This window comes from Paenibacillus sp. FSL W7-1279, assembly GCF_037969845.1.
Lineage (GTDB): Bacteria > Bacillota > Bacilli > Paenibacillales > Paenibacillaceae > Paenibacillus_AQ.
Map to the genome: position 1 here is coordinate 911,843 of NZ_CP150215.1, position 57,671 is coordinate 969,513.

At 51.1% G+C, this 57,671-nt stretch carries 50 protein-coding genes (2 of these 50 running past the window's edge); 39 read left to right on the forward strand and 11 right to left on the reverse strand.

The features are described 5' to 3' along the window. From MKY82_RS03895 to MKY82_RS03910, 4 genes are all read left to right on the forward strand, one after another. Positions 1-733: the 3' portion of a LysR family transcriptional regulator gene (locus MKY82_RS03895; protein WP_339295526.1), read on the forward strand. The gene continues 176 nt to the left of window position 1, outside the view; 733 of the gene's 909 nt are visible here — the last part of the coding sequence; its start codon lies beyond the left edge, outside the window; its stop codon occupies positions 731-733. A gap of 61 nt (positions 734-794) precedes the next feature. After that, positions 795-1,439, forward strand: a complete 645-nt coding sequence (locus tag MKY82_RS03900; protein ID WP_339295527.1) for an AraC family ligand binding domain-containing protein — start codon at positions 795-797, stop codon at positions 1,437-1,439. Positions 1,440-1,586: 147 nt separating this feature from the next. Then, positions 1,587-1,670, forward strand: coding sequence for a hypothetical protein (locus MKY82_RS03905; protein ID WP_339296631.1), 84 nt, complete (start codon positions 1,587-1,589; stop codon positions 1,668-1,670). A gap of 78 nt (positions 1,671-1,748) precedes the next feature. After that, positions 1,749-2,495, forward strand: a complete 747-nt coding sequence (locus tag MKY82_RS03910) for a phytanoyl-CoA dioxygenase family protein (protein WP_194545041.1) — start codon at positions 1,749-1,751, stop codon at positions 2,493-2,495. A 221-nt stretch (positions 2,496-2,716) separates the two neighbouring features. Here MKY82_RS03910 and MKY82_RS03915 read toward each other — a convergent pair whose 3' ends face one another. The 3 genes from MKY82_RS03915 to MKY82_RS03925 are packed head-to-tail and all read right to left on the reverse strand — an operon-like array spanning position 2,717 to position 5,458. Beyond that, positions 2,717-3,247, reverse strand: a complete 531-nt coding sequence (locus MKY82_RS03915) for a chromate transporter (RefSeq protein ID WP_194540830.1) — start codon at positions 3,245-3,247, stop codon at positions 2,717-2,719. A gap of 25 nt (positions 3,248-3,272) precedes the next feature. Next, positions 3,273-3,920, reverse strand: a complete 648-nt coding sequence (locus tag MKY82_RS03920; protein ID WP_339296632.1) for a chromate transporter — start codon at positions 3,918-3,920, stop codon at positions 3,273-3,275. Then, positions 3,920-5,458 carry a sulfatase-like hydrolase/transferase gene (locus MKY82_RS03925; RefSeq protein WP_339295528.1) on the reverse strand — a complete coding sequence of 513 codons (1,539 nt, stop codon included), beginning with the start codon at positions 5,456-5,458 and terminating at the stop codon, positions 3,920-3,922. Before MKY82_RS03925 ends, MKY82_RS03920 begins: the two co-directional genes overlap by 1 nt. A gap of 126 nt (positions 5,459-5,584) precedes the next feature. Here MKY82_RS03925 and MKY82_RS03930 point away from each other — a divergent pair, with 126 nt between their 5' ends. The 10 genes from MKY82_RS03930 (at position 5,585) to MKY82_RS03975 (ending at position 19,376) form a co-directional block, all read left to right on the forward strand. After that, positions 5,585-6,439, forward strand: coding sequence for an AraC family transcriptional regulator (locus MKY82_RS03930; RefSeq protein WP_220686613.1), 855 nt, complete (start codon positions 5,585-5,587; stop codon positions 6,437-6,439). A 76-nt stretch (positions 6,440-6,515) separates the two neighbouring features. Then, positions 6,516-8,219: a histidine kinase gene (locus MKY82_RS03935; protein WP_339295529.1), complete on the forward strand. Its 1,704-nt coding sequence runs from the start codon at positions 6,516-6,518 to the stop codon at positions 8,217-8,219. A gap of 101 nt (positions 8,220-8,320) precedes the next feature. Then, a complete protein-coding gene (locus tag MKY82_RS03940) occupies positions 8,321-9,961 on the forward strand; it encodes a response regulator (protein WP_339295530.1) in 1,641 nt (546 codons plus the stop codon). Between the two features lie 197 nt (positions 9,962-10,158). After that, the gene (locus tag MKY82_RS03945; RefSeq protein WP_194540836.1) at positions 10,159-11,730 is read left to right on the forward strand and encodes an extracellular solute-binding protein; all 1,572 of its coding nucleotides are present in this window, start codon (positions 10,159-10,161) and stop codon (positions 11,728-11,730) included. A 33-nt stretch (positions 11,731-11,763) separates the two neighbouring features. Continuing rightward, positions 11,764-12,726, forward strand: a complete 963-nt coding sequence (locus tag MKY82_RS03950) for an ABC transporter permease subunit (protein ID WP_194540837.1) — start codon at positions 11,764-11,766, stop codon at positions 12,724-12,726. A 14-nt stretch (positions 12,727-12,740) separates the two neighbouring features. Then, entirely contained in the window at positions 12,741-13,634 is an 894-nt protein-coding gene (locus tag MKY82_RS03955) for a carbohydrate ABC transporter permease (RefSeq protein WP_071221947.1), read from the forward strand. A gap of 53 nt (positions 13,635-13,687) precedes the next feature. Next, on the forward strand, positions 13,688-15,703 hold the full coding sequence (locus tag MKY82_RS03960) for an alpha-L-arabinofuranosidase C-terminal domain-containing protein (RefSeq protein WP_339224306.1): 2,016 nt from the start codon (positions 13,688-13,690) through the stop codon (positions 15,701-15,703). 229 nt (positions 15,704-15,932) lie between these two features. Beyond that, positions 15,933-16,427: a pyridoxamine 5'-phosphate oxidase family protein gene (locus MKY82_RS03965; protein WP_339224308.1), complete on the forward strand. Its 495-nt coding sequence runs from the start codon at positions 15,933-15,935 to the stop codon at positions 16,425-16,427. 506 nt (positions 16,428-16,933) lie between these two features. Beyond that, positions 16,934-18,232, forward strand: coding sequence for a hemolysin family protein (locus MKY82_RS03970; protein WP_194540839.1), 1,299 nt, complete (start codon positions 16,934-16,936; stop codon positions 18,230-18,232). Positions 18,233-18,308: 76 nt separating this feature from the next. After that, positions 18,309-19,376, forward strand: a complete 1,068-nt coding sequence (locus tag MKY82_RS03975; protein WP_339295531.1) for a hemolysin family protein — start codon at positions 18,309-18,311, stop codon at positions 19,374-19,376. 149 nt (positions 19,377-19,525) lie between these two features. Here the strand turns inward: MKY82_RS03975 and MKY82_RS03980 are convergent, their stop codons facing one another. Next, positions 19,526-22,642 carry a glycoside hydrolase family 2 TIM barrel-domain containing protein gene (locus MKY82_RS03980; protein WP_339295532.1) on the reverse strand — a complete coding sequence of 1,039 codons (3,117 nt, stop codon included), beginning with the start codon at positions 22,640-22,642 and terminating at the stop codon, positions 19,526-19,528. 276 nt (positions 22,643-22,918) lie between these two features. Between MKY82_RS03980 and MKY82_RS03985 the strand changes: the two genes are divergently transcribed. The 9 genes from MKY82_RS03985 (at position 22,919) to MKY82_RS04025 (ending at position 32,258) form a co-directional block, all read left to right on the forward strand. Further along, complete coding sequence (locus tag MKY82_RS03985; RefSeq protein ID WP_339295533.1) at positions 22,919-23,524, forward strand: TetR/AcrR family transcriptional regulator; 606 nt, start codon at positions 22,919-22,921, stop codon at positions 23,522-23,524. Between the two features lie 16 nt (positions 23,525-23,540). Continuing rightward, positions 23,541-24,320 carry an alpha/beta hydrolase gene (locus MKY82_RS03990; protein WP_220686606.1) on the forward strand — a complete coding sequence of 260 codons (780 nt, stop codon included), beginning with the start codon at positions 23,541-23,543 and terminating at the stop codon, positions 24,318-24,320. A 507-nt stretch (positions 24,321-24,827) separates the two neighbouring features. Beyond that, the gene (locus MKY82_RS03995) at positions 24,828-25,331 is read left to right on the forward strand and encodes a GNAT family N-acetyltransferase (protein ID WP_194545043.1); all 504 of its coding nucleotides are present in this window, start codon (positions 24,828-24,830) and stop codon (positions 25,329-25,331) included. 111 nt (positions 25,332-25,442) lie between these two features. Further along, positions 25,443-26,636: an acyl-CoA dehydrogenase family protein gene (locus MKY82_RS04000; protein WP_339295534.1), complete on the forward strand. Its 1,194-nt coding sequence runs from the start codon at positions 25,443-25,445 to the stop codon at positions 26,634-26,636. 286 nt (positions 26,637-26,922) lie between these two features. Then, the gene (locus tag MKY82_RS04005) at positions 26,923-27,591 is read left to right on the forward strand and encodes a hypothetical protein (protein WP_339295535.1); all 669 of its coding nucleotides are present in this window, start codon (positions 26,923-26,925) and stop codon (positions 27,589-27,591) included. Positions 27,592-27,751: 160 nt separating this feature from the next. Continuing rightward, positions 27,752-28,525, forward strand: coding sequence for a hypothetical protein (locus tag MKY82_RS04010; RefSeq protein ID WP_339295536.1), 774 nt, complete (start codon positions 27,752-27,754; stop codon positions 28,523-28,525). Between the two features lie 155 nt (positions 28,526-28,680). After that, complete coding sequence (locus tag MKY82_RS04015) at positions 28,681-29,451, forward strand: MerR family transcriptional regulator (protein ID WP_339295537.1); 771 nt, start codon at positions 28,681-28,683, stop codon at positions 29,449-29,451. A 283-nt stretch (positions 29,452-29,734) separates the two neighbouring features. Next, positions 29,735-31,159 carry an alanine/glycine:cation symporter family protein gene (locus MKY82_RS04020; RefSeq protein ID WP_339221531.1) on the forward strand — a complete coding sequence of 475 codons (1,425 nt, stop codon included), beginning with the start codon at positions 29,735-29,737 and terminating at the stop codon, positions 31,157-31,159. Positions 31,160-31,301: 142 nt separating this feature from the next. After that, positions 31,302-32,258 carry an anti sigma factor C-terminal domain-containing protein gene (locus tag MKY82_RS04025; protein ID WP_339296633.1) on the forward strand — a complete coding sequence of 319 codons (957 nt, stop codon included), beginning with the start codon at positions 31,302-31,304 and terminating at the stop codon, positions 32,256-32,258. Between the two features lie 162 nt (positions 32,259-32,420). Here the strand turns inward: MKY82_RS04025 and MKY82_RS04030 are convergent, their stop codons facing one another. The 3 genes from MKY82_RS04030 to MKY82_RS04040 form a co-directional block, all read right to left on the reverse strand. Beyond that, positions 32,421-32,936, reverse strand: coding sequence for a DinB family protein (locus MKY82_RS04030; RefSeq protein ID WP_339221535.1), 516 nt, complete (start codon positions 32,934-32,936; stop codon positions 32,421-32,423). A gap of 73 nt (positions 32,937-33,009) precedes the next feature. Beyond that, complete coding sequence (locus MKY82_RS04035) at positions 33,010-33,615, reverse strand: class I SAM-dependent methyltransferase (protein ID WP_339221537.1); 606 nt, start codon at positions 33,613-33,615, stop codon at positions 33,010-33,012. Next, positions 33,608-35,023: an NAD-dependent malic enzyme gene (locus MKY82_RS04040; protein ID WP_194540851.1), complete on the reverse strand. Its 1,416-nt coding sequence runs from the start codon at positions 35,021-35,023 to the stop codon at positions 33,608-33,610. Before MKY82_RS04040 ends, MKY82_RS04035 begins: the two co-directional genes overlap by 8 nt. Positions 35,024-35,228: 205 nt before the next feature. Between MKY82_RS04040 and MKY82_RS04045 the strand changes: the two genes are divergently transcribed. After that, a complete protein-coding gene (locus MKY82_RS04045; protein ID WP_071221933.1) occupies positions 35,229-35,528 on the forward strand; it encodes a hypothetical protein in 300 nt (99 codons plus the stop codon). 381 nt (positions 35,529-35,909) lie between these two features. After that, positions 35,910-36,944: a lytic polysaccharide monooxygenase gene (locus tag MKY82_RS04050; RefSeq protein WP_071221932.1), complete on the forward strand. Its 1,035-nt coding sequence runs from the start codon at positions 35,910-35,912 to the stop codon at positions 36,942-36,944. A 996-nt stretch (positions 36,945-37,940) separates the two neighbouring features. Here MKY82_RS04050 and MKY82_RS04055 read toward each other — a convergent pair. After that, positions 37,941-38,702, reverse strand: coding sequence for a DeoR/GlpR family DNA-binding transcription regulator (locus MKY82_RS04055; RefSeq protein ID WP_071221931.1), 762 nt, complete (start codon positions 38,700-38,702; stop codon positions 37,941-37,943). Positions 38,703-39,064: 362 nt separating this feature from the next. Here MKY82_RS04055 and MKY82_RS04060 point away from each other — a divergent pair, with 362 nt between their 5' ends. The 6 genes from MKY82_RS04060 to MKY82_RS04085 all read left to right on the forward strand — a co-directional run bounded on the left by MKY82_RS04060 (position 39,065) and on the right by MKY82_RS04085 (position 45,244). Further along, entirely contained in the window at positions 39,065-40,120 is a 1,056-nt protein-coding gene (locus MKY82_RS04060) for an ABC transporter ATP-binding protein (RefSeq protein WP_220686597.1), read from the forward strand. Beyond that, positions 40,113-40,991, forward strand: a complete 879-nt coding sequence (locus MKY82_RS04065) for a sugar ABC transporter permease (RefSeq protein ID WP_194540853.1) — start codon at positions 40,113-40,115, stop codon at positions 40,989-40,991. Before MKY82_RS04060 ends, MKY82_RS04065 begins: the two co-directional genes overlap by 8 nt. 30 nt (positions 40,992-41,021) lie before the next feature. After that, entirely contained in the window at positions 41,022-41,855 is an 834-nt protein-coding gene (locus MKY82_RS04070) for a carbohydrate ABC transporter permease (protein WP_194540854.1), read from the forward strand. 61 nt (positions 41,856-41,916) lie between these two features. Continuing rightward, positions 41,917-43,233, forward strand: a complete 1,317-nt coding sequence (locus MKY82_RS04075; protein ID WP_194540855.1) for an ABC transporter substrate-binding protein — start codon at positions 41,917-41,919, stop codon at positions 43,231-43,233. A 26-nt stretch (positions 43,234-43,259) separates the two neighbouring features. Then, the gene (locus MKY82_RS04080; RefSeq protein WP_220686596.1) at positions 43,260-44,027 is read left to right on the forward strand and encodes a glycerophosphodiester phosphodiesterase family protein; all 768 of its coding nucleotides are present in this window, start codon (positions 43,260-43,262) and stop codon (positions 44,025-44,027) included. Beyond that, a complete protein-coding gene (locus tag MKY82_RS04085) occupies positions 44,024-45,244 on the forward strand; it encodes a sn-glycerol-1-phosphate dehydrogenase (protein WP_194540857.1) in 1,221 nt (406 codons plus the stop codon). The genes MKY82_RS04080 and MKY82_RS04085 overlap by 4 nt, the downstream gene beginning before the upstream one ends. Positions 45,245-45,326: 82 nt before the next feature. On the opposite strand, the gene MKY82_RS04090 is transcribed toward MKY82_RS04085, so the two are convergent. Both MKY82_RS04090 and MKY82_RS04095 read right to left on the reverse strand, forming a co-directional pair. Next, a complete protein-coding gene (locus MKY82_RS04090) occupies positions 45,327-45,734 on the reverse strand; it encodes a VOC family protein (protein ID WP_339295538.1) in 408 nt (135 codons plus the stop codon). Between the two features lie 64 nt (positions 45,735-45,798). Then, complete coding sequence (locus tag MKY82_RS04095; RefSeq protein WP_339295539.1) at positions 45,799-46,488, reverse strand: RNA polymerase sigma factor; 690 nt, start codon at positions 46,486-46,488, stop codon at positions 45,799-45,801. 442 nt (positions 46,489-46,930) lie between these two features. Here MKY82_RS04095 and MKY82_RS04100 point away from each other — a divergent pair, with 442 nt between their 5' ends. From MKY82_RS04100 to MKY82_RS04120, 5 genes are all read left to right on the forward strand, one after another. Beyond that, positions 46,931-48,898, forward strand: a complete 1,968-nt coding sequence (locus tag MKY82_RS04100) for a methyl-accepting chemotaxis protein (RefSeq protein WP_220686595.1) — start codon at positions 46,931-46,933, stop codon at positions 48,896-48,898. A gap of 214 nt (positions 48,899-49,112) precedes the next feature. After that, positions 49,113-49,973 (forward strand): transporter substrate-binding domain-containing protein, encoded by an 861-nt coding sequence (locus tag MKY82_RS04105; RefSeq protein ID WP_194540859.1) that lies wholly within the window; start codon positions 49,113-49,115, stop codon positions 49,971-49,973. Between the two features lie 205 nt (positions 49,974-50,178). Further along, positions 50,179-51,399, forward strand: a complete 1,221-nt coding sequence (locus tag MKY82_RS04110; protein WP_220686594.1) for an extracellular solute-binding protein — start codon at positions 50,179-50,181, stop codon at positions 51,397-51,399. 53 nt (positions 51,400-51,452) lie between these two features. Beyond that, positions 51,453-52,319, forward strand: a complete 867-nt coding sequence (locus tag MKY82_RS04115; RefSeq protein WP_220686593.1) for a sugar ABC transporter permease — start codon at positions 51,453-51,455, stop codon at positions 52,317-52,319. Beyond that, positions 52,319-53,137, forward strand: coding sequence for a carbohydrate ABC transporter permease (locus tag MKY82_RS04120; protein ID WP_194540862.1), 819 nt, complete (start codon positions 52,319-52,321; stop codon positions 53,135-53,137). Before MKY82_RS04115 ends, MKY82_RS04120 begins: the two co-directional genes overlap by 1 nt. Before the next feature lie 230 nt (positions 53,138-53,367). On the opposite strand, the gene MKY82_RS04125 is transcribed toward MKY82_RS04120, so the two are convergent. Then, positions 53,368-54,831: a carboxylesterase/lipase family protein gene (locus tag MKY82_RS04125; RefSeq protein ID WP_339295540.1), complete on the reverse strand. Its 1,464-nt coding sequence runs from the start codon at positions 54,829-54,831 to the stop codon at positions 53,368-53,370. 276 nt (positions 54,832-55,107) lie between these two features. Between MKY82_RS04125 and MKY82_RS04130 the strand changes: the two genes are divergently transcribed. From MKY82_RS04130 to MKY82_RS04140, 3 genes are all read left to right on the forward strand, one after another. Further along, positions 55,108-56,106: a Gfo/Idh/MocA family oxidoreductase gene (locus MKY82_RS04130; RefSeq protein ID WP_339295541.1), complete on the forward strand. Its 999-nt coding sequence runs from the start codon at positions 55,108-55,110 to the stop codon at positions 56,104-56,106. Further along, positions 56,103-57,098, forward strand: coding sequence for a Gfo/Idh/MocA family oxidoreductase (locus tag MKY82_RS04135; RefSeq protein ID WP_194540865.1), 996 nt, complete (start codon positions 56,103-56,105; stop codon positions 57,096-57,098). Before MKY82_RS04130 ends, MKY82_RS04135 begins: the two co-directional genes overlap by 4 nt. 224 nt (positions 57,099-57,322) lie before the next feature. Further along, on the forward strand, positions 57,323-57,671 hold the 5' end (the start) of the coding sequence (locus MKY82_RS04140) for an AraC family transcriptional regulator (protein ID WP_220686589.1). The gene runs 551 nt beyond the window's last position; the window shows 349 of its 900 coding nt (coding positions 1-349); the start codon lies at positions 57,323-57,325; the stop codon falls past the right edge of the window.

A 57,671-nucleotide genomic window follows, 5' to 3' on the forward strand; every position in this document is an offset into this window, starting at 1 on the left:
GCACGGCAAGCTGTTTCTTCGCCAAGTGGATATCGCGCTGCAAGCACTGGAAGACGGAAAGCTGCAGCTGCAGGATGCTAATGGCTGCGTCTCCGCCGTTATCACGCTTGATGTTCGCGTCTCCTCACATTTACTGCCGGATCTACTGGCCGATTTTCGCAAAGAATGGCCGCATGCAGAGTTTCAATTGCAGCAGCATGTTTCGTCATTCGAAGATATGCCGAGCTTCGATCTGTGCCTATCCGATGGCGCAACACCACCAAAGGGAACAGCGTCGGTCTGCTTGCTCGAAGAGGAGATCGTGGTTGCCGTTCCCGCCGAGCACCCGCTCGCGGATCGAGACCGTGTAAGCTTGCAGGAGCTCAAGGATGAGAGCTTCATTACCCTGCCTCCGGGTAAATCGCTGCGTGAAACAACGGATGCCTTTTGCCGCCTTGCCGGCTTTACCCCCCGCATCCGATTCGAGAGCGACGACCCCGCCACCGTCCGCGGTCTCATTCGAGCGGGTCAGGGCGTCGCCTTCCTGCCGGTGGTGACATGGGGCGGATCAACCGGGCCTGATGTCGTCCAGCTCCGGCTCGAAGAAAGCTGGTGCAAACGCTCCATCTCCTTGTCTTGGCCCAAGGACCGATACCTCATGCATACGGCGGTGCTGTTTCGGGATTTTGCCATTCGGTACTTTGCTCGGCTGGCCGAATCGCACCGGCAGGACATCGCTCGGAGCGGATTCTAGCTTGTTCGGCTTATCAGTGAGGAAGTTAATGTGAATTCGAAAGCGAAAAGGAGCGTCTCAAGTGGAAACCAAGCAGCCTCCCAGGCTAACCAATGAAGAGTACCGATTACAGCCCCACGCGCCTGTTCAAGTATTTCACGGCGTTCATCCGGGGAGAATCCAGCTGCACTGGCATGAATTTTACGAGCTGAGTTATGTGGTTTCCGGAAAAGGCGAGCACAGGCTCAACGGTTCCTCGTATCCGCTCTCTTCGGGGACCATCTTCTTGCTGACGCCTGCCGATTTTCATGAGCTGGTTTCCTTGGAAGAGGAACCACTTGAAATATATAATCTCATTTTCACCGAAGCTATGATGGATGATAACGTCTACCATTGGTTATTCGGCGGGAAACTTCTGCTGCAAGCACAGCTTGAGGAGAAGCGGCTCCCGGTGGTGTTCGCCGACTATGAACGGATGAAGGAGGAGAACGGAGTCTGGCGGGAAGGCAGCGAGATCGCGATCCGGGCTACGCTTCAGCGGCTGTTGGTGGATCTGTATCGTGGCAGCGCCGCAAATCGGCTCCTGCCCGCGAACGGGACGAGAGATCGGCAGCTCAACTTAAACCTGCAAAGGGCCCTAATCTATATTCATCATCATTTCCGTGAGGATTTGAGATTGGAAGATGCAGCTAGCCAGGCCCAATACTCGGCTACTTATTTCAGCTAGTGCTTCTCCAAATCCGTGGGGCAGTCTTTTCAACGTTATCTGCAAAACGTCAGAATGCATCGCCGAATCGCTGCTTCAGGCATCCTCGCTGCCCGTTACCGAGATTTGTTACGCTTCCGGCTTTAATACATTGGGCATTTTGAAAGGGTGTTTCGTCAGCGAAAGGGAATGTCCCCCCGCCAGTACCGCAACAAGGCAGAGAAAGCCGAAGATATGCAGCATTTATCCTAACGAATGCGCAGTATGGCCCTGACCTTCCGGGATATAATGACCACAGTTAACGAAATCCTTACTTGACTGGAGGTTATGATGATGACAACGCAAGCTCTTTCGAAGCAGGAGGTTGAGTTTTATAAGGAACATGGGTACTACCTGTACAAGAAGCCGCTCTTTAGTACCGAAAAAATGCAGGTTCTGACATCCATCTTTGAAGAGCAACTGGAGGAGAAGGGCAGCAAATTATCTGACGAGCTGGATACGCCGCATTTCCGTGACGAAAGGCTGCTCGACTTTCTGTTATCCGATGAGGTACTGGATCTGGTGGAACCCATCATCGGCCCGAATATCGGGTTGTGGTCCAGCCACTTTATCTGTAAAGATCCGCATGTGGGACGTGCAACGCCATGGCATGAAGATTCGGCCTACTGGAACGGCAGATTAAGCAGCTTCGACAAGATTATCACCGTATGGTTGGCGATTGACCGCAGCTGGAAGGAAAACGGATGCATGCGTGTCATTCCGGGTACGCACGATAGTGGTTTCTCGGATTATGAGGAAGTGGACCGGGCGAGCAATTTGTTTGACACCCAAATCAAGAGCGGTTCCATCGATGAGTCTCAAGCGGTTTACTTTGAGTTGGAAGCGGGAGAGTGCTCGCTTCACGATTCGCGGATCATTCATGGCGCGGAGCCGAATACAAGCCCGTACCGTCGCTGCGGGTACACCATGCGGTATTTCTCGACGGAAGCGCTGGTCTATCCGGATAAGAATCCTGGCTTTAAGGTGTGGCTGGCCCGCGGTAAGAACATAGCCGGAACGAAATTCGTCAACGAATAACCTGGATGGGGATACCCCGGGCTGCCGATTTTGATTCGAAACTGAATGTGTCCTTAGTGCCCAGGTTAACCGAGTGGATGGCCAGGCGGATTTCGGAACGGAAGACACATAGAAAAAGAAACGATAACAAGCCGGACCATGAAGGTTCCGGCTTGTTATTCGTGCTTTGGAAAGCCAACCTTGTCCAATCCATCACACACGGCCGACAGCCATCCAACTTATTAGAATAAAACAATACCTGCAGCACCGGCCATGAGGAGAATCAACAGGGGGTGGAGTTTGTATTTCAGCAAGAGAAATAAACAGGCTCCGCAAATTAGCAGCGTAGGAATCAGGCCCTGTAGGAGCCCTTCCCCCTCATCGGGATACCCAAAGTGAATAGCTGCATATACAATGAGTCCTGTCGTTACGGGACGCAGACCGTATAGAGAAGATTGGACCCATGGATTGCTCCGCATGCGGTAGAAGAGGGCGGAGAGCAGCACGATGACGACCAGCGACGGCAGGATGATGCCCGCGGTGGAGACGGCGGCTCCGATATAGCCGGCGGACTGATAGCCAATCAGCGTAGCGGCATTGGTGGCGATCGAACCGGGCGCCATGCCGGCCAGCGCCACGGTTTGCTGGAATTCCGCAGCAGTCAGCAGCCCTTTTTCCGTTACCTCCTTCTGAATGACCGGGATTACCGCATAACCGCCGCCAAAGGACACAAGGCCTACACTTATGAACATTATGAACAAGTCCCAATACATTTCCTATCGCCCCGATTCGTCTCTCTCAAATGTAATATTCCAATTCCGGGCGGCTGTTGGGCGCAGCCTTCTTCTCCGTATTCGCTTGAAAGCCCAGCCGTTTTTTGATCGGAATGACGGCCATTCCGCATAGTAAGCTTAGAGCAATGAGATAGAGAGGGTGCACGCCTGTAAACAGCATCACCGATACGGTGGCAAGCGCGGTTATCGTTGTTGTCGCATCGAAGACGGCATGTTTGGCCATCCGGTAAGCAGCGACGGCGATTAACGCAATAACGGCGCCATGCATCCCCTTTAAAGCGGCTTCAACCTTGGGTTGATCCCGAAAAAAAACGGCGCCTACGCTGATCAGAATCACGATCAAAAACGTGGGGCATGTCACGCCAAGCACAGCCGAAACAGCCCCGGCAATACCGGCTTGCCGGTGGCCGATCATCGCGGCCGCATTCACGCCGACGCCGCCGGGAGCGGAACCGGCAAGCGAGATAAGCTCACCGATTTCCTCCTCGTTTACCCACTTTTTCTTGCTCACCACTTCGCGCTCAATAATAGGCAGCATTGCATACCCACCTCCGAAGGTGGAGGGGCCGATGCAGCAGAAGGTCCAAAATAGCCGGGCCAGCAGCGTCAATCTTTTTTTCAGACTGCTAAAATATGCGGTTGTTCTTTTCATCAAGCGTGATGAATTCTCGGCATCGGCATCGGCTCCTTGCCAAGCTCGGCCCAGATGTATTTGAGCAGAAGCTCGGCCTTTAGCTGCTCGTACCCCGGTTCATCCCATAAATTGCGCAGTTCGCCGGGATCCGCTTCTAGGTCAAAGAGCTCGCCGTAGGTTTGATTGTAATAAACGGTGATCTTATAGCGCTGCTCGATGTACGTTTTTTGATGAATCGTCGAAGGCTCGTGTCGGAATTCGCAGAGAGCATGCTGCCGCGCTGTGTCCGCGTTACCTAGCCACACATCCTTTTGGTCGATGCCCGTGATCGCTGGCGGTATCGGTATATTGCAGAAGGATAAGAAGGTAGGGGCCAGGTCGACCAGGGACTGCATAGCCTCTGTTCTTTTTCCGGCAGGCACCCGTCCTGGATACCGTGCAATGAATGGAAGCTTGATTAAATCCTCGTAATGGAACCCGCCCTTGGCTTGAAGGCCGTGCTGGCCGAAGAAATGTCCGTGATCGGTGGTGAAAACAACGAGCGTATCCTCGGATAGCCCCAGTTCATCCAGTTTATCGAGAATGCTGCCGATATATTTATCCATCATGCTGATCATGCCATAATACACGGCGACCAGCTTCTTCTTGTCATACTCCGTTAATCTGGATTTCGAGCCGTATTCGTAATAATGATGGGAGCGGTAGCCGTGAATGCCGAACCCGGTTTCAGCGAGATGCGAAAAATCCGGATTTTCTTCCTGCGTCAAGCGGAAGTGCGGCGGATTGCGGTCATGCTCACCAGGCGTTAAGGATGGGATCGTGAGTTTTTCCGGATCATACATCGAATCCCATGGTTCCGGCACCAGGTATTCCGGGTGCGGGTCGAAGAAGCTCGCCCACATAAAGAAGGGGTCATCCGCCTTTTTATATTGCTCCAACAGAGAGTTGGTTCGCTCGGCGATCCAGGTATTGTAGTGGTATTGTTCCGGTATGGGCCATGTGTACGTTTGGGTAGGATCCATAGTTCCCGTAGGGGGCAGGAAGTACTCCCGCCAATTGGCACATCCTTGCTCCTCCAGCCATAGGGCATAATGTTGTCCGACATGGGCCTCATTCGTATGGTTTCGGGCCAGCTCGACGTGATCGAATCCGTAAAAAGGTCCGTTAAAATTCCGCCAATGCTCCAAATCCTGAAGAATCGGGTAGGCCTCTACGGATGGGTAATCTTCCGTGGATTTCAACGGCTGGAAATGCGCTTTTCCCACCAGTGCGGTTCGATAGCCTGCATCTTGGAAGCTCTCACCCACGGTATGGCGGTCTTCCAGCAGCTTTGTCCCCAGGGTCCATGCTCCATGCTGACTCGGGTACTGCCCCGTAATGATGGATGCCCGGCTTGGCGTGCAGGTGGGATTGGGGCAATACGCCCGATCGAACGTCGTTCCTTGACGCGCAAGGCGGTCCAGGTTAGGCGTAGAGATTTCAGGCTGAAATGCTCCGATTGTATTCCAATGCTGCTGATCGCTTGTGATTAGCAAAATGTTAGGTCTTCTCGACAAGTGTAATCGCCTCCTAGTATGATGATATTGAAAATATCAGGTTATAAAAATAGCGGGGTGTTATATTTTTGTTGTCATTTTGTTATTCTTGATGGAAAAAATGAAGAAAAGAGGAGGGAGCCTTTTATGCAGGAATACGAATATGAGTATGCGGAGTTCATCTATTACACGCCTGGATACTTGGATAGAGAGGAACAGATCTGGCCTGTCCGGGCGGGACGAAGCATAGCCAAGCCCAATTACAGGGTCGGACCGAAACGAATCGAGTGTTACAGCTTGCATTTTGTACATGAAGGCATGGTGCGGCTGGAGTTCGATGACAAACGAGTGGATCTGCAAAAGAATGATCTGTTCTGCTTGTTTCCGGGCCGGACCTATTATTATCACATGCTGCCTGCGGATACCTCGCTTCAGATGAGCTGGTTGGCAGTGGATGGGAACAGGGTCAAGCCATTGCTGGAGCTGGCTGGCTTATGTCCGGACAACCCGTTCGGCAAACAAATGATATCCTCTAAGGTCAAGGAATCCTCCGAACGCGTGATTGATGCCCTGGCCGGAGTCGAGCGCTGGAAACCGGCGGTATCGCTGGAGCTGCACGGCTTGATTTATGGACTGCTCGCCGGCATGGTCCCGGATATGGCCTCCGCGCAGCCGACGGAACTTGCGGGATGGATTCACGAGTGTTTGGATTATATGGAGCTGCATGCCACCGAGGGCATATCCGTACAGCAGGTTGCCGAATTCGCCGGGGTGCATCGGTCATACTTCTCCAACATGTTCACCCATCAGGTAGGGATGCCGCCGTTAAAATACCTTCAGCGCATACGAATGGAAAAGGCGAAACGGTTGTTACAAGAAACGGACGCAACAATTACCGAGATTGCCTTGTCTCTCGGCTATCCGAATTTATATTCGTTCACCAGGGCTTTCAAGATCTATTATAAGGTGCCTCCCATAACCATGCGCGGAGCTCGATGTTGACCGTACGGACGGTATTTGCGTTTTTGTAAACGTTTACGATCTGGTTCTTCTGATCTGGAAAAAGGAGACACGCGTCATGAAATTCTCTACGATTCAAAGGTGGATATCACCGAGGCGAAGTATTCAGGGGAAAATCTTTATTGCGTTCAGTGCGGTAACGCTTGTGTCCATCGTCTCCATTACGGTCATCGTGTATATGAGCATGCGCGAGACGATCATGCAAAATGCGATCACCTCGGTTTCGGACAGCATCAGGCAGGCGGATGAATCGCTGAATATGATGCTGGAAGAGATCGACCGGCTGAACACCGTCGTGGTGACCAACAAAAACACGGTGATCGACACCCTGCTGAGCCCTCATGAAGAAATTAGTTATGAATGGTTTCAAGAGCAGAAACGGATCGATGAGTTTCTATCCGTTCTGATCGATTATAAGCCTTACATTTCTCGGATTGCCGTAGTTGGTTTAAACGGCAAGGTGTTTTTCTCAGGCGGTCCGTGGCTGGATAAGACGGTCTTGGGGACCGGAATGATGGATTATATGCTCCAGAATGGATCGCGTCACGCGTACTTCAAGCAGACCGGGGTGTCCGATGCCATCACGGTCGGGCGGGAGATTCGATATAACCGTGAACCGATCGGGGTTGTCATGGTGGATTTGAATTATGATTTCATCCAAAAAACATACGGCGTGAAGCCGACCACCGATAGCATGATCTACGTGCTGGACAAGCAGGGCGGGTTTGTCTATGAGGCTGAATCGGCACCGTCCTTTGCTCCTTCGTTCGAGAAGATCCTCAACATTCATGGGGAACTCGCAGGGGATGGGGACGCCATCAAGCAAGCCATTGACGGCAGGGACTATATCGTAGTCAGCCGCCAATCCGGTTATACGGGCTGGACCACCCTGGCTTTGATACCGATGGATTCGCTGCTTAGTGAATCAACAAAGCTCCGTAAACTGTTGGCGGAGGTATCGGTTATCGTCTTTATCGTAGTCTTGATCGGTTCGCTGCAGGTATCTTCCCGAATTACCCTCAACATTCGGAGGTTGAAATCCTTAATGATGTTTGTGAAGGAAGGGAATCTGACGTTTCCGAGAAAGGAGATAACCAGCGAGGACGAGACCGGGCAGCTATACCGCGTCTTTGTCAGCATGGTGGAGGAATTGAAGCGACTGCTCGAAGGGATTCGGGTCAGCGAGAAGGAGAAGCGGGAGGCCGAATTGACGGCGCTACAGGCGCAAATTCATCCGCATTTTTTATACAACTCGCTTAACACCATCAAGTATTTGGCCAAGATGAACGGTGTGCCGAATATCGAAGAGGTGTCCGGATCGCTGATTGAGCTCATGCGCGGCGTTCTGGGCAATTCGAGCGAATATCTGACGGTGAGGGAGGAACTGGATTATGTTGAACGCTATATCTCGATCGTGAAGTACAGGTATATGGAGCCGATCCGGATGGTCACTCAGGTTGAGGACGATGCTTTGCTGGAATGCCGGGTGCTGAAGCTGATGCTGCAGCCCCTTGTGGAGAATGCCGTCATTCATGGTATCGGCGCGATGGAGCAGGAAGGGCTCGTGCTGATACGCGTATGCGATGAGGGCAGCGACCTGAAGATTGAAGTGATCGACAATGGCAAGGGCATAACGGAAGGGCAAAGGGCGCGCCTGCTGGGCGAGACGGGCAAGAAGGGGGAAACCTCCCGTTTTAGCGGTATGGGCGGAGCGGATCGTTCATATGTACGGCGATTCGTACGGCGTCAAGCTGTACAGTGAGCCGGGGCTATATACGAAGGCCGAGGTCCGGTTGCCGAAAAAAATGGAGAGTGCGGACAAATCCAGTGCGGATAAATCCCGACAAGAGGTGATATAAAGCCATGTTTCAAGTGCTGCTCGTTGATGATGAGCCGTTGGTACGGCATGATCTGCGCACGTTATTGGACTGGAATGAGCATGGATTCGAATTATGCGGCCAAGCGCATAATGGATTGATGGCCTTGGCCATGATTGAGCAGTCTCCTCCGCATATTGCAATTATTGACGTAAATATGCCCGAAATGAACGGCGTAGAGCTCAATCGGGCGATCCAGGAACGGTTTCCGTTCATTCAGACGATTATGCTCAGCAGCTATGATGATTATGATTACGTCAGGGAGTGCCTGAAGAACGGCTCCATCGATTATCTGTTGAAGCATCGGCTGGACGGTGCAGCGCTGGTTGCCTTGTTAAACAAAGCAGTTCTGGAAATACGGCAGCAGGATCGGCTGGAAGAACGCAAAACTCATGAGGCCGTGGCCGAAAGGCTGAATCCCGCGCTGATCCGCGATTATATTGTGTACCTGGTTAGCGGACGGAGGGATGCAACCACGGAGGTTAAGGCTTTCTCACAAAAAAACAGCCTGTACACCCACGCGTTAAGCTATGCGGCAGCGGCCGTGCAGATTGTTCCGTTCCTGCTGCTGACGGAGTCATACAGCGACGTGCAAACGAACCGCCTGGTTCAGCAGGCGGTCGATATGATGCAGCAGAGCTTGGGGGATATTCAGGAGCGGACGGCGGCTTACGTGGAGGATGGGCGGTTTATTGTCGTGTTTGCGTTCAAGGAGCGGAGCGAACATGCCATAAAGAACGAGATCGCCGGACGGATGAGGAAGCTTCAACATGCGCTCGAGCTGTTCCTTAATTTAAAATGCGTGGTTTCCGTCGGACATGTATGCACCAGCTTGTCACAACTCGGCTCCAGTTATAGCTCCGCTGAGCGGGTGCTCGACGCCTCCACCATGGAGCCGTCCGGAAGCAATGCGGTTTCAAAGATGCCGGTCCGGGCCGGGGGACTTGCCGGCGGAAACGATCAGCGTGTATCTTTGACGATCGAGGAACACAAGCAGCTTCTGCTTTCAATTGAAAGGCTGGATATCGATGACGTGCACGGGTTAATCTCCTCCATCTTTACTTCGATCCGCCATCTGCCGGTCCATTCATATACAATCCAGATGATCGTCAGCGAGCTCATGTTAACCGGGGATAAGGCATGGAAGACATGGATGCCATCTGCGGAAGCCGTGAAGGAGAAGCTTCCTTCAAGAAGCGAGCTCGGAAGAATCGGCAGTGTCGGGGAGCTGGTGCAATGGCTGCAATCCTACTATGCGGGTTTGCTTGGCCTGCTGAAGCAGCACCGTGCGGCGGGACCGTATTCACGACATGTCACACAGGCCGTTCATTTTATTCTGGAGAGGTATCCGGGTTATGTCACGCTGGAGCTGGCCGCGGGTGCCATCGGCCTGAACTCTTCTTATTTAAGCAGGATCTTCAAGGAAGAGACGCAGCGGACGTTCTCGGAGTATTTGAATCAGGTTCGGATCGACGCAGGGCGGAAGCTGCTGGAAAGCGGCAAATACTCGATCAAGGAAATCAGCAATCAAGTGGGTTTCACGACCCATAACTATTTTTTTAAAGTGTTCAAGGAAATAACGGGGGTAACCCCGCAGGAGTATTTGAACCGCTTGGGAAGAGGCTAGGCAAAAACCCCAGTATTCGGATCGGCAGGTGAAGCATGCAGCGAAGCTGCCGTTCACAGATCGTAAAATATGTGGAGTAAATGGTCATATTTTTGTAATGGGCCGTCTTAAAGGGTGAATTATAATAATCACACACCAGGCGGTAAACGCTTACAAACGGCGCCTGGTGAATGAAGGGATATGGGGGTCGCTTATTTATGCGTAAACGCTGGGGAAGAAACGCGGTCATCACGATGATCGCTTCCAGCTTGATGCTGGCCGGATGCAGTTCCGATGGAGGTTCGAAGAAAGAAGCTGCACCCGAAGGTACAGAGAATGTCGTTCATACTACAGGGTTTCCCATCGTAGATCAGACCGTAGATCTCAAGATGTTCACCCGGATTGCGCCCGTGAACGGTCCGTTCAAGGAGATGCCGGTGTTCCAGGATTACGAGAAACTGAGCAATGTGAAGGTCGAGTTCATCGAAGCGCCGACGGACGGCTTCCAGGAGAAGAAAAACCTGTTGTTCGCCTCCAATGAGCTGCCTGATGCCTTGTTCCGCTCCGGTCTGTCGCCGCTTGAGGCCGTTCGTTACGGATCGGCAGGACAGCTGATCCCGCTGGAAGGCCTTATCGATGAATATGCGCCAAATTTGAAAAAATTGATGGAGGAATATCCGGAAATTCGCGCGGGCATCACAACGCCGGAGGGGCATATCTATGCAATTCCGGGCATTGTAACGCTGGGCGCGGCGCGGACGGATAAGAAATGGATCAACCAGATGTGGCTGGAGAAGCTGAATCTGGAGGTGCCGCAGACAACGGACGAACTGTATGATGTTCTGCTTGCCTTCCGCGATGGTGACCCGAACGGCAACGGGAAGCAGGATGAAATTCCGATGACGGCCCGTGTCGGATTGGCGATCGTGGCCGCGATGAGCGGTTCATTCGGACTGGATACGCAGCTCGGATATAACATCAACATCGAGAATGACAAAGTCAGCATCTGGATGGGCAGCGACAAGAACAAAGAGATGCTCATGTACTTAAACAAGCTTTACAAGGAGAAGCTTCTGGATCCCGAGATTTTCTCCCACACCGAAGCGCAATATTTGGCCAAGCAGGGCTCGGGAAATACGGGATTCTTCTTTGACCAGACCAACAATAACTTCTTGTCGATTCAGGACCAGTATACCGGAATCGCACCTCCGGCTGGCCCGGGCGGAGATCGGATGCAAAGCCAGGCCTTGCCGATTGCACGGGATTTTGGAGCTTTTGCGATCACGTCCATTAATAAATACCCGGAAGTCACGATGCGCTGGATCGATTATTTCTATAGTGACGAAGGTTCGACGCTTCTGAGGTTCGGCAGGGAAGGGGAGCACTACGAGCTCAAGGACGGAATTCCGTACTACACGGAGGATTTCCTGAAGGATATTACCAATCAGGCCAAAATCACGCCTTATGCGGGAGGCGGGGCACCTCATCTCATCAGCGAACAGGTTGCCTCGTTCATCAATCCGCCGCAGGTGCAGGAGGCGCAGCAGCAGCTGGATCCGTTCATGCCGAAGGTTCGTTATGCGGCTCCGATGTTTGACGAGCAAACCGCGCAGCAGGTCAACATTCTTCGCAACGATATCGACAAATACTACGAAGAGCAAAGCACGAAGTTCATTGTTGGCGCGCTTAGCTTCGACAAGTGGGGAGAATTCCAATCCACGCTCCAGAAGATGAAAATCGGCGAGCTGGAGAAATTGTATCAGGATGCCTATGATAAAATGCAGAAATAATGCTGCTACATCATGGATAAGGAGTGGATGCCCATGAAGCGTGTCAAAGCCGATTCATCGATGGCTCTGCCTCGAAGCGATTCGAGGCGGGGTTCCCGCCTATTAAGGCAAATGGCCAAGCGATATGACCTGTATCTCATGCTGCTTCTGCCGGTCGTCTGGTATCTGGTCTTTCACTATGGTCCGCTATACGGGCTGCAAATCGCGTTTAAAAATTTCAATCCGGCAAAAGGTATCCTCGGCAGCAGCTGGGAGGGCTTCGGGCATTTCGAACGCTTCTTTGATTCGTATTATTTCTGGCGGCTGCTGTGGAATACGCTGTCCATCAATTTGTTTTCCTTGTTGATTGCCTTCCCGATTCCGATCCTGCTGGCGTTGATCATCAATGAAATACGCAGCAAGACCTTCAGCAAATGGCTGCAGAACATTACGTACATACCGCATTTTATTTCGGTGGTCGTGATCGTTGGCATTCTAAACGTGTTCCTCTCGCCCAATAGCGGTCCGATCAATCTGTTAATCGAGGCCGTCGGCGGTACGCCGATCCGTTTTCTTGAGGAAGCCGGCTGGTTCAAGACCATCTTTATCGGCTCTAACATCTGGCAGAACATGGGGTGGCAATCCATTATCTATATTGCGGCGCTGAGCGGGGTGAACCCGCAGCTCTACGAGGCGGCCAAGATGGACGGAGCATCGAGGCTGCGGCGCATCTGGCACATCTCTTTGCCAGGAATCGCGCCTGTCGTTATCATTTTGCTCATTTTGGATATCGGTCATTTCATGAACATTGGCTTTGAAAAAATATTGTTGATGCAGAACAACCTGAATCTGGAATCAAGCGACGTCATCTCCACGTTTGTCTACACGACAGGCATTTTAAAGGGAGAATACAGTTACACGGCAGCGATCGGACTGTTTAATTCGGTCATCAATCTGTTCCTGCTGCTGTTCGTAAACCGGATTGCGCGCAAGACGTCAGAGACAAGCTTATGGTAAAGGGGGGACGCGCCATGTCCAAGCCGTCGACAGTAAAAGAGGCCGCGAATGAACGGGTATTCGATGTCATCATATACGTGATCGCCGCGATCATTATCGTCATTGTGCTGTACCCGTTGATCTTTATTGTCAGCGCTTCGTTCAGTGATCCGACCAGGGTATTGAACGGCGAAGTCTGGCTGCTGCCGAAAGGCGTAACGCTGGATGCCTACACCAATATTTTGCAAAACGAAAAGATTTGGACGGGATATCGCAACACGATTATCTATACGGTCGTCGGCACAGTGATCAATATCATCATGACGATTTTGGCGGCCTACCCGCTATCAAGGCCTGACCTTCCGGGGCGAAATGCGATCATGGTGTTTATCACGCTGACGATGTTCTTCAGTGGAGGGTTGATTCCAACATATCTGCTGGTCAAGGATTTGGGAATGGTCGATTCGATGTGGGCGCTGATTGTTCCCGGCGCGATTGCCACTTACAATCTGATCGTGATGAGGACCTATTTCCAATCGAGCATTCCCTGGGAGCTGCAGGAGGCCGCCCATATCGACGGCTGTTCCAACTGGAGGCTGCTTTTCAGTATCATTCTCCCTCTATCCAAGCCGATCCTGGCGGTGATGGTGTTGTTTTATGCGGTCGGCCACTGGAATTCATTCTTTAATGCGCTCATCTATATTCGTAACGAGAATTTGCATCCGCTTCAGCTGGTGCTGCGCGAAATTTTGCTGATTAGCCAATCAGATGCTGTGGACGGCAGCGTGGGACTGGAAGAAAGCATCCTGCTTGCCGAAAGCATCAAATACGCGGTCATTATCGTCTCCAGTTTACCTGTACTGCTGATGTATCCGTTCGTGCAGCGGCATTTCGTTAAAGGCGTCATGATTGGCTCGATTAAAGGTTAATTTCCGATACCGATCGCACGGGCCAGCCTAAAATTGCTTGGGGAGGTTATATGTTGAATAAGAACGCAGCGATTACCATTGATTGCAGCCGCAAGAGCGAGCACACGATCAATCCTTACCTGTTCGGTCATTTTGTGGAGGATATTCGGGATCATATGGAGGCGATGCTTGCGTTTCCACTGAGGGACATGGATTTTGAAAGCGAGGCGGAGACCAAGACGCCGGTGTCGGGAAGCTGGCGCGCCTATACCAACGGGCGCAACACCGGGTACGCCATGGAAGCCCCGGCGCCCCGGCATTCGGGACGCGCCCAGCGCATCCGGATCCTGAGCGATGACGAAGCCTATGCGGGCATCGCGCAGAAAGCGGCTTTAAAGGGTCCGATGAAGTATACGGTCCGGCTTGTAGCTCGCGCTTCCATCGAGCTTCAATACGCGATGGTCGAAGCCGTGGACCGGCGTACGGAAGAAACGCTTGGACAGCTTCGCGTGGAGCTCGGCAGCCACAACTGGCATGAATACGTGGGTGAGCTGTCGATCACACGCGCTTGCAGTGATGCCGAGATCCGGGTGTATGTTCCGGCCGAGCATCCAAGGTGGATCGATCACGTCTCCACCGGCATGCTCTGGATTGATCACGCGTCCCTGCTGCCGATCGATAGCATCGCGATGGTGAAGCGTGAAGTGATCGAGATGACGAGAGGGCTGAATGCGGGCATGATGAGGCTCGCGGGCAATTACATCAGCGCTTACCACTGGGAGCATGGCATCGGTCCGGTTCTGGAGAGACCGGTCATGTACAACGAAGCCTGGGGAGGATGGACCAGCAAATATTTCGGCACGGACGAATTCATCCGTTTTTGCCGCGAGCTGCAGGTGGAGCCCCTGATCTGTGTGAATGATGGATCGGGTACCCCTGAAGAAGCTGCGCAGTGGATCGAATACTGCAATGGGAGTGTGGATACACCTATGGGCGCTTTACGTGCCCGTAACGGTTTCCCTGAGCCATACAACGTGAAGTATTGGGAGATCGGAAATGAGGTGTGGGGCCAATGGCAGGTCGGCACTTGTACGGCAGAGCAGTTTGCGAAGCGGACCATATCGTTTGCCAAGGCCATGAAGGAGGCGGACGCTTCTATCGTGCTGCTGGCCTGCGGGCATTACGAGCAGGAATGGAACAAGGCCGTGCTGGATCTGGCCGGCGAGTATATGGACTACTTGACGCTGCATTTATATCACGGCTATGGCCCCTTCGGCATGAACCGGGATACGCCGGCAGAGGAACGCTATAAAGCGATCGCCTCTTATCCCGAGTGGACCCGGCACCATATCCGGAAGACAACGGAGTTGATCCGATCCCAGTCGAAGCATAGTCACGTGAAGCTGGCGATCACCGAATACAACACGATGTACTATCCAAATACGGTGCGAAAAGGGCTGCCGAACGAGCATACATTAGGTGCCGCGGTGGCCAATGCCGCCAACCTGAACGAAATGATTCGCTGCAGCGACATGGTGCATATCGGCAGCTTCTCCGATCTTGTGAATGGCTGGCTCGGAGGATGCATACGGGTCGGGGACTACTACGCGGATCAGTATTGCGGCAAGGAGCCCGGATGGAGCGGGCTTCCGCTCACGATTTACGGGACGCCGACCTATGAAGTGTTAAAGCTTTACGCGAATCGCGACGTCCGTCGTCTTCTCCCCGTCCAAGCGGAATGCGGCACTTTCTCCGTGGCCTCAAACAAGGAGACGCCTATGGAGCTTGATGCGCTTCCGGTACTGGACATTGTGGCCGGGACGAATGACGACGGCAGCCAAGTCACCGTATTTATCGTTAACCGCAGCCTGGAGGAGGTAACGGCCGTACTGGATCTGCAGGCCTTCGAAGCTTCCGGGGAATCGATCCTTTATGAAATCACCGGCAATTCTTACGATGATATAAACTCAGTGTTCCAGCCGGATCACATCGTGTGCCAGGAAAGTAAAGTGCCGGCAGAGGCATGGCAGCGGGGGCACCTGTTACGGCCTTCATCCATTTACGCACTTGAATTCAAAGCACGCTCATAGTGTGGCGCAAGGTACAAAGGAATGAAGTAAGCTTCTAAATGAATCGACCGCAAAAAAGTCGGAATGCGCTGGCAGCTTCCGGCTTTTTTTTGGTGCAGGCGACGGTTAAAACTTTGTCTAATCATAATGGATGACTTAGCAAACGAAAACGGAGTTATAAAGGATTCATCGTTTAACTTATTTATGGGAAGTGTAATTAGAGACTAAATACAAGGATGGGGCGATTGAGATGTCAAACGGAACCGTAGTGAACCGGGAAGCGGTCGAGACCGTGAAGGATATTATCAAGGATATTGAAACGGCGATGTTCTCCACGATATCGGAGGGCGGGATCAACTCCAGGCCGATGCAAACGCAGGATATCGAATTCGACGGCGATTTGTGGTTTTTGACGAAAAGGGACACCAGCAAATATCAAGAAATTATGGCCAATCCCAACGTCAATATCGCTTATGTCGGCAAATCCTATGTATCGATTCGGGGAACGGCCCAAGCCGTGGACGACCTAGAGCGGAAAAAGGCGCTCTGGAACGCGGCATATGAGAAGTTTCTGCAGACGTCCTACGACGATCCCAACATTATTCTGATCAAGGTGGATACGGACACCGCAGAGTATTGGGAAACCGGAAACAAGACCAAAACGGTAAAAGCCTTCTTCAAGAAAATGGTGGGCCAAGAGCCGGAGGGCGACTCGGATATTAACAAAACCGTTGATCTCCATTGATTACGAGGTACGATAATTAGCAGAGGGAAAACCGCAGGATCCAGCCATGATCCTGCGGTTTTTTAATAGTATGTTAAATCCGCATGCGCATATCCTTCAAGACGGCGACCTTTTGATTTGTTTGGATAAGCACCGAGATTGTGAGCATTTTAATACATAACAGGACAGATTTAACATATATAAGAATATACCTCATCAAACAAGTGAGAATTATGTGAATTCGTATTGAAATCCGCTCCCAAACCATAACGTGCAACTGGATGGTTTGGCATCCGTTATGATATACTTTTTTCATAAATATGAAAAATAGATTCCAGGAGAGGAGGGAGTTCATTGGGAAGGCGTTATTGCAAATGGATCCGAATGCGGAATTAGGCTGTAATACTCTCATCTGCGAACTACCTCTTTTTTATGGAAATATCGTATATAGACATGACCTGTTCTGATGCCCAAACATAGGGCATTTAATTCAATCTGGAGGTGAATCCCTCTGAAGAGGGAAATTATTGGACATAATTACCATCACTAATTTAATCATTCTTGCCATACTGATTGCGTTGACAGCTTTTTTCGTGGCGTCCGAGTTCGCCGTTGTTAAAATCCGCATGTCGCGGATCGATCAATTGATTGTGGAAGGAAACAAGAAGGCGGTTGTTGCCAAAAAGGTAGCCGGCGATCTCGATTACTATCTCTCGGCCTGCCAGCTCGGCATTACGGTGACGGCGCTGGGGCTTGGGGCCATCGGCAAGCCGGCTGTTGAACGTTTCATGTACCCCGTATTCGATTGGTTTGACGTATCGGCTTCAACGGCCTCGATTGCCTCTTACGCCATTGCGTTCATTCTCGTTACATTTTTGCATGTCGTGGTGGGGGAGATGGCGCCCAAGACCTTGGCTATTCAATTCTCGGAAAAGACGACGCTGCTCCTTGCAGCCCCGCTGTATTGGTTCGGAAAGTTGATGTATCCGTTCATTTGGGCGTTGAATGGGGCCTCGCGCGTGCTGCTTCGTTCGTTCGGCGTGAAACCTGCTCCGCATGAGCAGGCTTATTCGGAAGAGGAACTGCGCATCGTCATGGCGCAGAGCTTTCAGGGCGGCGAGATCAATGGGACGAAGCTGGCTTACATGGAAAACGTGTTTTCGTTTGATGAGCGGGTGGCCAAAGACATTATGGTACCGAGAACGGATCTGATCACCCTGGATAAAGGAATGAAATACCCGGACATCGTCCGTATCCTGGATGAGCACAACTATACGAGGTACCCTGTCATCGAGGATGGGAGCAAGGACCGGGTGGTTGGCGTCGTCAACGTGAAAAAGATGCTGCCCCACATCGTGGCCGGACGAGAACGCAAGCTGGAGGAATTCGTTCGGGACCTCCCGGTCGTGCTTGAAAATACACCGATCCAGGATGCCATGTTGAAAATGCAGCAGGAGCGGATGCATATGGCTCTGGTGATTGATGAATACGGCGGTACGGCCGGGATTCTGACCCTGGAGGATGTGCTGGAAGAGATCGTAGGGGAAATTCGCGACGAATTCGACGAAGATGAAGTAGCGGATATCCGGAAGATTGGGGAACGCGAATACCTGATTAGCGGACGGGTTCTCTTGGAGGAGCTTGAGAAGCGCTTCGGCTTGGTATTCGAGGATAACGAGGAGATGGATACGATCGGCGGCTGGATACAGTACAAGAAAGGCACAACAGCTCAAGACGGCGATGAGATTCAGCATGGCGAGCATATATGGGCCGTAGCGGAAACGGATAATTTTCAGATCAAACACGTCATTCTCAGACACGGATGATCCAGGAAGGGCATGATCTCCTGTACATTCAGACCATAACTTTTTTGGAGGTGAATCCCTCGCAAGAGGGAAATTATTGGACGGAATAATCGCATTAAACTTATTTTTGGTTGCCGTGTTCATAGGACTGACTGCATTTTTCGTTGGCGCCGAATTCGCCATCTTGAAGGTGCGGCTGTCCCGGATCGATCAATTGATCGCAGAAGGGAATAAACGGGCGGTTACGGCCAGAAAGGTAGCCCATGAGCTGGATTACTACTTGTCCGCCTGCCAGCTTGGAATTACGATTACGGCCCTCGTGCTGGGCGCGCTGGGCGAGCCGACCGTCGAAAGGATGCTCCATCCGCTGTTTGAACGATTCGACGTGCCGGCGGCCGCTGCAACGGTACTTTCTTATGCCATTGCTCTTGGGATCATTACATTCCTGCACGTCGTCATCGGGGAACTGGCACCAAAGACATTGGCGATCCAATTTGCCGAGAAAATGACGCTGCTGCTGGCATCTCCCCTGTATTGGTTTGGGAAGATCATGTATCCGTTCATCTATGCACTGAATGGAGCTTCGCGTCTTCTGCTTCGACTATTCGGTGTAAAGCCGGCAGGGCATGAAACGGTCCATTCCGAAGAGGAATTGAAGTGGATCGTGGATCAGAGCTACGAGAGCGGCGAAATTAACCAGACCGAGATGGGGTATTTGACCAATATATTTGCTTTTGAAGAGCGCACTTTGCGGGAAATCATGGTCCCGAAAGATCGCATCGTCACGGTAGAACGAGGGTGGCCCCTTGCCAATATCCTGGAAGTTCTCGGCGATTACGACTATACCCGTTATCCGGTGACGGAAGCGGGACGTGCGGAGGATTTCATCGGGTTTATCCATACGAAAGAGATGCTGACGGGCATAGCGGCCGGGAGAAACTGCAGCGTGAATGATTTTATTCATGACATGCCGCGTTTTCCGGAGTCTTCTTCGATTAAGGACGTCCTGATCAAGATGCAGCAAATCCGCGTTCATATGGCCGTCGTCACGAACGAATCCGACGAGGTGATCGGTCTGGTGACGATGGAGGATATTCTGGAGGAAATCGTGGGTGACATCCGGGACGAATCGGATCGCCGTGAGCTGCAGGGTGCACAGGCCTAAGCGATGGCGAAATAGCATCGGGGACGTTCTAAGAGATAATGCCTTTTGCTACCCGCTCGGTAGTGAGAGGGCATGCTCTTGCGGGATCATGAGAAGAGCAGCTTCAATACGAAGCTGCTCTTTTTTGTATTTTTTCCTATTGATTAGGTTCAGCGTGCTACCCCCATCGTAAAGCCGAAGCTGTACGTACGGTTCGCAGGCAGCGTGAATTCTTCATGGATTGGCGCTCCCCAGCTGTCGTCGCCGCCTACGCCCATTTGTTTGTAGTTTATGCGCAGGACGGTTTTATCGCTTGGCGGGAGCTTGTACGCATGGTCGCTGCCCTCGAGTTCCTCCGGCGTCCACGGCAGGGCGCACAACTCCATGAGGGAGGAGCTTTCGAACCGCAGACCTTCCCCGCTGCTTCCTTCGGTAAGGCTCGCGAAGCGGACATCCGTTTTGTTTCCGCATTCTTGAGGTCTCAAATAAGGAACGAACTGACCGGCGACTCTTCCCGTGTATCGACCGATTTTGGCTCCCGTCTTTCGGTCCCAATAATTATCATGAGGCCCCCGGCCGTACCAGCTGAGTTTATCGAGGCCTTCATCCAGCAAGAACAGCATGCCGATTTCCGGAATGTCAGGCAGACCGCTGCCCGGGACAAAGGTTACTTGCACGCGGATGGTTCCATCCGGGAAGATTCGATACTCCAAGGTCAGTCCGGATATAGGAGTCGTCTCGATCTGGTAGTGACTGGAGACCACGACGGCAGGACCTTCCGTATGCCAGCGCAGGGACAGCAGTTTCCGCCGGTCGTGGGCCGTTCTCCACACGCCGCAGCGTTCAGGGAGCCGGTTGCCCAGATCGTTATCGGTCACGGCTCGCCAGAAATTCGGTCTGGCCGGCGCCAGCAGGTACTCCTTGCCGGATCGCGCGTAAGATGTCAGATCGCCGGTGCCCAGGTGGAAGCGTAACGAAACGGCTGAACCCGCGATGAGAAGCTCTTCATCCGATTCGGTAACTTCCAGAGTCTTCGCGTTTGAAAGAGCGTCCGTTTCCGATCTATTCGCTATATAGGGCGTTAGCTCAAACTGCTCCCAAGCCTCTTCATGTCCTGCGGGTGCCCACTTGGCGCTCTCCCTACGAACCAGGGAGACGGTGAGCACCGCTTCCTTTCCACCGTCCTCTATAGGGGAATACGGAATCTCGATTTCGGTATGGTCACCGGGCTGGAGCGAGAGCTGGAGCGTGCCGGATTGGCTTTCTTCTCCGTTTAGCTGAATGTTCCATCTCACAAGATACTGATCGAGATTGGTGAACAAGAAACGGTTGCTTACCCGAATCCGACCAACAGCAATGTCCAAACATTCGAACTTGACGTTCTGGTAGCATTTTTTCACTTCGTCCAGCTTGGGGGTTTTGCTGCGGTCCGCGAAGATCAGGCCGTTTCCGCTGAAATTGCCGTCATGCGGCTTTTCGTTGAAATCCCCGCCATACGCTAAATATTCGATACCGTCGGCCGTTTGGGTACGGATCGCTTGATCAATCCAGTCCCATATAAAGGCTCCCTGTAAAATGTCATACTTCTCAAACAGCTCCCAATACAGGTGGAGACCGCCGCAGGAATTGCCCATCGCGTGACTGTATTCGCAAATGATGTAAGGCTTGCTCGGGTTGCTGGTTGCATACTTCTCCACTTCCTGAGGTTTTGCATACATGGTGGATTCCATATCGCTAGCCGCCTCGGACGCCCTGTAATGAAAGATCCCTTCATAGTGAACGAGCCGCGATGGATCGGCCTCCTTCAGGAAATCGTGCATCGCAATGAAGTTGTCGCCTCCGAAGGATTCATTGCCAAGCGACCAGATGATGACGGAGGGGTGGTTCTTGTCTCGTTGAAACATCGAATTGCAGCGATCCAAAACATTGTCGCGCCACTCGAGCTTGCTGCCGGGGACCGTTTCTTTCAGTTCCTGCTGCCCATACTCCCATGTTCCGTGCGTCTCCAGATTCGTCTCATCGATCACGTATAAGCCATATTCATCGCAGAGATCATACCATGCGGATTGATTCGGGTAATGGGAGGTCCGTACCGCATTAATGTTATGCGTCTTCATCAGCTCAATATCGGTGATCATGTCTTCGCGGCTAAGCGCCCGTCCGGTATCCGGGGAGAATTCATGCCGGTTCACGCCTTTGAACAGAATGCGCTGACCATTAATCCGCATCAATCCGTCCTTCAGCTCGAAGCGGCGGAAGCCGGTGCGGCAGCTTACGGCTCCAAGGCATGCTCCGTCCGTATCCTTCAATGCCAGAACGACGGTATACAGATAAGGCGATTCCGCGCTCCATTTTCTTGGTTCGGGGACGTTCATGCTCAGGGTGAAGGTGCTCTCCTCCAGAATGTAATCCGCTATGGCGAGCGTTTGTTTCCGAACCAGCTGACGGTCCTGGTCGTATAGCAGCGCCTCAAGCTGAAGCTTGTCCTTATCGATGGTTTCATTAAAGTAATTCGTAACGGTTGCATCGATCTCGAGCTCGGCATCCCGGTATTCGTCATCAAGAATCGGCCGCACGAAGAAATCGGAGATATGGATGGCCGGGGCGGAATAGAGGTAGACCTCGCGGAAAATCCCGCTAAGCCTCCAGAAATCCTGATCCTCCAGCCAACTCGCGTCACACCAGCGATACACTTCTACAGCCAATTTATTCTCGCCATCGATCAGATAGGGCGTAATATCGAACTCGGCCGGCGTAAACGTATCTTCGCTGTATCCGACCATCTCGCCGTTCACCCATACATAGAAAGCGGATTCAACACCTTGGAAGCTAATATACACGGGCTGCTCCTTCCAAGTGTCCGGCACCGAAAATTCACGGATGTAGGAGCCTACGGGATTGTATCGCGTTGGCGCGAAGGGGGCTTTCAATTCAGGCTCCGATTCGGACCAGGGGTATCTAACATTTGTATATTGAGGATAGTCATAGCCTTGAAGCTGCCAATGGGAAGGGACGGGCATATCGGCCCAGCTGCCGGAATCATAATCGACCTCATAGAAATTCTGGATGCGCTTGTCAGGGGTTTCAGCAAACGCAAACTTCCACATCCCGTTCAATGACTGATACCAGGGGGACATGGAGTGGGCACGGTCCAGCGCCTCAGACTCCGATGGGAACGTCATCATGTAAGCATGGGCTTTGTGACGGTTCAGCTGAAAAATATTCGGATTATTATTCCATTCGGGATAACCGTTTGCAGGTGCCTGGTAAATGAATTTGGTACGCAATGTGCTCAGCTCCTCCTAGATTATGGTTTCCTTCTACTGTCAGTATAGAGGTTAATTCGCTCCAAGAGTATAAAGAAGTTGCGTTTTTCTATTAAAAAAGACAGCTTGATTTACTCACCAGAGTGGTCAGCGGAGGGGGACCGAGCCTTTTTTGGCTGCAGGCCGTATGTTGATGTGCGAGTTCATCTCCAGGCATTTCACGGTTTACACTCGAGAAAGTTTATGAAACAATAGTTAGTAAATGATCATTCACTAACTATGGGGAGGAGATTACGCATGGTAAGACCTCGCGAATTTCAAGATGAGGCTATCTTCTACGGTGTCTACCGGGCACTGTCCAAAAAAGGATACGGACAAGCAGCATTAACCGACATCACACATGAAGTGAATATTTCACCGGCAGCCTTAATGAAGCGATTCGGTTCGAAGAAGAATTTGTTTCTGGCCTATAGCGATTATGTTATTGAACTAACCAGACATGCCTTCCAGGAGGCTAGCCTATCCGATCAATCGAGACTTGATGCACTAAAGGCCGTATTTATGCATGCGGTTTCCCATATGAAAGATCCTGTTGAATTGGCGAACCATACTTCCTTCTATTTAGAAGGGACGAATGACCCCGATTTGATGGAGAAAACCCGGTACCGACTGCAACTGATCGATGCGTTTACCCGACAGTTGCTGAGCCAGGCGATTACGAATAAAGAAATCGCAGAATGCGACGTGGCTATGGTTAGCCGGGTACTGCAAGCCGCTATCAGCGGGGCTATGATGATCTGGATTAAAGAGTCAAACCGAACGTTGGAGGAACTGTTTGATGAGTGCTTTCAGGTGATATTTGCTCCGTTACGGAATGTCGGTACGCAATCTTTTCAAATATAGCAAGGAGGATGGTTATATGCCGATTTTCAAAGGAAGGGAAGTCGATCTGTACTATGAAGTAAAGGGAGAAGGAAAGCCGCTTGTTTTTACGCATGGTGCCTCATGGAATCATGAACAATGGCGGCCGCAAGTCGATTATTTCTCACGTCAGTATCAGACCTTGGTATGGGATATCCGGGGGCATGGTTCCTCTTCCTTGCCGGACGGAAAGGTGGATTCGGAGGATTTCAGCAGGGATTTGGCGGATCTGCTAAGCGGACTGGGCATTGAAAAAGCGATTCTTTGCGGGCTGTCCCTGGGCGGGCATATTTCGCTGCAGACGGCCGTTCGCTATCCTGAGAAGGTTGCAGCCCTGGTACTGATCGGCACGCCGTTCACGAATGCGTTCAATTGGTATGAGCGAATGTTCGTGCCGCTGAATCGCTGGTCAAGTTACTTGATGCCGATGTCCTTATCGGGAAAATGGCAAGCGAAAATGCTGTCCAAGTACAACAAGAGTAACCAAGCTTATATAGAGAAAGCCTTTTGCTCCATCCCGCATTCCAACTGGGTTCGGATATGGGATGCAGTGACCCGAATGGACAGCACGCAGGATCTGCATAAGATCCATTGTCCGACCTTGCTTCTTCAAGGAGAGAGCGACACGATGATCCGAAGGCAGCAGGCGTACATGCAGGAGAGAATGGCGAATTCGCGATTAAGAATCATCCGGAACGCTCACCATGCAACGAATATGGATAATCCGGATGAAGTGAATGAATCCATCACTTCATTTCTGAAGGAGAACGCGATGTAGTCTTATGACCAGAAGGGGGCTTTACAGCTTGACGCGCTCATCTGGTAATAGGTACAATATGTAAAACCTACTTTAAGGAGAGATTTATTGTTCTTAACTTTGTTTGAACCTATAGGTTCTGAGGAACGCCTGACATAGCCGCCATTGGCTAGGTTTAGTTCAAGGTGCATTCTTCAGCCGGATATGGAGGAGTTAAGAACTGCGGAGATCAAGGAAGCCTTGGGTAGGCTATCCTATTTGCGTCTTGAATCCGCGTTGCTTCTGCAGCGCGGATTTTTTATTAGATTATTGAATTTGTAAGTTTTCAGCTAAGCTGAACCATTCGATAATCGCAAGAAAACTTCATCTAAACGCGGTCTGTCATCTATGAAGTGCGTTGATTGATGTTTTTCTTATGGATGCAATTAGCATATAGACTTCATATAAAGGCGGAGAATGACTCAAGTTCATTTTCCGCCTGTTTATGTTTTCTAATAAAAATAAATGTTAAGAAGGACAGGTGAACACATCATGGAACTGGAAACAAAACGTTTGCTGCTTAAAACATTGGATTTGGATTTGATTGACGCGGCATCGCGCCGGGATCCGAAGGCATTCGAGGATTTAGGATACCACAGTAACGGCGAATGGCCGGGCACCGACTTTTATGAGGCATTGCCTTTTTTCCGGGAGTTGTTGGTCAAGAATAAGGGTACGCGGGGGTTTGATTCATGGATTATGGTAGACAAGGCCACGCGCGATATTGTCGGCGGCATCGGATTCTTGGGAGATCCTGATCCGGAGGGCAGAATCGAAATCGGCTTTGCGACCAATCCAAGCCATCAGCGACAAGGTTACTGTCATGAAGCGGCGCAGAAACTATTGGATTGGGCTTCGGGGCAGCGGGACGTCAAATCCATCATCGCTAGATGCGAACCCGGAAATGCGGCTTCTCAGCATGTTTTGCTTAAACTGGGATTCCAGAAGAGTCACGAGGATTCGGAAATCATACACTGGATATATCCGAACTAAAGGGGGGGATCGGCGATCGGCGCCCTCCTTCATTGACACCCCAAAATAGGGTTGCTACAATTTTAAGTATATATCCATCGGAATACAAGGGTTAGCAAGGAGGGGACGAACTTGAATCGATCCGGTTCCACAGATCCATTCATACGTAATGAACGCGAAGCCATGATCGCAGCTCGGTCCGATAAGCTTGGGGCGAAATTCGCGGAAAGAGCTCCACGGCACGATTTGGAGGGTTCGTTTCCGTTCGAAAATTTTGATGATCTGAAGGAGTCGGGTTATCTGAAGCTGACCGTCCCGGCATCCTATGGAGGAGACGAAGCCTCCGTATACGAAATGGTGCTTGCCCAGGAACGACTCGCCAGAGGCGACGGCTCTACGGCGCTGGCGGTTGGTTGGCATATCGGGCAAATACTCCAGCTGCGCCTATCCAAGGCTTGGCCGGAACCTTTATTTGAGAGGCTGTGCAAGGACGTTGTAGCTGAAGGCGTGCTCATTAATGAACTGGCAAGCGAACCTGCGACAGGAAGTCCCAGCCGGGGTGGGAGGCCGGAGACCACGGCACGGCGAGTTTCGGGCGGCTGGCGCATTACCGGACGCAAAACCTTCAGCACATTAAGCCCGATCTTGAAGCAGTTTGTGGTTACGGCCGGTATCGAGCATAGCGAGAAGGTTGGTGCATTCCTCGTTCGAAGTGGACCCGGGGTCAAGGTCGAGGAAACCTGGAATACGATGGGCATGCGCGCTACGGGAAGCCATGACATGATTTTGGAGGACGTCTTCGTGCCGGAGGCGGAAGTGATTCGGGGACTCGATTATGAGAAGCCTGAATTTCCCGTGCCGACGGAAGGCATTCTGCTTCACATACCGGCATGTTATATGGGGATTGCTTATGCCGCGCGCAATTTTGCCATCGATTTTGCCCGTCATCATAAACCGAACTCCTTGACGGTCCCCATTGCCGAATTGCCGAATATCCAAAGACATATCGCCGAAATCGAAGTGGACCTGCTTACGGCCCGCAGTTATTTATATCAAACCGCCGACCGCTGGGACAAGGAAGTGGAGAACCGCACTGCGCTTAAGCCTGAGCTGGGTCTTGCCAAATATGTTGTGACCAATGCAGCGCTCCGGATTGTCGATCATGCGATGCGGATCGTTGGAGGATTGAGTCTCTCCCGGCAGCTTCCGTTGGAACGAATGTACAGGGATGTCCGGGCGGGTCTTCATAATCCGCCCATGGACGATGTCGTGCTGACGAATCTGGCCAACCGGGCTATTTCGGAAGTTGAGGAGAAGGGGAAGTAAGACGCTTGATCCGATTGAATGGGAAGCATGGATTGCATATGAATTCGTGAAGGATCTATGGATAGAAACCGCTGGAGAGGGATGTCTCCGGCGGTTTTTTGCGCTGGATAGAGGATCTTCTTCGTGACTCCATTAAAAATCTCCACATCGTTAGTCTCCCCTGCTTCATATACATACACTTGGGTTAGGATGGCGGGCTAACGGGTATAAAACCTATCAGTACGTGCTGCAACAGGGTCAATCAAGATCCGATCGTCAGGCGTTAAGATGAAAGGAGATATGGACCATGGATTCTGTACTGTATTTGGGCTTGGCCGTTGTATATGCTGCGCTGCTTCTGTATGGGTGCGTGGTGTTGAAGCGTGATTCTTCGCCGGGTCTTCGGTATTTGCTGCTGATCGTGACGGCCGGACTGGTCTGGGATAATTGCGTGATCGGCATCGGGAAATACATCGGGGAGGGGGATCTGCTGGAGGGGCTGAACGTTACGCGTTTCTGGGTGCATGCGTTGGCAACGCCGCTGCTTGTGCTCGTGTCGTTCGATCTGATCCGCAAGGCAGGAAGCCCTTGGGCCAACAAGCGGGCTGCCGCTTGGGGAGCCTGGATATTGACCGCAGCGCTTATTGTGCTGGAGGTGTTGACGGAGACGCTGCCGCTTAAGCTCCAGCCTTCCATGGAATACGGAGCGCTTCGTTATGTTCCGACCGAATCCGGGGGGCCGCCGCTCATGGTCATCCTGATCCTGATCCCTCTGCTGATGGCAGGCGTTATCGTATGGCGGAGGAGAAAGACGCCGCTGTTGTTTATCGGTACGGTGCTGATGGCTGCCGGGAGCGCCATTTCGATTCCGATCGAAAGTTCGGTAGCCACGAACGTATTTGAGCTGCTTCTCCTCTTATCCTTGTGGCTGACGGTTCGCAAGCTGGCCTCCTACCGTACGTTGTCTTTTCGCTAGTTGCTTTTTATGATGTGCTGAGGCCCGTTGGCATACCGTCACATTCAGCAAACCTTCAGCTGAGCCTAAGCCTGGCATAACGTTGCCCTAAGTTTACTTTCAGATTCCCTCTCTATACTTCAAATTGTAAGACAAACCATGAACCTAAGGAGAGATGACGATGAATCCGATTAGTAAAAAAGTATTAGTAAGCAGTATGGCAGCAGCGATTGTGCTAGGGGGAGCCGGGTATCTTCAGAGCAAGGCTTTTGCCGCGACGAGTACAGACGCTTCCGCCTCGGTATCCGAGGATGGACAGACGGGGACAGGCTCATCAGCTGCCGATGCAGGCAAGAACCGAGATGGAAAGTGGATGGAACGTAAGGGTGGCGGTCCTCGCGGCGCAAACATCGTCAAAGAGACGGCCGAAGTTCTTGGGCTCACGGAGGCAGAGATTCGCACAGCGCTTGAAGCAGGCAGCACATTTGTTGAAATTGCCGAAGGCAAAGGAATGACCCAATCCGTGTTTGTGCAGAAGCTGACCGTTCTGGAAACCGCCAAGATTGATGAACGCCTGAGTGAAGGCAGCATTACGGAAACCGAAGCAGCCGAGTGGAAAGAGGGGCTGAGCGACCGTCTTACTCAAATCGTGGAGAGCAGCGAAGCCGGTTTTGGAAAAGGCCATGGTAAAGGCAGCCGAGGCTTCGGCAAATTCGGTAATCCGGAGGAACTTGCAGCTCTGCTTGGATTATCTGAGGACGAATTGAAGGCAGAAATGAAGGATGGGCAGTCGCTGGCCGAGATCGCGGCCGCGAAGGGGATTACGGAGGATCAATTGATTCAGAAGCTGAAGGATCAAATGACCGAGCCGTTGAAGCAGTGGGTGAACGAGAAGTATACGAACGCTCATGAGGCAGCAGATCCTGCGGCAGACACGGAAGCGGACGCGGAGTAACATACTGAAGTGGATCGTAGGGGAGACTGGATGATATTCTGTTGAGAATACATTCAGTTTCTTTTTTATTTAGAAATTTAAAATTTTTTTGCACAGCGTGTTGACCTTAACGTTACGTAAAGGTGTACATTGATGTTGTCAGGAGGTGAGAAACCATGGAATACACGGTGCAGAAGCTTGGAAGGTTGGCAGGAATAAGTACCCGGACGCTCCGTTATTACGATGAGATCGGTATTCTGAAGCCGGCCAGAATCAACTCGTCGGGATATCGGATTTATGGGCAGGAGGAGGTCAATCAATTGCAGCAGATCTTGTTTTACCGGGAGCTCGGGCTTCAATTGGACGATATCAAAGAGATTATGACCTCACCATCCTTCAACCGGACCAAGGCGCTCCAAGAACACCATGCGCAGCTCCTAGACAAAAGAAGGCAATTGGATTTGCTGATTACCAATGTGGAGAACACGATCGCCTCCGCCGAAGGGAGAATAACCATGAGTGACCAAGAGAAATTTGAAGGATTCAAGCAGAAGCTGATTGATGATAATGAGAAGAAATACGGTAAGGAAATTCGCGAGAAGTATGGCGATGAGATTGTAAATAAATCCAATGCCCAGCTGAAAAATATGACGCAAGAACAGCATGAGGAAATAACGCGCCTGGCTGATGAGCTGTACGAGACGCTGGCCGAAGCGTTTAAGCAAGGCGATCCTGCCAGTGAGCTGGCCCAGAAGGCGGCCGATCTTCACAAGCGCTGGCTCACTTATTATTGGAACGATTACAGCAAAGAGGCCCACGCAGGTCTCGCCCAGATGTATGTTGACGATGAGCGCTTTACCGCTCATTACGATGAGAAGCAGCCTGGAACGGCGGTATTCCTCCGCGATGCGATTCTGGTCTATACGGGCATGAACTCTTCATCATAGACAGGCTGGTAGGTAGGCAGCCTGACATGATGACAGGACCCTTTCCCTGCGCTTTAACACGCAGAGGAGAGGGTCCTTTTTAATATGAATGTCCGAAAATCCCCGCCTTGAGATCAACAAAGAATCGCCGCGAATAAGAAATGACGAAACCGCCCAGGTTAGGTGCGGCATTTTCCACAATTAACCTCTTGTATTGGATGGGGAAGTAATGGTTAGATGAAACGTGGACTATTTTACACAAAACCTACACCATGGGTGATGACTTCTATAGCGAGGGTAGAATATGGATCAAATTGTACAGAATGTAGTCAATATCTTTAATGATTTTTTATGGTCTAAGCTGCTCATCGTATTGCTGATTGCCGTTGGCCTGTATTTCACGGTGGGGACCAAGTTTCTGCAATTTCGCCTGATCGGCGAGATGTTCCGGGTCATCCGCGAACCCAAGAGCAAAGCGAAGGGAAGCATTTCGCCCTTTCAGGCATTTGCCATCAGTATGGCAGCCCGTGTCGGGACAGGGAATATAACCGGGGTGGCTCTGGCCATCTCGCTTGGAGGACCCGGGGCCGTATTCTGGATGTGGATTATTGCGCTTATCGGTTCGGCATCCAGTTTTATCGAGAGTACGCTGGCCCAGATCTATAAAGTAAAAGATGGGGCGGGTGGTTATCGCGGCGGTCCCGCTTATTACATGCAGCAAGGATTAAAGAAACGGTGGATGGGCGTGTTGTTTGCGATCCTGATCACCTTGTCCTTCGGTCTTGTCTTTAATGCGGTCCAATCCAATACGATTACGATTGCCTTCGAGAATTCATTCGGAACTGACCGATTAACCATCGGCATTATTATGGCGGTTATCTTCGCGGTTATTATCTTTGGCGGCGTGAAGCGGATTGCCAAAATGTCGGAGCTGATCGTTGTGGTATTGGCTGTCCTGTATGTCGGTGCCGCGCTGTTTATCGTATTGGCGAACATCACCAAGCTGCCGGAAGTTTTAACTCTTATCGTCAAAAGCGCGTTCGGCTATGAGCAGGTTGTTGGCGGGTCGATCGGTGCCGCTCTCATGAACGGGATCAAAAGAGGGCTGTTCTCCAACGAAGCCGGCATGGGGAGCGCGCCTAACGCAGCGGCTACCGCAACGACAAGCCATCCAGCCAAGCAAGGGCTGGTGCAGGCGCTGGGCGTATTGATCGATACGCTGGTCATATGTACAAGCACCGCCTTCATCATTCTGTTTACCGGTGCCTATCAGCAGACCGGACTTGATGGAATCGCCCTGACGCAGGCCGCGCTGGGCATGGAGATGGGGGCATGGGCGTCCGACTTCCTGGCCGTTATGGTCTTCCTGTTTGCGTTCAGCACGCTGATCGGCAATTATTATTACGGGGAAACCAATATCGAGTTTTTGAAGTCGAATCGGGCATGGATATGGGTTTATCGAGCTTCTGTGCTGGCCATGGTTATCTTCGGCTCCGTGACCAGCGTGAAGCTGGTGTGGGATTTGGCCGACCTGTTCATGGGATTGATGGTGATTGTGAATCTTGTGGCTATTACGCTGCTATCCCGAACGGCCTTTGCCGCGCTTCAAGATTACATGAAGCAGAAGCGGGCAGGCCTGAATCCTGTCTTCACCAAGGATAGCATCAAAGGGCTTGATGATGTGGAGTGCTGGGACGGACAGAACGCCCCATTCACTGAAGTGAAATAATATAGAATATTCGTCATATAGAATCGTTACGGTAGCTGCGTGTCTTCAGCTGCTGTAGCGATTTTTCTTATTTTACCGTAACATTAGCGCGATTAAACCGTTGTCTACATGAGAAGGTAGAGAGGAGATGGATACGGAAGTGATGAATCGGATAACCTGGCAGATAAGGGTGAAGCAGCTTATAAATGCTTTGTTAGCTGCGTTTCTTATTTATGGCGTGTATTATGCAATCGTCTACATCTACCATGAAGAATCCGGCCTGAACGATAAATTCTTAAGGTCTGTCATGACAACGGTTGAATTGCATGAGAGTGGACTTGTGGTAGATAAGCGCGGCTTGTCTTCGGTAGAAGTGACGCCCTTCCTCACCCAGAAGAAAACGCTGAAAGTGTACAGGGATGTGGGGGAGTGGCAGGTAATCGTTGGAGAGCTTCACGCGAAGAAGAGGTTATGGGGAGAATTGACCTATTCCATTGAAGAACGGGGGCATTATCTGAACGGGGATGAAAGAAATCCCTTTTACCTGCACTCTGCCCTGCTGGAGGGTGGGAAGATTACAGACTCCCTTCATCAGAATGGTGCAATGAATCAGTTAGAAAAGCTTGAGGACGGCAACGTGGCGGAAATATTCTTCTCGCTTCGAACGTTGAAGTCGCCGGAGCAGGTCTTAAAGCTCTTGTCGGACTATGATGTTAAAGTAACCAGTATGGCTGTTTTTGCAGGCGAACTGAAGGATTTCAAGTTGAGTACTTATAGCTCTAGCGGCGCAGATTACATGATTCCTCATCTAACGTTAAGACCCATGGTTCAGTTTAGCGATAATCATTTTCTTTCTGCCTGGCATACTTTCTTCTCATTGGATGCCGGGATCACGGATCATGTGCAGCAACTGATCGCCGACGTTGAATGGATGACGGACAACATCAAATATAACGGTGTGGATGAAGACAAACTGCGGCTGGCTTACTTAAAGAAAAATGGGGTTCAAGTTTACGGAGCGACCGTTACGGGACCTGTGCGTGAGCTGGAGAAGCTGAAGGAGGAGTCGGAATTCTGGGGATTCCGTTTGGGCCGCATCGAGGTATGGAATTGGAGTTAAGACAGCCAGGCTGTGCTGAATCATTACATAATATGGTAGAAAAGAAGGCCTCAGCTTGAGGCCTTTTTAAATTTAAGGAAGTGAAGGCAGACGATGTGGATCGGCAGCATGCCAAGGGGCATCCCTTCAGGCCAAATGCCGTGTAAGGATGCCCCTTATAAACTACGTTAAATATTTATCCCGTAGAATATTCAGGTGATGAAGCTCATGACCGGCAACGACATAGGCGGCTGCCCGGGCGGAGAGCGGGTAATTGTTGAACGTGCCCTGGCGAAGCAGCGCTTCCTCCGTCAAACTTCCAACCAGCGTAATGGTAGACTGCCGGACGGCAGCATAATCCTTGAGGGCTTCCCGTAACGGAAGATGGCTGAAGGGAGAATTTTGGACAAAAATCTCCCGGTCGTACCCCGAGAATTCACGGGCATCTCCACGCGCGATGTAGAGAATGCGGTAGTTCCATAAGCGCTCTACATCGGCGATATGTCCGACCACCTGTTTTAGACTCCATTTCCCTGCCGCATAGCGAACATTCGCTTGTTCTTCCGTCAGATCGCTAAGCGATCGTAACGTTTCATCATGCTGCCGCTGCAAAACTTCAGCAATATGGCCTTCGGGGACAAGAGAGACGTATTTTTCGGCGAGGGGCAAATATTCATTAGAATCAGGCCTTGTGTTCATAACAAGTTCCTCCAGATTAATTAATAAGAGCTTCGTTAAAATTTATGCCGACAGGTCAAAATGAATGAATGGATCAGGTTGCTTGCGCCCAGATCAGATGAACGATGCCGTTCCAATAGCGTTCTGTCTTCAGGATGTTCAGTTCCGAGGCATTCGCAATCTGGATCATGTCCCTGTTATAATGACAGCCGGATATCCGCCGTGCTGCCGGGTTGATCAGATGCTGAATAGCGCCTAGGAACCGGTTCGTGCTCATGCCATGCTCCAGTAAATAAACGCGGCCGCCGGGTTTGGCCCAGCGATTGATTTTATTCAGAGCTTTGACCGGATCCTCGTAGCCGCATAGCGACAGGGTGGATACAACACAATCATAGGAACGTTCCGGCAGCTCCAGCGTCTCGATATCCCGCTCTAGGAAATGGGCCCGGATACCCATCTCGGAGGCCATCCGCCGTGCACGGCTTAACATCTCGGGACTGAAATCGACAGCCGTTACGTTCACCTTGTCACGAGGATAGAAGGGGAAGTTCGCGCCGGCGCCGACAGCTACTTCAAGCACGCTACCCTCTACATCGTGAAGCAGCCGCTGTCTCCATTCACCGAGCCTGCGCTGTCTGGTGTTCCTTTCATATATCGCTGCCTGCTTATTGAACTTCCGAATGAGGGATTGCTTATTCACGCGGGATTCTCCGGGCGACGCCGGTTTTGATCGCCGCTTTCACGACAAGCTCGCGAATGGCTTTCACGACGTTCTGGTTAAATACGCTTGGAATAATATACGACGGGTTGCGTTCCTCATCCGATACGGCGGACGCGATGGCTTCGGCTGCAGCCAGTTTCATCTCCTCATTGATCGTGGTTGCTCTGCAATCCAGGGCTGCACGGAAAATACCTGGGAAGCAGAGGACGTTGTTAATTTGGTTCGGATAATCCGAACGTCCGGTTGCAATGACGCCTACAATATCCTCGACTTCTTCCGGTTTAATCTCCGGCGTAGGGTTTGCCATTGCGAAAACGATCGGATCCTTAGCCATGGCTTGTACGTCTTCGCGGCGAAGCAGGCCGCCGGCGGATAGGCCGATAAACACGTCGGCACCTTGGATCACTTCGCGCAGGGAACCTTCAACTTTATTCGGATTCGTATGCTCTGCGTACCATTGCCACATACTATTACTGTACTCTTTTCCAGCAACCAGCGCACCCTCGCGGTCTACGCCAATGATGTCCTTGACACCGGCCGACAGGAGGATTTTGCTGCATGCCACGCCCGCAGCGCCGATTCCGCACACAACGATCCTGACTTTATCGATTGTTTTTCCGACAATTTTCAGGGCATTGATCAGTGCCGCATACAGAACGACCGCTGTGCCGTGCTGGTCATCGTGGAACACGGGAATATCCAGCTCATCCCGCAGTCGTTGTTCGATCTCGAAGCAGCGCGGGGAGGAGATATCCTCCAGGTTAATGCCGCCAAAAGCCGGTGCCATGGCTTTGATGCAAGAAATGATCTCTTCCGTATCCTGGGTATCCAGGCAAATCGGGAAGGAGTCTACACCTGCAAATTGTTTGAAGAGCATCGATTTTCCTTCCATCACCGGCATGGCCGCATAAGGGCCGATATTGCCCAAACCGAGCACGGCGCTTCCATCCGAGATGACGGCCACCGTATTTCTTTTAATCGTGAGCGTAAAGGCTTTTTTCGGGTCTTCCTGAATGGCTGCGCACACCCGGGCAACATCTGGCGTATAGACGCGCGACAGATCATCGCGGTTTTGGATCGGAATTTTAGGCTGGGTTTCGATCTTGCCGCCGAGATGCAGCAGGAAGGTACGATCCGAAACGTTGACGAGCCGGACGCCTTTCAGATTTTTCACGGCATCTGTAATTTTTCCGATATCGACGCTGTCCGTGACCGTAATGGTAATATCGCGTACGGTAATGTGGCCGCTCGCCTGAATGACGTCGATGGCGACCATGTCTCCCCCGGCTTCAAATATGGCGGATGCTACCTGACCGAATTTGATTTCTTGTGTATTCATTTCTAGTCTGAGGATAATGCTCTTTCCTCCGAGTCCGTTGTTTTCCATGGTTACCTCCAAATGTTTGATCGATTTCGACATTCTCAGTGTATGTAACTATGCAAAATGTTAACGTTATCATAGTTCGCTGAGCAGTGGTCAATTTCCTGTTTCAGTATAAAGAAACCGTGATATATATAAGAAGGATTTTTTGGAAATGCAAAATGTCAGGGAAATATAATCAAAAGCAGCTTATTGTGAAGGAGGGAGCGCCATGAATGCCAGAATCGAGGAACTTGAAAAACGTTTGACGACCCAGCATCATAGGGATCTGTTCCTTCAGATGAAGCATACGTTGAAAGCCGTTGACGATTTGGCCGAACAGCACCGGATCTACCAGGCCGTTCAGGCACTCAGCGGCACACGCATTGTAGGATCGGAGGAGAACGTGTATTTTGACACGTTGAATCAGGTCAAGGAGCAGATCATTCATACCCTGGAGCTTACGATCGAGGACTTGGAGCATAAAGGGGATAAGCATTATCAGAAGCACTTTAAGGACGGCGTGGAATAGGAGTTGTTGCGCGGTCAAAACGGAAAGAACAGCATGGAACGAAAGCATGGTTCCCCCAGGGGAGGCATGCTTTTTTTGTGATTTTTTTCTGCAATTTCCGTGTGTTTTCATAACATTTCAGGTTACATATTTATCCAATTTCATTGAAATGTGTAACAAATCGTTGATTAGTGTTATGGGATAGGGCTTCCATATGCTTTAAAATAATTATAGTACTGGTAAAGCTTGGACGATGGTTGTGGAAGATTTCCAAGTTTAATCAAGTTATCAGTCAAATTAAGAGGGTGACTACTGGATCAAAGAAAGGGAGGTGGGCCGAGCAGCCGGAGGTTGTGTAAACGCTTTATTTATTATCTTTTATATTAAAGGAGGATTAATTGTATGACTTTAAGTTTGCCGAACAAAACTTGGCTCAAGAATCTGATCATTGCCGGTTCCACGATGTTGTTGATGACCTTGTTCATGGTATTATTTGCTGATAAAGCTTCTGCCCACGGATATGTCGATTCCCCAGGCAGCCGCGCCATTCTGTGTAAGCAGGGGCAAAATACCGATTGCGGCGCAGTCGTGTATGAGCCTCAAAGCTTGGAAGCTCCTAAAGGCTGGCCGAACGCAGGCCCTGCCGATGGCAAAATCGCCAGTGCAGGCGGCGTGTTCCCTAAACTTGACGAGCAATCCGCAACTCGCTGGAGCAAAGTAAGCATTTCCCCGGGAACCACAACGTTCCAATGGCATTTGACAGCCAACCATGCGACGGCAAGCTGGAAATACTACATTACAAAAGACGGCTGGAATCAAAATGCTCCTTTGAGCAGAGCTTCGTTTGATCTGACGCCTTTCTGCTCCATTAACTACGGCGGTGTAAAACCTCCGACAAACTATGCATCCACTTGTAACGTTCCTGCAAAGTCCGGTTACCATGTCATTCTGGCGGTATGGGAAGTAGCTGACACAGCTAACGCTTTCTATAACGTTATCGATGTGGACTTTGGCGGTGGTGGAACGCCGAACCCAGGCGTACCGGCACCGACAGGACTTACTTCCCCAGCCCAAACCAACAACAGTGTTTCCTTGGCATGGGCAGCTTCCACAGGTGCTTCCAGTTACGAAATCTACCGTGACGGATCCCTTGTAGGTACTTCCACAACAACCTCCTATACCAATACGGGGTTAGCCGAAGGAACGTCCTATACGTATACTGTGGTCGCCGTCAGCAGTACAGGCAGCAAATCATCCGCATCCGCTCCGCTTACCGTATCAACATCCGGAAGCGCAGCGACCTATCCGGCATGGAGCGCAACAGCCGTTTATTTAGGTGGCAGCAAAGTCAGCCACAACGGCGTGAACTATGAAGCAAGATGGTGGACTCAAGGCGAAACTCCTGGATCTGCCGAAGTTTGGAAGGTCATTCCTTAATCGATAGGGTGAGAGATCCGGCGTCTTATGACTGCCGGGTCTTTTTTTAGCAGCCGGGCAGGGAATGAGAGAGTGGGGGGAGATTTCCTTTTGTTACTTCCATTAATAAGCGTAGAGGAAATAGCTTCCGTCGGCTACGTATTGTCCCTGGTGGCTCTTGAAATTACCGATCGAAATGTTGTGGGTTCACTGACTGTCGGTGTCTTTATTCGATGATTTCATGGCTTTCGTCAACTTTAACGGACCCTAGTTCCGTTATTTAAGATCATAACCCGATTTTTCACAATGTTCCGGACTCCAGATCCGCTATTATGAGAAATACGGGAGCAAATACCGACTAAAACCGCAAATAAGGTCCGCTGGGTCCGCTAAAGTTACTAAAAGAGCTGTTTTCTATGAAATAAGGTATTCTGAGTCCGTTAGGAATTTCTTATACCAAAGAACAAGTACATCGTGCGCACTGCTCCCTGAGCGCACGGTGCGTGGCCCGGGGCATGCTTGGATCGACTGTCGACCGTTGAGTTTTGGACATATTGAATGATATGGCGATCGTATTTTTGGACATATTGAACGAAATAGCGATCGTAATTTTTGGACGTTCAGTGAATTATCTGCTTATTGCTTTTGGTCTAAGCGGGGGGATGGCGAAAAAAGAGCGGGCATGGATGGGAAACATAGCAGTGGAATATAAATAAACAAGCTGCCAGCAAGCAGCAGCTTGATAAGGCACCCCTAGGGGTGCCTTATGTGTTATCTGTAAGAAGGATGTTCAGGTATGCCGAGGTACGCAAAGGTACGCAAAGGAATGCCTAGGTGTGCGAAGGAATGCTGAGGTACACAAAGGTATGCAAAAGATGCAAGGTACACAAAGGTATGCAAATTATGAAAGTATGCAAGGTACGCAAGGTATGCACAGTATGAAAGTATGCAAGGTACGCAAGGTATGCAAGATATGCAATGTATGCAAAGTATGAAGGTATGCAAAGTGTGAAAGCCTCAAACTCTGTACACGGTAATGCCCCGTTCCTGGAACGGCTTGATATCCGAGTCGGAAGCCTCAGTGCCGGTGACAAGAGTATGTATTGCGCTGTTGGGGGCGACCGTGTGCAGAGACAGCTTGCCGATCTTGCTGTGGTCGGTGACAACGACAATTTCACCTGCGGCCTGAATCATGTTCTGCTTGGCCGGGACGAGCAGCGCTTCCGGGTGCATGAGGCCATGCTGAGGATGCAGGGCAGGGGTACCGATAAATGCTTTCTCGACATGCAGGGATTTCAGCACATGGTCGGTAAACATGCCGTTTAGCATGTAACTCGAGGGGTACAGCTCCCCGCCGGTCAGGATGACTTTGATGCCCGGAGCATCGCGAAGTTCGACGGCGACGTTCATATCGTTCGTAATGACCGTAATGTCCGAGCGGTGCACAAGATGCGTTGCAATATGAAGGGTGGTTGTTCCCGAATCAATGATGATATTCTCCCCGTCTTCCACGAGAGAAGCCGCGAGCTGACCGATGCGTATTTTCTCGTCCCGATGAAAGTTGGTTCGCTCATTAAAGGACGGCTCGTTATGCGTCCATTGCTCCATGATGACCCCGCCATGCGTGCGTTTCAAAGCGCCTTCCTGTTCTATCTCCGCCAGATCGCGGCGGATGGTTGCCGTGTGAACACCGAATTCAGATGCCAGCGCAGCAACCGTTGCTGTTCGGTATTGTCTTACGTAATCAATAATCCTTTTCTTTCGTTCATGTGCTAGCAATCGATAATTTCTCCCTTCCTAAATAGACAATGAGCTGTGCAGGTACGTTTGTACATACAATGCGCACTTTTGCTCTTTTATGCTTAAGGATTCCATGTCTATCTAGTGTACTCCCATTATGTTAATGCCATGTTAAATTCCTTGGTGCGAAGCGAATTTACAAAATCCGTACGAAGGTCTAACACTCTCCTAATATTGCACATCTACAATCGAATTAAATAAAAATGAACAAAAGTGATCATTACATGTGCATTTGGTGCGTACTTATTATCAGATGCATGTAAGGGATTTCATTTTTATGGATTCATTTATTATTCGCTTGTCATGACAGCATCATTACACTTTCGTGAGGGGGATCGCTCTTGGCATCCATTGAATTTGTGAAAGTAAGCAAGTCGTTTGATCGTCAAACCGTCATACAGGACCTGGACCTTACCATCGAGGACGGAAAATTCACCGTGCTGGTCGGTCCGTCAGGCTGCGGGAAAACAACGCTCCTAAGGATGATCGCGGGTATTGACCCTCAAACCTCCGGTTCCGTTCTTATCGATGGCAAGGATGTTACGCGCATTGCGCCGGGTAAACGCGGCGTGGCCATGGTATTCCAGAATTACGCGATCTATCCGACCATGTCGGTCCGCGAGAATATCGAGTTTGGTCTCGTGAACAACAAGGTTCCCAAAGCTGAGCGTACACGTCTGGTGGAGACCATAGGGGCAACCGTTGGACTGAACGATTACTTGGATCGCAAGCCATCCACCTTGTCCGGCGGACAACGGCAGCGGGTGGCTTTGGCCCGGGCGATGGTTAAGAATCCGTCCGTTTTCCTGATGGATGAGCCGTTGTCCAATCTGGATGCCAAGCTCAGGGTTCAGATGCGGATCGAGCTGATTGAGCTGCATAAGAAGCTGGGAACGACCTTTGTCTATGTGACCCATGACCAAATCGAGGCCATGTCGATGGCAGACACCATCGTCCTTATGAACAAAGGCATCATACAGCAGGAAGCGCCGCCTGAAGTGGTGTACCGGGAGCCCAGCAATCTGTTTGCGGCCCAGTTTATCGGGGTTCCCCCCATGAACATTGCGCCGCTTGGCGACGATCGCGCGACATTCGGATTCCGTCCGGAGAGCGTCGTGATCGGCACAGAACCGGAGTCGTTTCATTATACGACCAAGGGGGAGGTCATCACGCGCGAAATGCTGGGATCCGAGACGATTTATCAGGTGAGGACAACGGAGGGCCAGGCATTCATGGTGAAGTGTCAGGATGACCAGTTCCATGTCGATCAGGAGGTACATCTCGGCGTACCGGCGGATAAATTGTTTTTCTTCGGAGCGGATGAGAACCGGATCGAAGCGCAGGACGTCCGCTATAGGGAGTTCATGGAGCGGCTGAGAGGGCTGGCTCATGGATAAGAAGCGGATCTGGGAAGGGATCAGGCCCTATGTGCTGATCGCGCCGGCCATGGCTGGTATCATACTGTTTGTGATGTATCCGGTAGGTTATCTGATTTACTTAAGCCTGTTCAAATACAACCTGATGAACAAGGATAAGAGCAAGTTTGTCGGACTGGACAATTTCACCCAGATTCTGGGCCGCGGGGATTTCTACAAAGCGCTCTGGAACACGTCCATCTACACAGTCGGCGTCGTTATTCTAACCATGCTGCTATCCTTGCTGATTGCGGTATGGCTTAACAAGAAGGGGCGTTTCAATTCGGTCGTTCAGGCCGGGATTTTTACGCCGCACGTCGTTTCGATTGTGTCGATCTCATTGGTCTGGCTGTGGCTGATGGAGCCGAATCAAGGACTTCTCAACTATATCTTCAAGCTGGTGGGACTCCCGCCGTCGGCATGGCTGCAAAGCTCCAAGACCGCATTGATATCGGTCATTATCGTATCGGTCTGGCAGGCTATCGGCTATTACACCTTGATTATCGTGGCAGCCCTGCAGAGCATATCGCCAAGCATTTATGAAGCGGCGGCGCTGGATAATGCCAGCAGGTTCAAGGTGTTTTATAAAATCACATTGCCGATGATTTCGCCGCAGCTGTTTTTTATCCTGATCATCATGACGATCGGTTCCTTCAAAGTCTTCGATACCGTTCAGGTGATGACAGGCGGAGGACCGAATAATGCAACGACTACGCTTGTGTATTACATATACGGCTTCCGGACGACCAATATCGGTTATTCGGCCGCGACAGGCGTTGTGCTTATGGCCATTATCGGTTTGCTCACGTTCATTTATTTCCGGCTGCTGTCCAAAAAGGTCCATTATCAATAAGGCTTTGGCCATGCAGAAAGGAGGCACAGTTTGAAGACCTTTGACTTAAAAATCGTATGGACAATGCTAGGTTATTTGCTGAAAGCCGCGGTGCTCATGATATTTATCTTCCCGTTTCTGTGGATGATCTCCACCTCGCTCCAGACATTCCGGGAAACGATGACGTTTCCGCCAACGTGGATTCCAGCCTCGCCGCAGTGGGGCAACTTCGCGGAGGCGATGCAGGCAGGTCCTTTTCTGACCTATTTCAGGAACTCGGTTGTTGTCACGGGATCCATCATCGTTCTGCAGTTCCTGATCATGATCCCGGCCGCGTACGCATTTGCCAAGTATAAGTTTCCGGGAAAAACGCTGCTGTTCGGCATGATCCTGCTGGCCTTCATGATCCCGGGCCAGGTGACGTTCATTCCGGTCTATCTGATGATGGCCGATTGGGGATTGGTCAAAACCCTGCTGCCGCAGATTATCCCGTTCATCTCGAATGCCTTCGGCATCTTCCTGCTGCGGCAATATTTCATGCAGATTCCGGAGGAAATCATTGAAGCGGCCCGCCTTGATAATGCGAGTGAATTCAAAATCATTCGAAAAATCATGATTCCCATGTCGAAGCCGGCACTGGCTACCATTGCGCTGTTCAGCTTTGTCAGCCACTGGAATGACTATTTTTGGCCGCTCGTCATGACCGATTCTGCTGCTGTCCGGCCGCTGACCCTGGGGATCGCCATGCTAAGGGAGACTGAGGGCATCAGCAACTGGCATATCATTATGGCCGGGAATGTGATTCTGGTGGTGCCGATCCTGCTTGTGTATGTATTCTGCTCGAAACACATCGTGAAGGCTTTTGTTTATTCAGGCATTAAATAATTACAGGAAATGACAGGGTTCAGCAATTCATAATCGAATAATTAATGGAGGAATGAGTCATATGAAATCCAAATGGTATACACTGCTATCCGTCATCATGCTGTTCAGTTTGCTTGCCGCATGCGGTGGCGGGGGAACTTCCAGTGATCCAGGCGAAGCCCCGGGCAGCGGGGGAACCGAAGCCCCGTCCGGAGACAAAGGGAAAACCACGGTTCAGTTCTGGCACTCGCTGGGCGGCAAGAACGGGGAATACATGGACGCGCTCATCCAGCGTTTTAATGCATCCCATGAGGATATCGAGGTGATAGGCACCTTCCAGGGAAGTTATGACGAGACGGTAACCAAGCTGCAGCAAGCGATAGCATCCGATACCGGTCCGGACGTCAGTATGCTGGAGCGAGCCTACGTTCAGATGTTCGCCGATTCGGAAGTGCTTGAAGATCTGACGCCTTATCTAGAAGGCTCTGGCATCAGCGTTGACGACTTTACGCCGGGACTGATGGGACATTCCACCTTCAATGATCAATTAGTATCGCTGCCGCTGAACCGTTCCACCCCGATTCTGCATGTGAACAAAACATTGCTGGATGAGCAGGGTCTTCAAATTCCGACCACATGGGAGGAGCTGAAGGAGGTCGCCAATGCGCTGGTGGTTAAGGAAGGCAGCGAGTATAAGCGCTACGGCGTTACGATGCCTTATGACACTTGGTATCCGATTGCCATGATCTCGCAGGCTGGCGGCACTTTTTTCAACGATGATAATACGTCGATCGGCTTCGGGGATAACGGCGCAGGCGCCAAGATGTTCACTTACCTTAAAGACCTGCAAAGCACAGGCGCCTTGTATTATCCGCCGGCCCAGGATTCCGGCAACATTGTGAACAGCATGTTTGTGGAAGGCAAGGTCGGAATGATGTATCAATCGACGGGATCGATTGGCGGGCTGTCCAGCGCGGTGGATTTCGATTACGTGACGGCATTCCTGCCTAAGGACGAAGTATATGCGAATCCGACCGGAGGCGCGAATGTGACGATGCTGTCCTCTTCCAAGAACAAGGAAGCGGCATGGGAGTTCATCCGGTGGATGGAGATGGAAGAGGAAGGCGGTCTTGAATTTATTTTGCAATCCGGTTATCTGCCTTTCACGAAGAAGATGGTAGAGTCGGAGAAGATCCAAGAGCTGTGGGCCAAGGAACCGAACCGCAAAGTCGCCTATGATCAGCTGGAATTTGCGACCGATACCAATAAGGACGTAGCATGGCCGGAGATTATGCATGAGTTCTTCTCGGCCATGGAAGCGATCATGTACGACAGCAAGGATATTCCGGCTACGCTGGATACCTTCAAGAAAGAGACGGAACGGATTTTGGCCCAATAACAACTGGTAAAGGAGTGGCAGGACATATGATCGAACGACTACGGGAACCATCCTGTACGATGGTGGCTGCACATCGCGGGTATAAATCAGCTTATCCGGAAAATACGCTGCTGGCCTTTCGCAAGGCGCTGGAGTTAGGGGTAGATATGCTGGAGTTTGATCTTCGGCTGACGCGGGATAAGGAAGTGGTGGTTATCCATGATGCAACGGTTCAGCGCACGACGAGCGGCGCCGGCGAGGTGAGGGATTATACGCTTGCAGAGCTGAAATCCCTCGATGCGGGCGGCTGGTTCGCTCGGGAGTTTGAGGGATTGAAGATCCCGACGCTTGCGGAGCTATGCGAACTGCTCCGGGAATATCCCGAAGTTCTGTGCAACGTGGAGATTAAGCCAAGCCCTGATGCTATAGAGGCAGCAGACCTGGCGATTGATGTGCTGAACCGATACGGGTACCTGCAGCGCTGTGTATTCACCTGCTTCGATGCAGAAGTTCTGACCCATATTCATGATACGCATGGACTGAAGACCCAGGGTTTTCCTGGCGAGAAAATGTCCCGATTTGTCCTCGGCGAGGATGGAACCTACTCCAAGATGTGGGCAATCGGCGTGGAGATGCCGCTGCTTACGCCGGAGCTCGTTGCCCGGTTTCAGGAGCAGGGACTGCTGGTCTGGAGCTATTGTCCGGACGATGAGGAGGGTGTCCGCTATTCGCTGGAATGCGGGGTTACCGGCATGACCTGCAATGACCCGCTGCCGGCGATGGCTGTGATCGGAAAGAAGGGCACGCCGATATGACCTCCATTTTATCGAATGTCCGAAGTTTGGCGGCGGACTTACCTGCTAGGCAGCTTTCGAATCTGGATGAAGTGGAGCTGGTTCGGATCCAGTCCGGAGCTCTGCGCGAGGTCGCGGGTTACCTTGAGACGAAACGCTGGACCTCGGTGGTGATGGTCGTCGACGGCAATACCTATGACGTAGCGGGCCAGCCGCTTGCGAGCCTGCTCACGAAATCCTCGATTCAGGTCCAAGTCACCAGGCTTCATCCGGACCGGAAGGGAGATGTTATCGCGGATGAGGTTTCCCTGATTCAGGTCATACTGGATATCCAGCAAAGCGGGGCGAAGGCGGTGCTGGCGGTAGGCGGGGGAACGATTCATGATATTAGCCGGTATGCTGCCTATACCGCGGGTATTCCGTTCATCTCTATACCCACGGCCGCTTCGGTGGATGGATTTAATTCCAAGGGAGCACCCATCATTATACGAGGGGAGAAAAAGACGATTCCGGCCATTGGACCGAGCGCGATTTTTGCGGACGTCGATATTCTCATGTCGGCTCCCCCACAGCTTACCGCAGCCGGGTTCGGGGATATGCTGGGCAAGTATACATCCCTGTTCGACTGGAAATTCGGAAGCCTGGTGGCCGATGAACCCTATTTGCAAATCTCGGCGGATATTACGCGATCTGCGCTTAACCAGTGCGTGAAAGGGATGAAACAGATTGCGGAGCGAACCGAGGAGGGGGTGCGCCTCTTAATGGGTGCGCTCGTCGAATCCGGCTTAGCCATGCTGCTGTTCGGTCAATCCCATCCGGCTTCAGGCTCGGAACATCATCTGTCCCACTATTGGGAGATGGAGTTTATCCGGCTGGGGGAGAAGCAGCTGCTGCACGGTGCCAAGGTAGGTGCCGCTTGCGTGGAAATCTCGAAGCTGTATCACCGTCTCGGGGAACAGGGGCTTGAGTTGAACAAAGGCGCACCCCAGGGTGCGGATGATGCTGCACTTCGGATCACGCAGCACTGGAATGAAATCCGGTTGCATATAACGCAAATCCCGGAGCCGGCAGAGCTGGCTGATATGATGCGAACGGTCGGCGGACCGGCTGGGGTGTCGGAGCTTCCGATCAAGAGCGAATTGTTGAAGCGGAGCCTGGGTGAGGCTCACAAGGTTCGAAACAGCCGGTACACGCTGCTCCATGCTTACAATGAACAAGGATATCTGTTCGTAAATTAAGAATCCTCATGCAATGAAATAAGGCTGTTCCCTAAAAGCGGATTATTCTGCTTGGTAGGGGACAGCCTTCTTTGCTTTTATCTTAGTCCGTGTGGTCTTCCGGAGATGGCCAGCCGCCCCAGAGACTAACGGTGTTGCCGTCCGGATCGGTAAAGCTGAAGCTGTAGCCACCGTCCGAAATGTACCTCATATCGCTGACGGTTACTTTTTTGTCCTGAAGATGCCGGTATACCTCATGAATTTCGTTCACCTGCAATTGGACAATGGGTTGAAGATTCCCTTGCATATCCGTAAATTCCAGGCGAGGCACTTCTTCCGTTTGTACTAAGCCGAATCCGACGTCTCCAATGCACAGCCAGGCTGCAGGATCACCTGGGGTAAACGGGAAGGTCAGCGTGACGCCAAGCACCTCCTGGTACCATTTGAGTGATCGTTCCACATTTTTTACTGGCCATTGAATGACGGCTACCCGCTGCGGGATTGTTGCCATTGATTATACACTCCTTTCAGATGGTCCTAACCAGATTAGGCATCGCTGATTGCGATTTTACTTATTAAACGGAAGTTGAGGGTGCAAAAGAAACGGGTCTGAAAAAAATATTTGTCGTAAAGGTAAGCAAATGTCCATCTGGATCCCGGAAGGTAAAGGACAGCGTCTCGCCTGAACGCTGAACATCGCGAAGAAGGATGTTCTGCGAACGTATGGACAGGTAGGCATTGGCGATCGCGTAGGGATTGGCAGACCGAAAACCTTGAAGCAGCTGTTCAAACCAAGCGAAGGGAGGGCCTATAACTTGACTTGATTCCTTGGTTGACACTTCCTGTATATCCTGCTTGACGCTGAAACTTTTCAACCGTTTTCGGGCCCTTTTCAAAGCTTCCTTAACCGCCCCTTCCGTACCGTGGATAAGCTGGGCTGCTTCTTTGGCTGTATAGGAGAAGACATCGACAAGGATAATGAGGACCGTCTGAAGGGCGGTGAGTTGAGATGTAAGCAGCTCCAACGATTCCCTTACCAAGATGCATTGGTCATGGTACGCCTCATGTTTGCCGGCATCTGCCTGTAGAACGGGCTTTTTGTTCTGTTTACGGTACATATCGATCCAAGTGGTCTGCGCTATCCGGTATAGATAGGCTTTGGTAACCTTCCGATTAGGCGTCTGTTCAAGAGCGTGATGGACCTTGATCAGCGATTCTTGCACGATATCCTCAGCGTCCCACTTGGAGCCGGATGCAAGCTGCATGCAATAACTCCTAAGGTCGGGCAATAGCTGGGATAAGTCTTCGTTGAATGGAAATGTCACAAACCTCACTCCTCCTCAGGGTGCTGATACATTCCATATAAACTCAGGAAATTCCTGCAACATGTTGGCAGGGACTAAAGATGTATGAAATATTTATATATATTTAAATCTTTTGAACTAGATAAACTCCTGGATTTTCGCTCTCTCACGTTAATGTCGAATTGTGTAAAATGTCTCATTAACCTCTCAAAAAACGAACATACCTTACCGATAACTAATAAAGTGGAGTCTTATTTCACCATTTTATACCATGATTTTTCGATGTGATTTGTTCATTTTTGTTTGTAGAGAGAAAGTCCTTACAGAAAAAAAAGCACTTGCAAAAATTTTGGACGAATGATCGGATAGGACCCAGGCACTATTTTTGGGGAGGGTTTACAGCATGCTAAAGAGTCTCAAGCAAAAAATGATTACAATGATTTGTTTGCTCTTGCTCGTCAGTCTTGGATCCGTCTTTGCCGTAACTTACAACCGGTCCTCCGTATTGCTTCAGGAGAGCCTGGACAAAGAAGCGCAGCTTAGCGCGGAGAAGCTTGCGCTTCAGATCGACCAATTTCTTGACGTGGAAATTGCAAAGGTTGAAAGCGTGGGGAAATTCGTCACGGGGAATAAAGCGCAAGACTTGCAATTGATACAAGCGGCGCAGGAAGTGAACCCGGAATTCGAAACCTTTTTCTTCTCGTACGATTTGACCGGGAAGAATGTCATTAACTTTCTGGGTGAAGTGACCGATGTATCCGATCGCGTTCATTATCAGGAGGCCGGGAAGGGCGAAGGCAAGCTGGTTGTATCGGAGCCGGTGCTTTCCAAGCGTACGGGCAACAACATCGTAACCATGATCATCCCGTTGATGAAGGATGGAAAACAGTACGGTTATATGGGTTCTACGCTTCCGATCAACGAGGTGCAGAAAAAAGTATCCTCCCAAACCTTCGGAGATACCGGATACGCATTTCTTCTAAGCAAAGCGGGAACGTTCATGTGGCATCCATCAGAGGATTTCGTCCTTCAAAAGAAGGTCGAAGACGTGGAGAGCACGGAATTATCGCAAGCTTTTGACAAGGTGCGTCAAGGAGAGATGGGAGAATTCGAATATGTTCTGGATAACGTCGAATACACGGCTGCTTTCGCTCCATCCAATTTGAATTGGGGCATATTCGTAACGGCACCGACCAAGGAACTGAATGCTCCGATCACGGAGATGTCGGTAACGTTAGTCATTATTTCGGTTGCCGCGCTGGTCGTTTCCGCCGGTGCAGCGGTTTGGTTCACGGCACAGATCGTCCGGCCGATCCGCAGGCTCAACACGGCAGTTAAGGAAGTTGCGGCAGGCGATTTGACCAAGACCATTCAGGTTAGCGGCAAGGATGAAGTTGCCGTCCTTTCCGGCGATTTTAACCAGACAGTATCGCATCTGAAGCATCTGGTCCTCGGTGTGAATGATTCCTCCCGACAAGTTATGTCGGTAACGGAGACCGTTTCGAGCGGGGTGGAGACGGCTATGGACAGCGTGGATCGTATCGGCGCCTCCATTCGTCAAATTGCCAGCGGCGCGAATGCTCACGCCTCAAGCTCCAACGAAATCGCCGTATCGATGAGTGACATGGCTAGCGGGATCGTCAAAATAGCCGAAACGTCCTCCATGGTATCTGAAGCTGCACAGGAGGCGGCAAGTCAAGCGGAGACCGGATCGGTTGTCGTTGAACAAGCGGTGAAGCAGATCGGCAACATCGGCGCGGGCACGACCAAGGTCGGCACGGCAATTGAGCGCTTGAATGAGCGTTCTTCCGAAATCGAGCAGATTCTGAGCTTCATCACGGAAGTGACCTCCCGGATTCGCTTGCTATCCTTGAATGCTTCGATTGAAGCAGCCAGAGCAGGCGAGCATGGACGCGGCTTTGCAGTCGTGGCTGAAGAAGTCAAGAAACTGGCTGGACAATCCGAGGTATCGACCGATCAGATCGCGAAGCTGATTACGGAAATCCGCGAGGACACAATTAACGCCGTACAGGTGATGGACGTAAGCCGGAAGGATGTACAGGATGGAATTGCGCTGATCGAAGAGGTGCGCGAGAAATTCGATAACATTTTGAGTGCGACACGCAACGTGGCTGACCATATTCTGGAGGTATCGGCAGCTTCCGAGGAAATGTCGGCGGGATCCGAACAGGTCAGCGCTTCGGTGGAAGAGCTGAAATCCATCGCAGATCTGACTTCCAGCGACGCCCAAAATGTGTCTGCCGCTGTGGAAGATCAAATCTCAACCATCAAGGAAATTTCGAACTCCGTTAAACATCTGGAGACGGTCGCTCAGGAGCTTAGCAAAGAGCTTGCCAAATTCAGGCTTTAACATTCCGTTCTTATGGACCGCACGTATGGGTACTTGAGAGGGGGGATGCCTGGAAGAAAAGAGGCTCAAATCGTAACGAGGAAGGCAGTAAGTCACGGAAAGTACCAGTAAGTACCAGCAAGACGATGATCAGAGTGTTTCAGGCAGATCGATGCCCTGCCAACCAAGGGGCATCACGATGTACAACTAGATGAAAACTGGAGGAAATGAAGACATGGCTAAGAATTGGAAAAAGGTATTACTAGCAGGGGTAGTCAGCTTATCATTGGTGGCAACGGGTTTTGCTGCAAACGAAGTGCTCACATCACCGGAGGTATCCGCTAAATCAGCTTCGACCAATGCACCCGGACAACTTAAGAAACAATCGGCTTCCCAGCTCGACGAAATTATCGAAAGAGGCTACATCCGGGTTGGTATGACAGGGGATTACAAACCGTTTACATATTTAAATCCTGCTACAAAAGAGTATGAAGGATATGACGTTGACGCTATGGAAGAGCTCGGTAAAGATCTAGGCGTGGAAGTTCGTTACGTCAACACCACATGGTCCAGCATGATGAAGGACCTGCAGGCTGATAAATTCGACATCGCAGTGGGCGGCGTTACCCGCAACACGGCAAGACAAAAAACGGCTTATGTATCCCAAGGGTACATTTCCTTCGGTAAAGCCCCATTGATTCGTGCTGAAGACAAGGACAAATACCTGACGATTGAAGACATTAACAAACCTTCGGTTCGCATTGGCGTGAATCCGGGCGGAACGAACGAGGTGTTCGTACGCGAGCATCTGACGAAAGCTAATGTGACTGTCGTTCCAAATAATCTGGATATCCCGCATTTGGTGGCGGACGGTACGTATGATGTGATGATTACCGATACGATCGAAGCGATTACGTATGCAAAAGCAGATTCCAGACTGTATGCTGCATTGACGGATAAGCCGTTCACGAACAGTGAAAAAGGCTACATGATTCCTCGCGGCGACTTTGAATATGCAAGCTATCTGGAAATGTGGATTGACGAAATGAAGCTGCAAGGCAAGTTTGCGGACATTCATAAAAAATGGTTGGAGTAGGTTGAATCAGGCTATGAGCAGATAGCCAATCCCTGCCAGCAGACCAGGCTGAAGAGCCTGGTCTGCTGGCTTTTTTGTTTTGTCCAATAAAGTGAAGAGGGCGTCCCCTCGGCGTCCGGGAGGTTTACCAACCAAGCAAAAAGGGTAGTAAATAGACATGGACTTTGACCAAAACTACATCAGGATATGAAATGGGGGGCAGACCATGAAGCTTGGTACAAGGATCGCGGCGTGTTTGGTGATGGTATTGATGCTGGCCGCGTGCGGTGCAAAAGAGGAATCGGGGCGCGTGCAGATTGAATTTTTCCAGAATAAGCCTGAGGCTAAGGGCTCCTTTGACGCACTAATTGAGAAATTTAATCAATCCCAGTCCGAGATCAAGGTTGTTCAGGTGAATCCGCCGGATGCGGAGACCGTACTCAAGACAAGAGTTGTCAAGAATGATATTCCTGACATTATCGGCATGGGTGCAACCGATACGTATTCATTGCTGGCGCAAAGCGGCATATTTATGGATTTGACGAATAATCCGCTGCTGAGTCAGGTGGATGAGACCTATGTTCAGATGCTGAAGGACGTAGCGGGGATGGATGAGGTTACGGGCATTCCTTATTCAACGAACGCTAACGGCGTGATGTACAACACGGAAATTTTTAAAGAATTGGGACTCAGCGTTCCCAAGACCTGGGACGAGCTGTTAGCTACGGCGCAGAAGGCCAAGGATGCGGGGGTAATCCCGTTTTATTTCACTTATAAAGACGATTGGCAGACGGTGCTGCCGTTTAACGCGTTGGCATCCAATCTGGAAGGCATAGAGTTTTACATGGATCGCCGGGGAGGCACGGTAACGTTTGCCGAGAAGTATCGAGAGATTGCGGAGAAGCAGCTCGCATTGATGGACTATGGCCATGGGGATAACTTCGGCAAGAACTACGCGGACGGCAACCGGGGGTTTGCGAGAGGTGAATCGGCCATGTATATCCAGGGAACCTGGGCAATTCCGGAAATCCGGAAGGCCAATCCGGATGCGCCGATCGGCTTCTTTCCTTTGCCAACAGGCGATAATCCGGAGGAGAATAAACTGATTTCGGGCGTTGATACTCTACTGGCTATTTCCGAGGATTCGAAGCATAAAGAGGAGGCTCAGCGTTTCATTCAGTTTCTGCTGGAGCCTGAGAATAGCAAGCAATATATTACGGAGCAAACGCTGTTCTCGACCGTTGAGGGCGTAACGCAGGATGATCCTGCCGTTGCAGAGCTGCTGCCTTATCTGGAGCGGGGCCAAGTTATCGACTTTGCCGATCACTATATTCCTGCCGCTGTGCAGCTGAACTCGGTGATCCAATCCTTCCTCCAGAACAGGGACATTGACGGGTATCTACAGAAGCTGGACACCGAATGGGACAAGGTAGCGGACAGACGCTAACGGAGCGATCAACGCTGTGACACGATATCCATGAGCATTGAGGAGGATCCAACATGAACAAGCGTCTTATGCCTTATTATTTGATGACCGTGCCAGCGGTCGTGCTGTTCTTCGTATTTCTGACACTGCCGGCCTTGCAGGGGGTGTATTACTCCTTCACGAACTGGAATGGATTCGGCGATAACTTCGATTTCATCGGATTCAAGAACTACATCAATCTGTTTAAGGACGGCAACGTGGGCAATGCGTATTGGTTTACATTCAAATTCGCGGTCGTGGTAACCATCCTGATCAACATCTTCAGTCTGCTGATTGCCATGGGGCTAAATGCCAGAATCAAAGCGAGGAATTTCCTCAGAGGCATCTACTTTCTTCCGAATATTCTGAGTGTGCTGATCGTTGGTTACATCTTCAACTATCTGTTCTCGAATGTGTTCACCATCTGGGGCCAAAACCTGGGGATCGAGTGGCTGTCCACCAATATTCTGGGCAGTGAACAGCATGCCTGGATCGGTATCGTGGTGGTAGCGGTATGGCAGGGCATAGCATATAACACGATCCTGTATCTCGCGGGGCTCCAGACTATCCCTCAAACACTGTACGAGGCGTCCAATCTCGATGGGGCGAACCGCTGGCAGGAATTTTGGAAAATAACGTTTCCGCTGATCGCGCCATTCTTTACGATCAACATGGTGCTTGCGATGAAGAATTCCCTGATGGTCTTTGACCAGATCGTCGCCCTTACCAACGGCGGGCCAGGCCGGGCCACGCAGTCCATCTCCCATCTGATCTACACCGGCGGCTTTGAGGGAGGGGAGTTTGCCTATCAATCCGCGAACTCCGTGATCTACTTCATCCTGATTGCCACGATATCGATTGTGCAGATTCGATTCCTGCAGAGAAGAGAGGGGGACATGTAATGCGGACGAAAACCAACTGGACGGTGATGATTCTCATCACATTGGGGACGATACTGATCCTGTTCCCGCTGTATATGACAATCACGATTGCGCTCAAAACGCCGGAGGACATGCTGGCTTCCGTGTTCGGCCTGCCGAAGGAGCTTCATTTCGAGAATTTTACGAATGCCATTCGAATGACCAATTTCTTCAACGCGCTGGGCAATAGTGCGATGGTAACGACGGCAACGGTGGTACTGACCCTGCTGACCAATTCGCTTGTCGCTTATGCCATTGCCCGCAATATGAACCGAAAGTTCTTCAAGGGCTTATACTTCTATTTCATTAGCGCTATGTTCATTCCGTTCCCGATTATTATGCTGCCGCTGGTCAAGCTGACAGCCGGGTTCAATATGACGAACCTGGTCGGGTTGACCATCCTGCATACCGTGTATGCATTGGCATTTAACGTATTTGTGTATGTTGGTTATATTAAATCCATTCCGGTTGCGCTGGAGGAAGCGGCTCGGGTGGACGGCACGTCGACTTGGGGAACCTTTTGGAGAATCATATTCCCGATTATGGCACCGATCAATGCGACGGTAGGCATTCTGATCTGCCTTTCGACTTACAATGACTTCCTGCTGCCGCTCATCATTATCAGTGATACGGATTCCTACACGCTTCCGCTTGTGCAGTATATTTTCCAGGGGCAGTTCAATACAGATTTCAATCTGGCCTTTGCTTCATATCTGATGGCGATGCTGCCGATGATCATCATTTATCTGTTCGCCCAGAAGTGGATCATCAATGGCATTACGCAGGGAGCCGTGAAATAAGGAGCGGCTCGGTCCGATCCAAGTTTCCTTCGACGGACAGAGCCTGAACCGGATGCTGTAGGATAGAGGTACGCCAGAGGTTAGTCGTGTATGTGCATGTGCGGCCTGCTAAAATTAACAAAAAGCTGTACTCCGGCATGATGTCCATGATGTCATGCCAGGAGTACAGCTTTTTTGCTGTTATAAGGAGCCCCTCCCGCGAAAGGGTCCTTGCTTATGGCTTGTCCATTTTATAATTGCAGCATGTTCCGTTTCTCCGCATCCGGGTCCTCGATGATCCTGCTGTCGTTGTTGAATATCATCGTTGAGCGCGATGCCGGATCATAAGCTGGCCACGGCAGCGCCTCCGTATCCGGCGAACCATGGCGCGCAAATGATATCCAAGCATCCTGCATCCGGTCGGACAGGGCTTGCGTGGCACCATCGACTTGAACACCGATGTTCTGAAACAGCGCCAGGGTGTTAAATACAAACGGTATTTCCAGGGCATGCATCGCTTTGCCGAGAACCGGATGATTTGGCAGCGTCCAATCGAATCGGTACATCCATACCGGCGCGTGTTTGCTCTGAGCGGAAGCGAATTGCAGGGCCGAACGCCAGAAATACAGGTCAGTCATAATCTGGGCATGTCCGTCGATGCTGTACGGGTATTCCTTGGTGATAGGCGCGGCATCCTGGATACCGGTCATCATTTCAACGGTGCGTACAAGATCGTCTTCCTTCACAAGCGGCATGTCCGGCCGGAAGAACAAGGCGCCTTCATCGAGATTTGTGCCGATCAGGATCGGCACGTCCTTGGCCCAGCCCGATTGAACAGCCTGCAGCGGATCATGAGGCAAAGTGCCCGGTTCCAGCACCGGTTGGAAGATCATGCTGACACCAGGGCCAAATCGTTTCTTCAATCGTTCCCCGGCTTCGAATATTAACTCACCTGTGAGTGATTCAAGCTCATGGACCTTATCAGGCGAGATGTCCAGCTCCTTAAGCAAACCTGCCGTTATCATTTTTGCCTGTTCCGGAGCCATGACTTGGGCAGCACCGCTTTGCATGATAGCCCGGTGAAACAACCCTTTGGCTGCCGGCATTGCAAGTAAGGCCGCGATGCTCATGCTGCCGGCCGACTCTCCGAATACGGTAACCCGCTCCGGATCGCCGCCGAAGCCCGCAATATTGTCCCGCACCCATTCCAGGGCAGCGATCTGGTCCAATAAACCGGTATTGGAGGAGTAGGCTTCGCCGTATGGGGAGAGATGGAGAAAGCCGAGCGGACCCAGCCGGTAATTGATTGTTACCACAATCACGTCGCCCCGGAGTACGAAAGGCGTGCCGTTATAGCTTGGCAAGCTGCCTGAGCCTGTGACGAAAGTGCCCCCGTGAATCCATACCATGACCGGCAGCGGCTCCGCTGGCGTGTTTAGGGGTGCCCACACATTGAGATAGAGGCAATCCTCGGACACGGTTTTGGTAACGCCTCCGCCTAGCATGCTTGAAGTGGATTCAAGCGGTTGAAGGCACATGGGGCTGAAGGCCGTGGTATCCTTTATCCCGTCCCATGGATCGGGGGGCACAGGAGCACGGAATCGAAGCGGGCCAACCGGGGGCTTCGCATAAGGAATTCCCTTCCATACGCGTACTCCGTTTTCCGAACTGCCATGAATACGCCCGGCTTTCGTTTGAACGACAAGTTCTGACATGTTCTCTCTACACCCTTTCTATCTGTGGATCTTTCCTGTCGACCCTATTCGAATGTTATTCATAATGGCTGAAGCGTCATATAGAAGATTTTTACTACTCTATATATACACTTTACCAAGTTAGCGGCATAAGTTCAAAAAAGCACGAATCATGCGAAATTGAGGCAGGAATGTCATGTCACATGAAGAATGTAACAGGGTGGGTCGTATTCGTGGACAACGAATACGGTGTCACCTTTTGGTCCAAGTCATTATAGGTATACTGGAGGGATAAGCATGAACATAGCGATTTTGGGCTGCGGAACGATGGGGACAGCCTATGCGCACAATTTGGCGAAAATGCCGGGAGTAACGGTGACAGGCGTGGTTGATATTAACGCCGGGCGGGCTGAGCGGGCAGCAGCTTTGACTGGGGCGAAGGCATACACGGATGTAGAGTCGCTGTTTGAACAAAAAGATTTGGAAACGGTTGCGGTGTGTCTGCCCACCTATCTCCATAAACCGTTTGTGCTGATGTTAGCTGAAAGAGGGCTGCACGTCATCTGCGAAAAACCGGCTGCATTGACCCTGGAGGACGCACTGGAAATGAAGGCAGCCTGCGAAAAGCATGGAGTCCGCTTGTTTATCGGACATGTCGTTCGATTCTTCCCGAACTATCATGATGCCTATCGGCAGGCCAACTCCGGGAGCATCGGAACACCAAAGATGGCTCACTTTAAGCGGTACGGTTCGTATCCGCAGGGCATGGATGGATGGTATAACGATCCGGGCAAGAGCGGCGGTGTTATCATGGACCTCTTGATTCACGATATCGATTTTGCCTGCTGGCTGTTCGGGGAAGTGGAGTCGGTATATGCTTCCACTGTTAAGCGGGATGAGCCTGAGATGGAGTATGCTCAGCTTACGCTTCATTTTAAAAATAAAGCAATCGCGAGTCTAACCGGCTATTGGGGATATCCCGGACCGTTTACGACGCAGTTCGAAATTTCGGGAAACCAAGGAATCATAAGATTTGATAGCAATCAGGTGCAGTCTCTGGACATTAAATTGGTGAATGCGGAGGCAGGAGAGGGAGCAGCCGTACAGGTTCCTTCAAGCCCAAGCTTGTATGACCCATATTATTACGAGGTGCAGCATTTTATCGAGTGCATCCGGAACGTCAGCGAACCGCTTGTCAGTATCAAGGATGCTTGTTATGCCGTTGAAATCGCTCAGGCAGCGGAGCAATCGGCTCAGACTGGACAGCCCGTGATGATCGGAGGGACAGTTTCATGAAAAAAGTTAAAGTAGGCTTTATTAGCTTTGCCCATATGCATGCAGCGAGTTATCTCTTAGGCATGTTGAAGCGGGATGATGTCGAGGTGGTCGGAGTCGCGGATGAGAACGCGGAGCGCGTGCGTCCTTACTCTGTGGACCGGGGAATCCCATATTATGCAGACTACAATGAATTGCTGGCACAGGAGCTGGATGCGGTTGTCATCTGTTCGGAAAATGCACGACATGCAGAATTTACCAAGCTTGCCGCTGCGGCGGGTAAGCATGTGCTGTGCGAGAAGCCATTAGGTTTGTCCGAGTCCGAGATGCTGGAGATGATTCAAGTGTGCAAGGATCATGGCGTTCAGCTTATGACGGCTTTTCCTTGCCGTTATATTACCTCCGTTCGTCAGGCGAAGGAAGCGATTGACGCGGGACAAATCGGTGAGATTTTGGCCATGAAGGGAACCAACCGGGGAAGCATGCCTGGCGGCTGGTTTATCGAACGGGAGAAATCAGGCGGCGGAGCCGTATTGGACCATACCGTCCATGTGATGGACCTGATGCACTGGTTTACCGGCAGCAAGGCAGAGGAAGTGTACGCCCATGCGGAAACACTCTTCAATGACACGGAGATTGACGATGCTGGCATGGTCCACGTCAAATTCGCGAATGGCGTTGTTGCTGTACTGGACCCAAGCTGGTCCCGTAATCGTACCTTCCCGACCTGGGGAGATGTAACGCTTGAGATCATCGGCACCAAGGGTGTGCTGAACATTGATTCTTTTGCCCAGAAGAACGATGTCTACAGCGATGTAACTGGTAAAGCTGCGTGGAGCTTCTGGGGCGATGATATGGATGCAGGTCTTGTCAACAGCTTTATCGACAGCATTCGCGACGGCAAGCCGGTCGAAATAACAGGGGAAGACGGGTACTATTCTGCCCGTGTAGCCATTGCAGCGTATGAATCCGCAAGCACCAAGCGTACCGTTCAGCTGAAACCGCTGGGGTAAATGCGATTTTTCCGGCTATAGCCGTACAGCAGGATGCACGCTCGGTTAGGTGTCGCCGTCGACGACATGCAGGAAGCCTTTCCCAGGATCCATAATGAGAATCATATCATGGCAAAAGCCTCTTTCGATCTTTGTAATCGAAGGGGGCTTTTTGATGTTGGCAAAAAAGATCAAAAACGTCCTTCTTCCATTTGGTATTCTTAATAACAAAGGAGGGCCTGACCTTGAGTACCCAGCGTATCATCCAAAAAAGCATAGCGTACATGGAGCAGCATCTGGAGGAGCAGCTGACCCTCGCGGATATTGCGGCCCATGCCGGTTTTTCGCCATATCACTTCCACCGCTTGTTTCGGAAGGAGGTCGGTATGAACATCGCGGATTACCTTAGAAAACGAAGACTCTGTTATGCAGCACAGCTTCTGCTGCACTCCGAGGCTGCGATTATCGACATCTCCCTGCACTGCCACTTCGAGAGTCAGGAGTCGTTTACGAGAGCATTCAAAAAATTATACGGCATGCCGCCGGGGCGTTACCGGAAAATCTTTGCGGTTCACGCTCATCACTCAAGCCACT

Excerpts from the sequence above, each read along its gene's own strand:
- MKY82_RS03910 (WP_194545041.1), top strand. The coding sequence starts at position 1,749 with ATGATGACAACGCAAGCTCTTTCGAAGCAGGAGGTTGAGTTTTATAAG.
- MKY82_RS03915 (WP_194540830.1), bottom strand. The coding sequence starts at position 3,247 with ATGTATTGGGACTTGTTCATAATGTTCATAAGTGTAGGCCTTGTGTCC.
- MKY82_RS03920 (WP_339296632.1), bottom strand. The coding sequence starts at position 3,920 with ATGAAAAGAACAACCGCATATTTTAGCAGTCTGAAAAAAAGATTGACG.
- MKY82_RS03930 (WP_220686613.1), top strand. The coding sequence starts at position 5,585 with ATGCAGGAATACGAATATGAGTATGCGGAGTTCATCTATTACACGCCT.
- MKY82_RS03935 (WP_339295529.1), top strand. The coding sequence starts at position 6,516 with ATGAAATTCTCTACGATTCAAAGGTGGATATCACCGAGGCGAAGTATT.
- MKY82_RS03940 (WP_339295530.1), top strand. The coding sequence starts at position 8,321 with ATGTTTCAAGTGCTGCTCGTTGATGATGAGCCGTTGGTACGGCATGAT.
- MKY82_RS03945 (WP_194540836.1), top strand. The coding sequence starts at position 10,159 with ATGCGTAAACGCTGGGGAAGAAACGCGGTCATCACGATGATCGCTTCC.
- MKY82_RS03950 (WP_194540837.1), top strand. The coding sequence starts at position 11,764 with ATGAAGCGTGTCAAAGCCGATTCATCGATGGCTCTGCCTCGAAGCGAT.
- MKY82_RS03955 (WP_071221947.1), top strand. The coding sequence starts at position 12,741 with ATGTCCAAGCCGTCGACAGTAAAAGAGGCCGCGAATGAACGGGTATTC.
- MKY82_RS03965 (WP_339224308.1), top strand. The coding sequence starts at position 15,933 with ATGTCAAACGGAACCGTAGTGAACCGGGAAGCGGTCGAGACCGTGAAG.
- MKY82_RS03985 (WP_339295533.1), top strand. The coding sequence starts at position 22,919 with ATGGTAAGACCTCGCGAATTTCAAGATGAGGCTATCTTCTACGGTGTC.
- MKY82_RS03990 (WP_220686606.1), top strand. The coding sequence starts at position 23,541 with ATGCCGATTTTCAAAGGAAGGGAAGTCGATCTGTACTATGAAGTAAAG.
- MKY82_RS04005 (WP_339295535.1), top strand. The coding sequence starts at position 26,923 with ATGGATTCTGTACTGTATTTGGGCTTGGCCGTTGTATATGCTGCGCTG.
- MKY82_RS04010 (WP_339295536.1), top strand. The coding sequence starts at position 27,752 with ATGAATCCGATTAGTAAAAAAGTATTAGTAAGCAGTATGGCAGCAGCG.
- MKY82_RS04015 (WP_339295537.1), top strand. The coding sequence starts at position 28,681 with ATGGAATACACGGTGCAGAAGCTTGGAAGGTTGGCAGGAATAAGTACC.
- MKY82_RS04020 (WP_339221531.1), top strand. The coding sequence starts at position 29,735 with ATGGATCAAATTGTACAGAATGTAGTCAATATCTTTAATGATTTTTTA.
- MKY82_RS04025 (WP_339296633.1), top strand. The coding sequence starts at position 31,302 with ATGAATCGGATAACCTGGCAGATAAGGGTGAAGCAGCTTATAAATGCT.
- MKY82_RS04030 (WP_339221535.1), bottom strand. The coding sequence starts at position 32,936 with ATGAACACAAGGCCTGATTCTAATGAATATTTGCCCCTCGCCGAAAAA.
- MKY82_RS04040 (WP_194540851.1), bottom strand. The coding sequence starts at position 35,023 with ATGGAAAACAACGGACTCGGAGGAAAGAGCATTATCCTCAGACTAGAA.
- MKY82_RS04045 (WP_071221933.1), top strand. The coding sequence starts at position 35,229 with ATGAATGCCAGAATCGAGGAACTTGAAAAACGTTTGACGACCCAGCAT.
- MKY82_RS04050 (WP_071221932.1), top strand. The coding sequence starts at position 35,910 with ATGACTTTAAGTTTGCCGAACAAAACTTGGCTCAAGAATCTGATCATT.
- MKY82_RS04065 (WP_194540853.1), top strand. The coding sequence starts at position 40,113 with ATGGATAAGAAGCGGATCTGGGAAGGGATCAGGCCCTATGTGCTGATC.
- MKY82_RS04075 (WP_194540855.1), top strand. The coding sequence starts at position 41,917 with ATGAAATCCAAATGGTATACACTGCTATCCGTCATCATGCTGTTCAGT.
- MKY82_RS04080 (WP_220686596.1), top strand. The coding sequence starts at position 43,260 with ATGATCGAACGACTACGGGAACCATCCTGTACGATGGTGGCTGCACAT.
- MKY82_RS04085 (WP_194540857.1), top strand. The coding sequence starts at position 44,024 with ATGACCTCCATTTTATCGAATGTCCGAAGTTTGGCGGCGGACTTACCT.
- MKY82_RS04090 (WP_339295538.1), bottom strand. The coding sequence starts at position 45,734 with ATGGCAACAATCCCGCAGCGGGTAGCCGTCATTCAATGGCCAGTAAAA.
- MKY82_RS04095 (WP_339295539.1), bottom strand. The coding sequence starts at position 46,488 with ATGCAGCTTGCATCCGGCTCCAAGTGGGACGCTGAGGATATCGTGCAA.
- MKY82_RS04100 (WP_220686595.1), top strand. The coding sequence starts at position 46,931 with ATGCTAAAGAGTCTCAAGCAAAAAATGATTACAATGATTTGTTTGCTC.
- MKY82_RS04105 (WP_194540859.1), top strand. The coding sequence starts at position 49,113 with ATGGCTAAGAATTGGAAAAAGGTATTACTAGCAGGGGTAGTCAGCTTA.
- MKY82_RS04110 (WP_220686594.1), top strand. The coding sequence starts at position 50,179 with ATGAAGCTTGGTACAAGGATCGCGGCGTGTTTGGTGATGGTATTGATG.
- MKY82_RS04115 (WP_220686593.1), top strand. The coding sequence starts at position 51,453 with ATGAACAAGCGTCTTATGCCTTATTATTTGATGACCGTGCCAGCGGTC.
- MKY82_RS04120 (WP_194540862.1), top strand. The coding sequence starts at position 52,319 with ATGCGGACGAAAACCAACTGGACGGTGATGATTCTCATCACATTGGGG.
- MKY82_RS04125 (WP_339295540.1), bottom strand. The coding sequence starts at position 54,831 with ATGTCAGAACTTGTCGTTCAAACGAAAGCCGGGCGTATTCATGGCAGT.
- MKY82_RS04130 (WP_339295541.1), top strand. The coding sequence starts at position 55,108 with ATGAACATAGCGATTTTGGGCTGCGGAACGATGGGGACAGCCTATGCG.
- MKY82_RS04135 (WP_194540865.1), top strand. The coding sequence starts at position 56,103 with ATGAAAAAAGTTAAAGTAGGCTTTATTAGCTTTGCCCATATGCATGCA.